The organism is Corallococcus sp. AS-1-6 (genome assembly GCF_020037015.1).
Taxonomy (GTDB): Bacteria; Myxococcota; Myxococcia; order Myxococcales; family Myxococcaceae; genus Corallococcus.
Genome location: NZ_JAIQDE010000010.1, coordinates 1 through 57,671, shown reverse-complemented (window position 1 = coordinate 57,671; position 57,671 = coordinate 1). Strand labels below are relative to the sequence as shown.

The 57,671-nt window shown below is 70.0% G+C and carries 38 protein-coding genes, 2 tRNA genes and 1 pseudogene; 25 read left to right on the top strand and 16 right to left on the bottom strand.

Annotation, left to right across the window (positions count from 1 at the left end; translation table 11 throughout):
• Positions 1-48 precede the first annotated feature (48 nt).
• Positions 49-651, top strand: coding sequence for a hypothetical protein (locus tag K8612_RS15655; protein ID WP_223762841.1), 603 nt, complete (start codon positions 49-51; stop codon positions 649-651).
• Positions 652-752: 101 nt separating this feature from the next.
• On the opposite strand, the gene K8612_RS15650 is transcribed toward K8612_RS15655, so the two are convergent.
• On the bottom strand, positions 753-2,564 hold the full coding sequence (locus K8612_RS15650) for a von Willebrand factor type A domain-containing protein (RefSeq protein WP_223762840.1): 1,812 nt from the start codon (positions 2,562-2,564) through the stop codon (positions 753-755).
• Between the two features lie 143 nt (positions 2,565-2,707).
• On the opposite strand from K8612_RS15650, the gene K8612_RS15645 reads away from it, so the two are divergent.
• Positions 2,708-3,199, top strand: a complete 492-nt coding sequence (locus K8612_RS15645; RefSeq protein WP_223762839.1) for a VOC family protein — start codon at positions 2,708-2,710, stop codon at positions 3,197-3,199.
• Here K8612_RS15645 and K8612_RS15640 read toward each other — a convergent pair.
• From K8612_RS15640 to K8612_RS15620, 5 genes are all read right to left on the bottom strand, one after another.
• The gene (locus tag K8612_RS15640; RefSeq protein WP_223762838.1) at positions 3,156-4,283 is read right to left on the bottom strand and encodes a heparan-alpha-glucosaminide N-acetyltransferase domain-containing protein; all 1,128 of its coding nucleotides are present in this window, start codon (positions 4,281-4,283) and stop codon (positions 3,156-3,158) included. The genes K8612_RS15645 and K8612_RS15640 overlap by 44 nt on opposite strands.
• Positions 4,284-4,351: 68 nt before the next feature.
• Positions 4,352-6,169 (bottom strand): hypothetical protein, encoded by a 1,818-nt coding sequence (locus K8612_RS15635; RefSeq protein ID WP_223762837.1) that lies wholly within the window; start codon positions 6,167-6,169, stop codon positions 4,352-4,354.
• A 105-nt stretch (positions 6,170-6,274) separates the two neighbouring features.
• A complete protein-coding gene (locus tag K8612_RS15630) occupies positions 6,275-18,358 on the bottom strand; it encodes a non-ribosomal peptide synthetase (RefSeq protein WP_223762836.1) in 12,084 nt (4,027 codons plus the stop codon).
• Positions 18,359-18,551: 193 nt separating this feature from the next.
• Positions 18,552-19,094 (bottom strand): DUF3105 domain-containing protein, encoded by a 543-nt coding sequence (locus tag K8612_RS15625; protein WP_223762835.1) that lies wholly within the window; start codon positions 19,092-19,094, stop codon positions 18,552-18,554.
• A gap of 33 nt (positions 19,095-19,127) precedes the next feature.
• Positions 19,128-20,228: a DHH family phosphoesterase gene (locus K8612_RS15620; protein WP_223762834.1), complete on the bottom strand. Its 1,101-nt coding sequence runs from the start codon at positions 20,226-20,228 to the stop codon at positions 19,128-19,130.
• A 343-nt stretch (positions 20,229-20,571) separates the two neighbouring features.
• On the opposite strand from K8612_RS15620, the gene K8612_RS15615 reads away from it, so the two are divergent.
• The 5 genes from K8612_RS15615 to K8612_RS15595 all read left to right on the top strand — a co-directional run bounded on the left by K8612_RS15615 (position 20,572) and on the right by K8612_RS15595 (position 25,831).
• Entirely contained in the window at positions 20,572-22,413 is a 1,842-nt protein-coding gene (locus K8612_RS15615; protein WP_223738187.1) for a M2 family metallopeptidase, read from the top strand.
• 120 nt (positions 22,414-22,533) lie between these two features.
• Positions 22,534-22,737, top strand: coding sequence for a cold-shock protein (locus tag K8612_RS15610; protein ID WP_223738188.1), 204 nt, complete (start codon positions 22,534-22,536; stop codon positions 22,735-22,737).
• A 77-nt stretch (positions 22,738-22,814) separates the two neighbouring features.
• On the top strand, positions 22,815-24,896 hold the full coding sequence (locus K8612_RS15605; RefSeq protein ID WP_223762833.1) for a hypothetical protein: 2,082 nt from the start codon (positions 22,815-22,817) through the stop codon (positions 24,894-24,896).
• Between the two features lie 42 nt (positions 24,897-24,938).
• Complete coding sequence (locus K8612_RS15600) at positions 24,939-25,589, top strand: hypothetical protein (RefSeq protein ID WP_223738190.1); 651 nt, start codon at positions 24,939-24,941, stop codon at positions 25,587-25,589.
• A complete protein-coding gene (locus K8612_RS15595) occupies positions 25,586-25,831 on the top strand; it encodes a hypothetical protein (RefSeq protein ID WP_223738191.1) in 246 nt (81 codons plus the stop codon). The genes K8612_RS15600 and K8612_RS15595 overlap by 4 nt, the downstream gene beginning before the upstream one ends.
• A 46-nt stretch (positions 25,832-25,877) precedes the next feature.
• On the opposite strand, the gene K8612_RS15590 is transcribed toward K8612_RS15595, so the two are convergent.
• On the bottom strand, positions 25,878-26,621 hold the full coding sequence (locus tag K8612_RS15590; RefSeq protein ID WP_223762832.1) for an FKBP-type peptidyl-prolyl cis-trans isomerase: 744 nt from the start codon (positions 26,619-26,621) through the stop codon (positions 25,878-25,880).
• A gap of 240 nt (positions 26,622-26,861) precedes the next feature.
• On the opposite strand from K8612_RS15590, the gene K8612_RS15585 reads away from it, so the two are divergent.
• The 14 genes and pseudogenes from K8612_RS15585 to K8612_RS15520 all read left to right on the top strand — a co-directional run bounded on the left by K8612_RS15585 (position 26,862) and on the right by K8612_RS15520 (position 38,578).
• Positions 26,862-27,194 (top strand): PilZ domain-containing protein, encoded by a 333-nt coding sequence (locus K8612_RS15585; protein ID WP_223738193.1) that lies wholly within the window; start codon positions 26,862-26,864, stop codon positions 27,192-27,194.
• A gap of 200 nt (positions 27,195-27,394) precedes the next feature.
• Positions 27,395-28,210: a hypothetical protein gene (locus K8612_RS15580; protein ID WP_223762831.1), complete on the top strand. Its 816-nt coding sequence runs from the start codon at positions 27,395-27,397 to the stop codon at positions 28,208-28,210.
• Positions 28,210-28,599 (top strand): hypothetical protein, encoded by a 390-nt coding sequence (locus K8612_RS15575; protein ID WP_223762830.1) that lies wholly within the window; start codon positions 28,210-28,212, stop codon positions 28,597-28,599. Before K8612_RS15580 ends, K8612_RS15575 begins: the two co-directional genes overlap by 1 nt.
• Before the next feature lie 223 nt (positions 28,600-28,822).
• Positions 28,823-29,965 carry an AI-2E family transporter gene (locus K8612_RS15570; RefSeq protein WP_223762829.1) on the top strand — a complete coding sequence of 381 codons (1,143 nt, stop codon included), beginning with the start codon at positions 28,823-28,825 and terminating at the stop codon, positions 29,963-29,965.
• Entirely contained in the window at positions 29,962-30,642 is a 681-nt protein-coding gene (locus tag K8612_RS15565; protein WP_120586341.1) for a uracil-DNA glycosylase, read from the top strand. Before K8612_RS15570 ends, K8612_RS15565 begins: the two co-directional genes overlap by 4 nt.
• An 83-nt stretch (positions 30,643-30,725) precedes the next feature.
• A tRNA-Val gene (locus tag K8612_RS15560) sits at positions 30,726-30,797 on the top strand.
• An 88-nt stretch (positions 30,798-30,885) separates the two neighbouring features.
• A complete protein-coding gene (thrS, locus tag K8612_RS15555) occupies positions 30,886-32,814 on the top strand; it encodes a threonine--tRNA ligase (protein ID WP_223738198.1) in 1,929 nt (642 codons plus the stop codon).
• 59 nt (positions 32,815-32,873) lie between these two features.
• The gene (infC, locus tag K8612_RS15550; protein ID WP_223738199.1) at positions 32,874-33,566 is read left to right on the top strand and encodes a translation initiation factor IF-3; all 693 of its coding nucleotides are present in this window, start codon (positions 32,874-32,876) and stop codon (positions 33,564-33,566) included.
• Positions 33,567-33,666: 100 nt separating this feature from the next.
• Positions 33,667-33,873 carry a 50S ribosomal protein L35 gene (rpmI, locus tag K8612_RS15545; RefSeq protein ID WP_014397248.1) on the top strand — a complete coding sequence of 69 codons (207 nt, stop codon included), beginning with the start codon at positions 33,667-33,669 and terminating at the stop codon, positions 33,871-33,873.
• 91 nt (positions 33,874-33,964) lie between these two features.
• Positions 33,965-34,312 (top strand): 50S ribosomal protein L20, encoded by a 348-nt coding sequence (gene rplT, locus K8612_RS15540; RefSeq protein ID WP_014397247.1) that lies wholly within the window; start codon positions 33,965-33,967, stop codon positions 34,310-34,312.
• A 126-nt stretch (positions 34,313-34,438) separates the two neighbouring features.
• Positions 34,439-35,488: a phenylalanine--tRNA ligase subunit alpha gene (gene pheS, locus K8612_RS15535; RefSeq protein WP_223762828.1), complete on the top strand. Its 1,050-nt coding sequence runs from the start codon at positions 34,439-34,441 to the stop codon at positions 35,486-35,488.
• A gap of 30 nt (positions 35,489-35,518) precedes the next feature.
• Complete coding sequence (gene pheT / locus K8612_RS15530; RefSeq protein ID WP_223762827.1) at positions 35,519-37,933, top strand: phenylalanine--tRNA ligase subunit beta; 2,415 nt, start codon at positions 35,519-35,521, stop codon at positions 37,931-37,933.
• 94 nt (positions 37,934-38,027) lie between these two features.
• Positions 38,028-38,306 (top strand): annotated as a pseudogene (locus K8612_RS15525) (integration host factor subunit alpha); the annotation flags it as partial.
• Positions 38,307-38,501: 195 nt separating this feature from the next.
• Positions 38,502-38,578: transfer RNA gene (locus K8612_RS15520), tRNA-Pro, on the top strand.
• A 109-nt stretch (positions 38,579-38,687) separates the two neighbouring features.
• Here K8612_RS15520 and K8612_RS15515 read toward each other — a convergent pair.
• On the bottom strand, positions 38,688-40,139 hold the full coding sequence (locus K8612_RS15515; RefSeq protein ID WP_223762826.1) for an ELWxxDGT repeat protein: 1,452 nt from the start codon (positions 40,137-40,139) through the stop codon (positions 38,688-38,690).
• 164 nt (positions 40,140-40,303) lie between these two features.
• Entirely contained in the window at positions 40,304-41,110 is an 807-nt protein-coding gene (locus K8612_RS15510; protein ID WP_223762825.1) for an MBL fold metallo-hydrolase, read from the bottom strand.
• Between the two features lie 272 nt (positions 41,111-41,382).
• On the opposite strand from K8612_RS15510, the gene K8612_RS15505 reads away from it, so the two are divergent.
• Entirely contained in the window at positions 41,383-42,345 is a 963-nt protein-coding gene (locus K8612_RS15505) for a LysR substrate-binding domain-containing protein (RefSeq protein ID WP_223762824.1), read from the top strand.
• Here K8612_RS15505 and K8612_RS15500 read toward each other — a convergent pair.
• The 5 genes from K8612_RS15500 to K8612_RS15480 all read right to left on the bottom strand — a co-directional run bounded on the left by K8612_RS15500 (position 42,331) and on the right by K8612_RS15480 (position 49,742).
• Positions 42,331-42,957: a hypothetical protein gene (locus K8612_RS15500; RefSeq protein ID WP_223762823.1), complete on the bottom strand. Its 627-nt coding sequence runs from the start codon at positions 42,955-42,957 to the stop codon at positions 42,331-42,333. The two genes, K8612_RS15505 and K8612_RS15500, sit on opposite strands and share 15 nt — an antisense overlap.
• Positions 42,958-43,057: 100 nt before the next feature.
• A complete protein-coding gene (locus K8612_RS15495) occupies positions 43,058-44,494 on the bottom strand; it encodes a polysaccharide deacetylase family protein (protein ID WP_223762822.1) in 1,437 nt (478 codons plus the stop codon).
• Between the two features lie 80 nt (positions 44,495-44,574).
• Positions 44,575-45,918: a nicotinate phosphoribosyltransferase gene (locus K8612_RS15490; RefSeq protein WP_223762821.1), complete on the bottom strand. Its 1,344-nt coding sequence runs from the start codon at positions 45,916-45,918 to the stop codon at positions 44,575-44,577.
• 212 nt (positions 45,919-46,130) lie between these two features.
• Entirely contained in the window at positions 46,131-48,386 is a 2,256-nt protein-coding gene (locus K8612_RS15485) for a kelch repeat-containing protein (RefSeq protein ID WP_223762820.1), read from the bottom strand.
• Positions 48,387-48,605: 219 nt separating this feature from the next.
• Positions 48,606-49,742, bottom strand: a complete 1,137-nt coding sequence (locus K8612_RS15480) for a right-handed parallel beta-helix repeat-containing protein (RefSeq protein WP_223762819.1) — start codon at positions 49,740-49,742, stop codon at positions 48,606-48,608.
• A 266-nt stretch (positions 49,743-50,008) separates the two neighbouring features.
• On the opposite strand from K8612_RS15480, the gene K8612_RS15475 reads away from it, so the two are divergent.
• The 3 genes from K8612_RS15475 to K8612_RS15465 are packed head-to-tail and all read left to right on the top strand — an operon-like array spanning position 50,009 to position 54,040.
• Positions 50,009-50,485: a hypothetical protein gene (locus K8612_RS15475; RefSeq protein WP_223762818.1), complete on the top strand. Its 477-nt coding sequence runs from the start codon at positions 50,009-50,011 to the stop codon at positions 50,483-50,485.
• 42 nt (positions 50,486-50,527) lie between these two features.
• Positions 50,528-53,266: a cation-transporting P-type ATPase gene (locus K8612_RS15470; protein WP_223762817.1), complete on the top strand. Its 2,739-nt coding sequence runs from the start codon at positions 50,528-50,530 to the stop codon at positions 53,264-53,266.
• 33 nt (positions 53,267-53,299) lie between these two features.
• Positions 53,300-54,040: a LiaI-LiaF-like domain-containing protein gene (locus K8612_RS15465; RefSeq protein ID WP_223762816.1), complete on the top strand. Its 741-nt coding sequence runs from the start codon at positions 53,300-53,302 to the stop codon at positions 54,038-54,040.
• A gap of 29 nt (positions 54,041-54,069) precedes the next feature.
• On the opposite strand, the gene K8612_RS15460 is transcribed toward K8612_RS15465, so the two are convergent.
• Together K8612_RS15460 and K8612_RS15455 are read right to left on the bottom strand one after the other, a co-directional pair.
• Positions 54,070-56,724 (bottom strand): hypothetical protein, encoded by a 2,655-nt coding sequence (locus K8612_RS15460; RefSeq protein WP_223762815.1) that lies wholly within the window; start codon positions 56,722-56,724, stop codon positions 54,070-54,072.
• A gap of 119 nt (positions 56,725-56,843) precedes the next feature.
• Positions 56,844-57,671, bottom strand: an 828-nt coding sequence (locus K8612_RS15455; protein WP_223762814.1) for a hypothetical protein, incomplete at its 5' end; no start/stop codon positions are given.

The window sequence follows — 57,671 nt, the reverse complement described above, 5'->3', positions numbered from 1 at the left end:
TGTTAGCGTCCGGGCCTTCCCCCTCCCCAAAAAAGGAAAGGAATTCCCATGATGAGCAAGCTGACGTCCGTGGTGTGTCTTGGGTCCGCCCTCATGCTGTCGGCCTGTGGCGGTCCGGAGCAGGAGGACGGCGCGGAGCTCGCGCGGCAGGGTGCGCGGTTGACGACGGCGTCCTCGCAGGGCTGTGACTACGAGGCGACCACGGTGCAGATCACCACGTCTCCGCCGCAGTACAACGTCGTCATCACCCGCACGGGCGGCGCCACCTGCACCCTGACGACGGGCGCGTCGGTGGTCGTCCAGTCCGTCCCGCTGAGCCCGCCGGGCACCGTGTCCCTCTCCGGTTCCAGCCTGGGGCTCGCGGTGGGCTTCACGATGCGGAATGGCTGGAGCGGCTCTGCCGCCACCATCATGGCGGTGCGCGCCGTGGACCCCACGACGCTCTCCACCACGCGCAACGCGGACGTCTACTGCGACTACATGACGGGCAGCATCTCCACGGGGGGCCTCGGCGTCAGCAGCTCTGGGACCAACGTGACGGCCTCCGGTACCAAGGCGTGCAAGATCAACGGCAAGTCGGGGACCTACTGGTCGGCGACCTTCACCGACTTCTTCACCACCACCACGCCCCCTGTCATCACCGTCATCTGAAGCCCTCCTGAAAAAGCCCTGCCCGCCACCGGTGCATCCCCGGTGGCGGGCAGGGCCCCCCTTGCTGCGCGTTCCCCGTTGCGTCGTGCTGGGTGCTGCTTTCAGCGGCCGCTGGCGGACGCGGTCGTCAGCGCGCGTGCCTGGCCGATGAGACGGACGAACTCGGTGCGGTCGGAGTCACCGGCCACGGCGCCCTCCGCCAGCTTCTGCGTGGTGGCCAGGCTCCAGCCCTCCGCGGCGGGCGCGGCGCGGAGGATGTCCGCGGTGGCGGCCACGGCGAGGGCGAAGCGGAAGTCGCTGGAGGCGGCCTCCATGGAGGGCTTCAGGTTCGCGCGGGTGAGCGGGAAGGCCTGCTCCCTGGCCTCCGTGCCGTTGGGCGCCTTGGCGCGGATGCGCACGGTGGCCAGCTCCTGGGGCGCGTCGCCGGTGAGCTCCACCTCGTAGAGCGCCGTCACGGTGTGGCCCGCGCCAATCTCGCCCGCGTCCACCTTGTCGTCGCGGAAGTCCTTGTCCGCGATGTCGCGGTTCTCGTAGCCCATCAGGCGGTAGCGGCTGACGGCCTTCGGGTTGAACTCCACCTGGAACTTCACGTCCTTCGCGATGACCTCCAGCGTGCCGGTGAGCTGCGTCTCGAAGACCTTGCGCGCCTCCTTCATGCTGTCCACGTAGAAGCTGTTGCCGTTGCCCTTGTCGGCCAACTGCTCCATCAGCGAGTCGTGGTAGTTGCCCATACCGAAGCCCACCGTGGTGAGGGTGACGCCCTCGGCCACGTACTTCTCGATGCTGGCCAGCATGGCCTTGGGGCTGGTGTTGCCGATGTTGGCGTCACCGTCGGTGAGCACCACCACGCGGGACACCACGCCGCCCGCGGCCTTCTTCACCGCGTGCTTGTAGGCCAGCTCCATGCCTGAGGCCATGGCCGTGCCGCCGCCCGCGGTCAGCGAGTCCAGCGCCGCGTGGATCTTCTTCACGTCCGTGGCGGGCGTGGGGGCCAGCACGTCCCGCGTGGAGCCCGCGTAGGTGACGAGCGCCACGGTGTCGTTCTCGTTGAGGTTCTTCACCGCGACCTTGATGGACTCGATGGCCAGCGGCAGCTTGTCCGACGACGCCATGGAGCCGCTGGTGTCCACCAGGAACACCAGGTGCGCGGGCTTGCGCTGCGAGCGGGAGACGACCTTGCCCTGCACGCCCACGCGCACGAACTGGCGGCGCGCGTTGAAGGGCGAGGGCGCGCCCTCCAGGTGCACCGTGAAGGCGCCTTCCTCCGGCGGCGTGTAGCGGTACTTGAAGTAGTTGACGAACTCCTCCACGCGCACCGCCTGGGTGGGCGGCAACTGGCCCTGCTGCAGGTAGCGCCGCGCCATGGAGTAGGACGCCGTGTCCACGTCCGCCGCGAAGGTGGACAGGTTGTCCTTCGCCGTCTCGGTGAAGGCGTTGGCCTTGTAGGTCTCGAAGACGTTGCCGCCCTCGGCGACGCCCTTGTCCGCGTCCATCTCCAGCTTGCGCTTCTCCACCGGCGGATGGACCGGAGCCGGGGCGCCGGCGGCACCCAGGGTGCCCAGCGCCGCGCCCATGGGCATGGCCGCCTTCGCCGGCGGGGCGCGGCGCGTGGCCGGCTCGGACGCCGCCAGGGCACTGGACGCCTCACGCTCCTCGGCGGGGGCCGGCGCGATGTCACCGCGGTTCCTGGCGTCCGCGGCCGGGGTGGACGGGGGCGGCGGGGGCGCCATGAGGGCCGTGTCCTCGTCCTTGGGGGCGCTCTGGGTGGCCGCCAGGGCCTGGGGCTTGAGCTCGTCGCGCGCCGACAGGCGGCCCTGCGCCGGCTCCCGGGAGGAGCACGCGCTCACGAGGCTGGCGCAGAGGAGGGCACCACTGACGAAGGACACGCGGCGCTTCGAGAAGAACGGGGACATGGCGGCTCCGGGACGACGGGAGGAAGTCAGCGTGCCCCTGGAAACGACCGACCTCCGGAATGGGTTTATCCCGTGAATTTTTCCCGGGTCCGCGCGTGGGCCGCGCTTGCGTGGGGGGACCCCTTTTGCGACGGTCCCCGGCCATGGAGACGACACGACCGTTCCGGATTCTGGGCATCCAGCAGATCGCCATTGGAGGGCTGGACAAGGGCGCCCTGCGCAAGCTGTGGGTGGACACGCTGGGCCTGACGGCCCACGGCACCTACCGCAGCGAGAAGGAGAACGTGGACGAGGACATCGTCGTGGCGGGCGCGGGCCCCTTCAAGGTCGAGGTGGACTTGATGCAGCCCGTCAATCCGGACGGCCGTCCCAAGGTCCATGACCCGGCGCTCAACCACGTGGGCCTGTGGGTGGATGACCTGGCGGTGGCCGTCAAGTGGCTGGAGGGGCAGGGCATGCGCTTCACGCCCGGCGGCATCCGCAAGGGCGCGGCGGGCTTCGACGTGTGCTTCATCCACCCGAAGGCCAGCGATCAGTTCCCGCTGAGCGGCGAGGGCGTGCTGATCGAGCTGGTGCAGGCCCCGCCGGAGCTCATCCGCGCCTTCGATCAGGCCTCAGCCAGCGCGGCGCACTGAGCAGCCACTGTCCGGCGCGCGCGAAGGCCTTCTTCCCCGCGCGCTCCACCGGATCCCACGCGAGGCACAGCACGAACGTGCACGCGATGAGCAGCGCGAGCAGGCCGGAGAACTTCAGCCACCCGCTGGAGTCGCCCCACAGCTTCTGGAACGAGAAGACGCCGAAGACGCGGTAGTACAGCAGCATCTCGTGGAAGAAGTAGGCGGACAGCGACGAGGTGCCGAAGACCTCCAGGAAGCGGCGCGCGCGGGACGGCTTCGCGTCCGGTGACATCCGGCCCTCCGCCCACAGCATCACGAGCAGCACCGCGCAGACCCACATGAAGCGGGTGGCGGAGTTGGACGGGTTGGTGACGAAGAAGCGGTGCGGCGGGTAGAGGTTGTTGAGCACGCCCGGCAGCAGCGTGCCCACGAGGCCCAGCGCGATGAGGAAGCCCAGGGCCCACGCCAGCCCCTTGCGGCCCCACGCGCCCGCGATGCAGCCCGCGAAGGCGCCCAGCCACGCGAAGCCCACCCACGGCACCAGCGGGAAGGGGGCCCAACTGGACTTGCGCAGGAACGACGCCCAGGGCTCGCCCGCGGAGTCGCTGAAGGGGGCCAGCGCGAACGCCACCATCGCCAGGACGAGCGCGGTGCCCGCGAGCACGCGCGGGCGCGAGGCCAGGAGCGCGGCCATGGGCAGGGTGAGCAGCAGGCACAGCCCCACGCAGTGGAGGATGTCCAGGCGCAAGAGCCACACGGGCTCCGTGCGGATGGGGAACCAGACGGCGTTGACGAGCGCGGCGACGGCGAACACCTCCGCGATGCGGCGCAGGTTGCGGCGCACGCGCTCGTTCAGCACGCCCCCGGCGGCGCTGCGCACCATCAGCAGCGCCAGCGCGAACCCGGCGGAGAAGATGAACGCGGGGGCCACCAGCCCGTCCACCTTGAGCAGCCGTCCGGTCCACACGCTCTTGCGCAGCTCCGGGGTGAGCAGCACCAGCGCGTGGGTCTGGATCATCACGAGGACGGAGAGGCCGCGCAGCCAGTCGATGGCGCGCACGCGCTCGCGGGAGATGGGGGCGGCGTTGGTCGGGGAACTCACGGGCGGCGCTACCCTACGTCGGTCCCGCGGGCGGATGCACGCGCCCGCGGGACCGGAGACTGCTTGGACTACCAGGTGACGGCGTCGAGGTAGACCGTCCCCGTCCACGCGCCCGCCGTCTGGAACTCCACGCCCAGTTGGTACAGCGGGGTGGTGGAGCCAGAGGGCAGCTTCACGGTGATGGCGTTCCAGGCGCCGGCCTTCAGGCTGCTGACGTCGATCCAGTTGCCCGTCCAGCGCCAGTTCGCGGAGGCGCCCTCCAGGGTGTAGGGCTGGACGCCGGTGATCTTGCTGCCGGTGGGCAGCCACACCTGGAACGTCACCGTCTTGCCGGACGGCACGGCCGCGTTGGCCACGGCCACCGTGCCCTGGCCGGACGCGCCGTTGAAGGGCACGGCCAGCGAACGGGTGCCCGCGAAGGCCTTGGACGTCGTGCTGCTCACCGCCGACAGCGCGGCGCCGCTGGCGCTCCAGCCCTGCGCGCCGGACTCGAAGCCGTACTGCGACGGATCCGCCGGGGTGCCCGCGTCGGAGGCGCCGGTGCCGCCGTCGGGGCTCGTGCCGCCGTCAGGGGTGCCCGCGTCGACCGGCGGGGTGCCGGCGTCCACGGCGCCACCGTCGGTGGATCCGCCGCCGCCCGGCGGAGGGAGGGTGGTGCCGGCCGCCGGCAGGAGCAGCCCGCCCGCGTTGAGGAACGTGGCCGCGCGCGTCTTCAGGTACGGCTGGCCATCGGTGCCCAGGTCGTTCTGGTAGGAGCTCTGGCCGCCCGCGCCCGCGCCGTACAGCAGGGCGACGACGCCCACGTTGGCGAACTTGCGCCGGTGCGCATCCCCGCTCGCGCCGAAGAAGTACTCGGTGCGGTTGTCCTTGTAGCCCTGGCGCGGACCGCCGCTGTTGGTGATGTTGAGGTGGTTGGAGTTGCCCAGCGGGATCTGCCACAGCATCCAGCGCTTGCCGGAGGTCTGGTTCCACAGGCGCAGCCACTCCGCGTAGCGGTTGTAGGAGCGCGACGTGAGGGACGCCGAATCGCTCATGTCCCACATATGGTCGGCGCCCTGCGTGAGCCGGTAGAAGTCCGCGTCGCGGTCCAGCGGGTCGCCCACGAGCACGTCGTAGGTGGCGCCGGTGACGTTGGTGCCCAGGCCCAGCGGCTTGAGGAAGTTGACGACCTTGTCCACCTCCGGCTGGAGCGGATCCGTGAGCGAGTTGAACGCGATGTCCTTGCCGCTGGCCCACGCGGAGATGTGCAGGCCCAGCACGACGTTGTTCGCGCCCACGGCCTTGCGAAGCTGGAGGAACGCCAGGCTCCACCCCGCGACGGTGTTGGGCAGGCCCGCGAGCTCCGGCATCCCCGAGGAGGCGATGGCCGCGGGGGCGTTGGGGTTGGACGCCGTCTGGAACTGGAGGAAGCCGACCGCGTCCGGCTCCACGTGGAGGACGACCGGGCCGCCGTAGCTCTTCGCGCGCTGGAGGAGCAGCTTCACGTCCTCGAAGTAGCTGCGCATGGTGGAGGCGTTCTTCAGCTTCGCGAGCGTCTCCTGCTCGCCGCCGCCCGGCTCTCCGAAGAGCTGGTAGTAGGTGACGACGGGGACGTAGCCCTGCGCCTTCGTCTCCGTGAAGAAGCTGGCGGCCCAACTGCCGTCGCGGGCGCCATAGCCCCAGTTGTTCGCCCAGCCCTTGGTGAAGTAGCGGTAGCGCGCGTCCCACGGCACGTTGCTGTCCCGCATCCAGCTCTGGCCGGCCTCCTCGAAGAGGCCGACCATCAAGCGATTCTGGAAGGCCGGAGGCACGGGGCCCTGCACACCCGTGGCGGCCTGGGCGGACAGCGCCCCAAGACACGTCAGCGTCAGCAGCGCCGCGAAGGCGCGTCGAATGGTGTTGGTCATGGAGGCGCTAGTACGCTCAGGCGCCCCCAGTCCTTCCGTCGCGGGCCCGCCCCGCCCCTCGGCCGTCCGCTCATCGGACACGCCGCCGAGGGCTCCTTGCGGACGCTAGGCGACCGAGCTTCGGGCCACGGCGTCCTCGACGCGCCGCAGGCACGCGGTCAGGTGTCTCGCCAGGGTCTCGACGTTCGGCGGCTCGATCATCGTCTGGTGGTTGCCGGGCACGGGCAGCACCTCCAGTCCATGCCGCACGAGCTCCTGCCACGGCTGCTCCGGGTGCAGCGGGTGGGGCGGCACGTGGACCTGGGCCTTCAGGTACGTGGCCGCGCCCTCGTAGGGCACGGGCGCGTAGCTGAAGAGGGCGCGCATGTGGGCCTTCCACACGTCCAGGAAGATCTCCAGGTCGCGCAGCGAATACGAGTCCGGCACCGTCGCGCCCTCGCGGGCCTGCCGCAGCACCTCCTTCATCTGCTCATGCGGGGGCAGGGCGCGCAGGCGCTGGGCGAGCGTCGGGGTGTCATCGCCGAACATGGCCGCGAGCAGCGCGGCGTCGTCCTCGAACCGCGTGGGCATCTGGCCGGGGCCCGGCGTGTCGAGGAAAACGAGCAGCGCCGGGGGGATGCCCAGCTCGCGCATGCGCTGGGCCATCTCGTAGACGATGGTGCCGCCCATGGAGAGGCCCACGAGGTAGTGGGGCCCCTGGGGTTGCCACTGGAGCATGGCGCCCAGGTGGTGGGACGCGAGCACCTCGATGCTCGTGAGCGGCGGGCACTCGCCGTTCACGCCGGGAGCCTGGAAGCCGTACACCGTGCGGCCGGGACCGAGCGCACGCACGAGGTCCTGGTAGCAGAACACCGTGCCGCCCACCGGGTGCATGCACCACAGCGGCGGAAGGTCCGGGCGTCCCTCCTGGAGCCGCACGATGCCCTCCGGGAGCGTGGGCCCCTGCGTGGCCGCCGGTGCATCGGGCGTGAGCTTCGCCTGCAGCCACTGCGCGAGCGCCGCGACCGTCGGACTCTGGAAGAGGACCTGGAGCGGGACCTTGAACGGGAAGTGCTCCGACAGCTTGGACACGAGCTGCGCCGCGAGCAGCGAGTGGCCGCCCAGGTCGAAGAAGCTCGCGGTGACGCTGTGGACCGTGCGCCCCAGCACCTCCGCCCAGAGGTCCGCGAGCTGTTGTTCCAGCGGCGTGCGAGGCAGCACGCCGGCCTCCTCCGTCTCCGCGGCGTCGGAAGGACGGGGCAGCGCGCGGCGATCCACCTTGCCGTTCGCGTTGAGCGGCAGCGCGTCCAGCAGGACGAACGCGGAGGGGACCATGTGGCTGGGAAGCGAAGCCTGGACGTGGGCGCGCAGGTCGCTGGCCGTCACGGAGTCGCGGAAGGTGACGTAGGCGACCAGTCGCTTGTCGCCGGGCGAGTCCTCGCGCACGAGCACCAGCACCTCGCGCACGGCCGGGTGCTGGCGCAGCACGGCTTCGATTTCACCGGGCTCGATGCGGAAGCCACGCACCTTGACCTGGTGGTCGCGGCGTCCGACGAAGTCGAAGGCGCCGTCGTGGCGCTGACGGACGAGGTCGCCCGTGCGGTAGAGGCGGGCTCCCGGAGTGGAGGCGAAGGGGTGGGGGACGAAGGCGGACGCGGTGAGGTCGGGCCGCTCCCAGTAGCCCCAGGCGAGGCCATCCCCGCCGACGAACAGCTCACCGACGATGCCAGGTGCGACCGGGTGCAGGTGCGCGTCCAGCACGTACGCCGTGCTGTTGGAGAGCGGCCTGCCAATGGGCACCGTGCCTGAGACGGGCTTCGTGACGAGCTGCCACGTGCTGAACGTGGTGTTCTCCGTGGGGCCATAGACGTGCACCAACCTGCGAGGCCCGCCGTGTTCGAGCAGCCGGTTCACGCAGGCCGGGTCCGAGGCCTCGCCACCGAAGAGGAGCGTGGACAGGCCGTTGAAGGCCGTGGGCTCCATGCGGGTGACGTGGTTGAAGAGGGCCGTGGTGAGGAACAGCGCGGTGATGCGTTCGTCCCGCAGACCCCGGGCCAGCGTCGCGGGCTCGATGATGTCCTCCTTCGAGAACAGGACGAGCGTCGCGCCATTGAGCAGCGCGCCCCACACCTCGAAGGTCGAGGCGTCGAAGGACACCGTCGCGGCCTGGGCCACGCGGTCTTCAGGGCCGAAGGAGATGTAGTCCGGATCCATCACCAGCCGCATCACGGCCTGATGCGGGACGCAGACGCCCTTGGGCCGGCCCGTGGAGCCGGAGGTGTAGATGAGGTACGCGGGCTGCGCGGGATGGAAGCGCGTCGCGTCGTGGGGCGAGCCCGAACGCGCGGGGGCCTCCAACGCATCGATGTGGATGAATCCCACGCTGTCCGACGAGAAGCGGTTCGATGACGCCGTGCTCGTGATGATCCGATGCACCTTCGCATCGGAGATCATGAGCGCCAGGCGATCCACCGGGTAGTCCGGATCCAACGGCACGTAGGCGCCGCCCGCCTTGAGCACTGCGACCAGCGCCACGATGAGGTCGATGGAGCGAGGCAGGCACACGCCCACGCGAGGCGCATCCGGTCCAACGCCCTGCGCCTGGAGCGCCCACGCGAGCTGATTGGCGCGGGCGTCCAGCTCCGCGTAGGTGAGCGTCTGGGCACCATGGCGCACTGCGATGGCCTCCGGACGCGTGGACACCTGGGCTTCGAAGGACTGGGCCAGGGAGAGGTCCCTCGGATAGGGCCGGCCGGTGTCGTTCCAGGCCGTGAGGACCTGCTGGCGCTCGGCTTCGGACAGCCAGGGCAGGGCGTGGATGGCCGCGTCCGGCTGATGCAGCGCGCCTTCGAGGAGACGCCGGAAGTGGTCCGCCATCCGTTCGAGCGTGCGGGGTTCGAACAGGGAGGTCGCGTACTCGAACGTGCCGCTGAGGCCTTCCGCTGTTTCGGTCAGGGCCAGCGTGAGGTCGAACTTGGAGGTCGGGGTCTGAAGCTCCACCGCCTGGACCTGGAGGCCCGGGAGCTGGGGCGGCGTGCCGGGAGCGTTCTGCAAGGCGAACATCACCTGCACCAGCGGCCCGTGGCTCAGCGCGCGTTCGACGTGCAGCTCCTCGACGAGCTTCTCGAACGGAAGCTCCTGGTGCGCGTACGCCCCCAGGGCCCGGTCGCGCACTTGCCGCAGCACTTCACGGAAGGAAGCACCGTCGCGCAGGTGGGCCCGCAGGGGCAGCGTGTTGACGAAGAAGCCGATGAGGCCTTCCACCTCCTCACGCGTGCGGTTGGCGATGGGCGTGCCGACGATGAAGTCCCGCTGCCCGCTGTAGCGCGACAGCAGCAACTGGAAGCCCGCCATCAACGTCATGAACAGCGTGGCCCCTTCCTGGCGGCCCAGGCCCTCCAACGCTTCGAGTACGCTTCGCGGAAGGGTGAAGACGTGGGTGGAGCCCGCGAACTGCTGCACTGCTGGACGAGGATGGTCGGTGGGCAGCTCCAGGACGTGGGGCACGTCCGCCAGTTGCTGCTTCCAGAAGTCGAGCTGCCGCTGGAGCACGTCGCCCTGGAGCCACTGGCGCTGCCACGCCGCATGGTCCGCGTACTGCACGGGCAGGTCCGTCAGCTCCGAGGCCCGGCCCGCGTGCCGCGCTTCGTACTCGGCGGACAGCTCGCGGTAGAGCACGCCCATCGACCAGCCATCGGACACGATGTGGTGCAGGTTGATCAGCAGCACATGGTGTTCAGCGTCCTCGCGCACCAGGAGGGCACGGAACAGCGGGCCCTCCGCGAGGTCGAATGGCGTCTCCGCGTCCTCGCGCAACAGGGCTTCCGCTTCGTGCCTGGACGAGGCTTCGACCCGGCGAAGGGACACGGGCGACCGGGGCAGGATGCGCTGCGCGGGGACGCCCTCACCTGGGAACACTGTGCGCAGGGCTTCGTGCCGGTCCACCAGCGCCTGGAGGGCGTCCTCCATGGCGTCCACGTCCAGCGCTCCCTCCAGCCGCAGCGCCATGGGCATGTTGTACGCGGCCCGGTCCGAGTGGAACTGATTGAGGAACCAGAGCCGCTCCTGCGCGAAGGACAGGGGCGGCGGTCCTTCCCGGTGCCAGCTCCGGAGCGCGGGCACGGACAGCGACGAGTCCCGCGCGCGTCCTTCCAGTACGCGCGCCAGGGTTTCGATGGTGGGGAACTCGAAGAGGGTCCGCACGGGGACGGGAACGCCCAGCACCTGCGACGTCCGGGAGACGATGCGTGTGGCCAGCAACGAGTGTCCACCCAGGTCGAAGAAGTTCGCATCGACGGGGACATGGGCGCGGTTCAGCACCGCGCACCAGATGGCGCTCAACGTCTGCTCCAGCGCCGTCAGGGGCCGTGTGCCCGCCGAGGTCGGCACGTCGCCTTCGGGCACAGGCAGCGCGCGGCGGTCCACCTTGCCGTTCGCGTTGAGCGGCAGCGCGTCCAGCAGGACGAACGCGGAGGGGACCATGTGGCTGGGAAGTGAAGCCTGGACGTGGGCGCGCAGGTCGCTGGTCGTCACGGAGTCACGGAAGGTGACGTAGGCGACCAGTCGCTTGTCGCCGGGCGAGTCCTCGCGCACGAGCACCAGCACCTCGCGCACGGCCGGGTGCTGGCGCAGCACGGCTTCGATTTCACCGGGCTCGATGCGGAAGCCACGCACCTTGACCTGGTGGTCGCGGCGTCCGACGAAGTCGAAGGCGCCGTCGTGGCGCTGACGGACGAGGTCGCCCGTGCGGTAGAGGCGGGCTCCCGGAGTGGAGGCGAAGGGGTGGGGGACGAAGGCGGACGCGGTGAGGTCGGGCCGCTCCCAGTAGCCCCAGGCGAGGCCATCCCCGCCGACGAACAGCTCGCCGACGATGCCGGGTGCGACCGGGTGCAGGTGCGCGTCCAGCACGTACGCCGTGCTGTTGGAGACCGGGCGCCCGATGGGCACCGTCACCGCGTCAGGGTCGACGTGCGTCGGAGAGAACCACGTGCTGTACGCGGAGTTCTCCGTGGGCCCGTAGGCGTGAACGATGTGCTCCGGTGCGCTGTGGGAGAGGATGGCGCGGATGCAGGCCGGGTCCGCGGCCTCGCCACCGAACAGGAGCCACCGCAGGCCCTTCAGCAGCGACGGGTCCGTGCGCGCGACGTGGTTGAGGAGCGCCGTGGTCAGGAACAGCACCGTGATGCCCTCTTCACGGACCCGCCGCGAGAGCACCGTGGGCTCGATCACCTCTTCCTTGGACAGCAGGACCAGCGTCGCACCGTTGAGCAGCGCGCTCCACAGCTCGAACGTCGAGGCATCGAAGGCGACCGTGGACGTCTGGGCGATGCGGTCCTCGGGACGGAGCTGGATGAAGTCCGGGTCGAGCACCAGCCGGGCGACCCCCCGATGCGGGATGCACACGCCCTTGGGACGGCCCGTGGATCCGGACGTGTAGATGATGTGCGCCAGGTCATCGCCCGTGCACGCCTCCGGCGGCGCACGGCGTTCCAGACCCGCCGGGAGCGCATCCAGCCGCAACACCTTCCACGGTCCCGAGGGGACGTGATCCGCGAGCGCCGACGCGGTGACGACCGCGACGAGCCGCGCATCCGAGGCCATGAAGGCGATCCGGTCCGCCGGGTAGTCCGGGTCCAGCGGCACGTAGGCGCCACCGGCCTTGAGGATGGCGACGAGCGCCACGACGAGCTCGATGGAGCGTGACAGGCACACGCCGACACGCGGCGCATCCCGTCCGACCCCCTGAGCCTGGAGCGCCCACGCGAGCTGCTTGGCGCGAGCATCCAGCTCCGCGTAGGTGAGCGCATCCGAACCGTGTCGCACGGCGATGGCATCCGGGCGCGCGGCCACCTGCGCGTTGAAGGCACTCACCAGGGATGCGTCGCGCGGGTAGGGGCGCGCGGTGTCGTTCCACGACGCGAGGACCTGCTGGCGCTCGGCTTCGGACAGCCAGGGCAGGGTGTGGATGGCCGCATCGGGCCGGAGGAGCGCGCCTTCGAGCAGGCGGTGGAAGTGGCCCGCCATCCGCTCGATGGTACGGGGCTCGAACAGCGCGCTCGCGTATTCGAGGACGCCCGAGAGTCCGTCGCCGGTCTCCTCCAGCATCAAGCTGAGGTCGAACTTGGAGGTCTGGAGCGGCAGCTCCACCGCCTGGACCTGGAGGCCCGGAAGCTGGGGCAACGTGCCGGGAGCGTTCTGCAAGGCGAACATCACCTGCACCAGCGGTCCGTGGCTCAGGGCGCGTTCGACGTGCAGCTCCTCGACGAGCTTCTCGAACGGAAGCTCCTGATGCGCGTAAGCGCCCAGGGCCCGGTCGCGCACCTGCCGCAGCACTTCACGGAAGGAAGCACCGTCACGCAGGTGGGCCCGCAGGGGCAGCGTGTTGACGAAGAAGCCGATGAGGCCTTCCACCTCCTCACGCGTGCGGTTGGCGATGGGCGTGCCGACGATGAAGTCCCGCTGCCCGCTGTAGCGCGACAGCAGCAACTGGAATCCCGCCATCAACGTCATGAACAGCGTGGCGCCTTCCTCTCGGGACAGGGCCTCCAGCGAATGACGGAGCGCGGACGGCAGCGTGAAGCGGAACGTGGCGCCATCGAACCGCTGCACCGCGGGGCGAGGACGGTCGGTGGGCAGCTCCAGGACATGCGGCGCGTCCGCGAGCTGCTCCTTCCAGAAGCCGAGCTGTTCCTGGAGCACCTCGCCCTGGAGCCACTCGCGCTGCCACGCCGCGTAGTCCGCGTATTGCACGGGCAGCGGTGCCAGTCGCGGGGGCTGGCCCTGGATTCGCGCGCCGTACTCAGCGGACAGCTCGCGGTAGAGCACGCCCAGCGACCAACCATCGGACACGATGTGATGCAGGTTGAGCACCAACACCGAGCACGTGCCTTCGAGCTGGAGCAGCAGCGCCCGGAACAGCGGCCCCCGCGCGAGGTCGAAGGACCGGTCCGCTTCCTGCCGCAGCCGCGCCTGGACTCGCGAGTCGTCGGGCCCCCGCGCGTCGAGTCGCTGAACGTCCAACGTGAAGACAGGCGCCTCGGAGATGTGCTGCGTGGGGCGGTCGCCCTCCGGGAACGTGGTGCGAAGGGACTCGTGCCGCGACACGAGCGCCTCCAGGCTGGCGCGCAGCACCGGGACGTCCAGGGGGCCGTCCAGGCGCAGCGCCATGGGCATGTTGTAGACGCCGGGTGCGTCGTGGAGCCGGCCCAGGAACCACAGCCGCTCCTGCGCGAAGGACAGCGGAAGCGCTCCGGCCCCGCGAGGCACCACGGGGATGCGCGAGGCCTCCCTGTGCCCCTGCGCCAGCAGGCCCTCCACGGTCCGGACGAACGCCTCCAGGCGAGGTGCTTCGAAGAGAGCGCGCACGGGAAGTGACACGCCCAGCGCATCCCGCACGCGGGACACCACCTGCGTGGCCAGCAGCGAATGGCCGCCCAGGTCGAAGAAGTGGGAGTGCGCTCCGACCTCGCGTCCGCCCAGCAGCGAGGCCCAGATGCCCGCGATCCGCGCTTCGAGTGGACTCCGGGGCGCGATGAAGCCCTCGGTGCCGGAGGCTTCGGGAACGGGCAGCGCGCGCCGGTCGATCTTCCCGTTGGGCGTGAGGGGCAACGACTCCAGCACGACGAAGGCGGCGGGCACCATGTGGCTCGGGAGCCGTGCCTGGAGGAACTCGCGGAACACCGCGTCCGGGGTGTCGGTGGCCGCGACGTAGGCCACGAGCCTGCGGTCTCCCGGCGTGTCCTCGCGCAGCAGCACGAGTGCCTCCCGCGCGGCGGGGTGCTGCCGCAGGGCCGCTTCCACTTCGCCGGGTTCGATGCGGAAGCCCCGCAGCTTCACCTGATGATCGCGGCGGCCTACGTACTCCAGGACGCCGTCCGCGCGCTGCCGGACCAGGTCGCCCGTGCGATAGAGCCGGGCACCGGGCACGTCGCTGAACGGGTGGGGGATGAACTTCTCCGCCGTGAGGTCCGACCGGTCCCAATACCCGAGCGCCAGTCCGTCACCCCCGACGAACAGCTCCCCGACGACTCCAGGCGGCACCCACTGGAGCCGGGCATCGAGCACGTACGCCGTGCTGTTGGCGATCGGCCCACCGATGGGCACGGACTCGACGCCCACGTGCGGCACCCGGTGCCACGTGCTGAACGACGTGTTCTCCGTGGGGCCATAGCCGTTGATCAACGCCGTGGGGCCGCCGTGCGAGAGCACCGCGTTGACGCTGGCGACGTCCGCGGCCTCGCCGCCGAAGATCATCCAGGACAGGTGCCGGAAGGCCTCGGGCCGCGAGCGGGCGACATGGTTGAACAACGCCGTGGCCAGGACCATGTGCGTGACGCGCTCGTCCTCGAGCCTGCGCGCCAGGACGTCCGGGTCGATGATCTCGTCCTTGGTGAACAGGACCAGCGTGGCCCCGTTGAGCAGCGCGCCCCAGATCTCCAGCGTGGACAGGTCGAACGCGATGGTCGTGGACTGCGCCATCCGGTCGCCGGGGCCCAGGTGCACGTAGTCCGGGTTGAGCACCAGCCGCACCACGCCCTGATGCGGGATGCACACGCCCTTGGGACGGCCCGTGGATCCGGACGTGTAGATGATGTGCGCCAGGTCCACCGGCATCACGGGCTCGGCCGCCGGTGCTTCCACGGCATCCCACGGAACATCCAGGGACACGGGCGTCCATGACCCCGCGGGCAGCCCGGCCGCCAGCGCCTCATGCGTGACGATGGCGACCAGCCGCGCATCGGTGGCCATGAAGGCGAGCCGCTCGGAAGGGTGCTCGGGATCCAGCGGGACGTAGGCGCCGCCCGCCTTGAGGATGGCCAGGAGCGACACGATGAGGTCCACCGAGCGCGGCAGGCACACGCCCACCTGCGGCGTGCGCCGTCCCACCCCGAGCGTCCGCAGCCGCCGGGCCAGATGCTCCGCGCGCGTATCCAGCTCCGCGTACGTGAGCGTCACAGGCCCATGGCTCACGGCGATGGCCTCGGGCCGCCGCGCGACCTGGAGCGCGAAGGCGTCCACGATGGACAGCTCCGAAGGGTAGGGGCGCGCCGAAGCGTTCCAGTCGCGGAGCACCCGCCGCCGCTCCACCTCCGACAGGAACACGGCGTCTCCGATGGCTTGGTCCGGCGCCTCCACGAAGCACCGCAGCACCTGGAGGTAGTGCGCCGTGAAACGCTCGATGGTGGCCGTGTCGAATAGCGCCGTGGCGTATTCGAGCGTGCCCGCGAGCGCGTCACCGGACTCCTCCAGCGCGAGGAACAGGTCGAACTTGGACGTGCGCGTGTCGAGCGTCAGCGGGGTGACGGTGACGTCCGGGAACTGGAGCCGCGACGTGGGCGCGTTCTGGAGCGCGAACAGCACCTGGATGAGCGGCGTCCGGCTCGGCTCGCGTTCGACCTGGAGCGCCTCCACCAGCTTCTCGAACGGCAGGTGCTGATGGGCATACGCCCCCAGCGCGCGGTCGCGCACCTGTGCCAGCAACTGGAGGAACGACGGCTCCCCTTCGATGCGAGCGCGGATGGGCAGCGTGTTGACGAAGAAGCCGATGAGCCCCTCCAGCTCCTTCCGCGTGCGGTTGGCGATGGGCGTGCCCACCACGAAGTCCCGCTGGCCGCTGTAGCGAGACAGCAGCACCTGGAACCCGGTGAGCAGGACCATGAACAACGTGGCCCCTTCACGGCGCGCCAGCTCCTCCAGCGCCCGCTGGAGACGCGCCGGAACCGTGAAGCGATGGACGGCGCCCTCGAACCGCTGCACGGAGGGACGCGGCCGGTCGGTGGGCAGCTCCAGCACATGCGGCACGTCCGCGAGCTGCCGCTCCCAGAAGCCCAGCTCCCGCTGGAGCACGTCGCCCTGGAGCCACTGGCGCTGCCACGCCGCGTAGTCGGGATATTGGAGGGGCAGCGGCGCCAGCTCCCGAGCGAGGTACGCCGTGGACAGCTCCTGATACAGCACGCCGAAGGACCAGCCGTCGGAGACGATGTGGTGCAGGTTGAGCACCAGCACGTGCCGCCGCTCCGCTTCACGGATGAGCAGCGCACGGAACAACGGCCCTCGGGCCAGGTCGAACGGCCGCTCCGCTTCGCGCTGCATGCACGCGAGCGTCTCTTCCTCCGAGCCTGTCTCCGCGCGCTCCAGCGTCACGGGCAGGTGCGCGGCGACGTGCTGGATGGCGGCGCCTTCGCCAGGGAAGGTGGTTCGCAGGGACTCATGCCGGTCCACCATGGCCTGGAGCGCCTGCGCCAGCGCGGCCGTGTCCAGGAGCCCCTCCAGGCGGAACGCGAATGGCAGCGAATACAGCGCGGAGCCCGGCATCCACTGGTCCAGGAACCACAGCCGCTGCTGCGCGAACGACAGGTGTTCCCGTGCGGCATCCGTGCACGGAGGGATGGGCGCCTCGGCGCGCTCCGCCACCGGAGAGGCCACCTCCAGCGCGGCGGCGAAGTCCCGCAGGAGCGGGTTCGCGAACAGCAAGCGCAGCGGCACGGGACGCTGGAGCACGTCACACAGCCGGCCAATGGCCTGCGTGGCCAGGAGGGATTGCCCCCCCAACTCGAAGAAGTCCGCCGTGGCGCTGACCGCCTCCACGCGCAGCACATCCGCCCAGACCCGAGCGACGGTCCGCTCCAGCGCGGTCTCCGGCGCGACGAAGTCCTCCTCGGCCCCGGGGCAGTCGCGCGGATCCGGCAGCGCCTTGCGCTCCACCTTGCCGTTGGCCGTGAGCGGCATCGCGTCCAGGACGACGATGGCCGAAGGCAGCATGTGCGCGGGCAGGTGGCCCTTCAGGTGGGCCCGCAGCACCGGCGCCGTCAGGGGCTCCGACGCCGTCACGTACGCCACGAGCCTCCGGTCCCCGGGCACGTCCTCGCGCACCATCACCACGGCCTCCTGCACGGAGGGCCGCAGGCGCAGCGCCGCTTCGATCTCGCCAGGTTCGATGCGGAAGCCGCGCACCTTGACCTGGTGGTCCACGCGTCCCACGAAGTCCACCGCGCCGTCCTCGAGCCGCCGCGCGAGGTCTCCCGAGCGATACATGCGCGCGCCCGGCTCGGTGCTGAAGGGGTCCGGCAGGAACCGTTCGGCGGTGAGGTCCGGGCGCTCCCAGTAGCCCCACGCGACGCCGCTGCCCCCCGTGTACAGCTCGCCCACGGCGCCCACGGGCAGCTCGCGGCCCTCCGGGTCCAGCACGTACATCCGCGTGCCGGAGATGGCGTGGCCAATGGGCGCGGGCTCGGAGCCGAGCGGCGCGCGCAGGAGCTGGCAGCTCGTGAAGGTGGTGTTCTCCGTGGGGCCGTAGCAGTTGAAGATGCGCGTGTGCGGCAGGGCCTCCAGCGCCCGGCGCGCGTGGGGCAGCGACATCACCTCTCCGCCCGTGTAGAGCTGCCGCAGCGTCTGGGTGCCCGGCAGGCCCCGGTCCACCAGCGTGTTGAACAGGCCGGTGGTGAGGAACGCCGTCGTCACGCGCTCCTCGCGCAGGAAGTCTCCCAGCTCGTCCAGCGCGGCGGCCCCACGCGAGAACACCGCCACGCGACCGCCGTTGAGCAGCGGCCCCCAGAGCTCGAACGTGGACGCGTCGAAGGCCACCGGCGCCAACTGCAACAGCACCTCGTCCGGGCCCAGGTGCACGTAGTCCGCGCCGAGCACCAGCCGCAGCACGCCCCGGTGGGGCACGCACACGCCCTTGGGACGGCCCGTGGAGCCGGACGTGAAGACGACGTAGGCCAGGTCGTCCTCCACCACGTCGCGCGCGATGGGCCCGTCGCAGAAGGCAGCCAACGCGTCCGCGTCCGTGTCCAGCCGGAGCGTGCGCCAGTCCCCGGACGGCAGGTGTGACTCCAGCCCGGCGTGCGTGACGATGATCCGCACGCGCGAGTCCGTGGCCATGAAGGCCAGCCGCTCCGAGGGGTACTCCGGATCCAGCGGGACGTACGCACCGCCCGCCTTGAGGATGCCGACCAGCGTGACGATGAGGTCCACCGAGCGCGGCAGGCACACGCCCACCTGGGGCCGCTCGCGGCCCACGCCCCGCGCCTTCAACCAGCCCGCGAGCCGGTTCGCCCGCGCGTCCAGCTCCGCGTACGTGAGCTGCTGTCCGTCACAGCGGACGGCGACGGCGTGGGGACGGAGCGCGGCCTGGGCCTCGAAGGCATCAGCGATGCTTCGAGGAGCCAGACCCCGGGGAAACACGGGGACGTCGACGGTGTCGGTCATGTCGACGCGCCACCCCGACGAGAGGGGGTGTCAGTGCCGCCGCATTGGACACGGAAGCAATTGAAACAAGGGCGGCGCGTGACACGGATTAAAGAGACGTGAGCGCGGCGCGCGCAAGGTCGGGCGGCTCGCGACACCCTGGTGGGGCGGATCGCTCACATGCGCGCGACGTCCTCCGTGAACACCCTTTGTTTCACGGGGGACAGATCAGCCCCGGCTCATTGGCATCCACATCCTGGAGCGCGAGCAGACACGTGAGCGCGTCTGGATCCACGGAATCCATCAGGTACGTCCGGCGCCACAGCAGCGCGGCGAAGCGCGTGGGCAACTGCGAGTCCGGCGTGACGAGCGCGCGGCGCACGCCGTTGCTGCCCACCGCGGCCTTGGCCATCGCGGCCTCCAGCTTCGCGACCTCGTCGGGGCAGCCCTCCGGGCAGTTGTAGAGGAACACCGCGTGGCCGTGCTCCAGGTTGTGGATCCACGAACAGCGCGGCTGCTCCTCGGTGTAGTTGCGGCACGACAGCCACGTGGAGCAATGCAGGCCGGAGTTGGGCGGGTTCTCACCATTGCCGCACGCGGTGCTGCCGCACGAGCTCACGTGATTGGCGGGCGACGTGTCCGACAGCGGGAACGCGTACCGATCGCAGGCTTCGCCACCGGGGGTGGGCGGATCGTCGCTCGTCGAACCGCAGGCGAGGCACAGCGAGAAGAGGAGGGCGGAGAGGGCGCGAGGCATCCACCCCGTCATATCGCAACAGCCGGGGGCGCCTCAGCCCGGCGCCACGCCACGCCGGTCCACGTCCTGGTCGCTCAGGCCTCCGAACCCCAGCGCATCCATCAGGCGCAGGAAGTCCGCCGGGGGCAGGCTCCCGCCCGTGGCTCGCGGATGGCCGTGCGCGAACGAGCCTCCCATCGGCGGCAGATCCAGGCCCCGCAGCAGCGCGAGCAGGTCCAGCGGCTCGCGGCTTCGCAGCACGAAGTTCACGCGGCCGGGCAGGTAGCCCGTGTTGGCGGCGACGACGATGTGGTCCGGCAACCGCTGCACCCAGCGCATGGCCACCAGCGGGTGCACCTGCGCCTCGGAGCTGAAGAGCAGGAGCGCCTTGTTGCCCGCGAAGCGCGGCGGCGTCTTCGCGCACCGGGCCACCTCGCGCTGCACCTCCAGGCGGCAGTCGCGCAGCGCGTCCACGCCGGGCACGCGCCCCTCCGCGATGTCCGTCGCGTTGCCCGCGCGCAGGAGCACCTGCATCGCCAGCGGCGCCGCGAACCGGCTGGAGCGGCGGGCCGCGTTGAGCAGCGCCACCGCCTCCGTGACGGACGAGCGCTTCGCCCGCCGCAGCGCGTCCCGGAGGAACGGCATCGGCGCGTCCGCGCCCAGGTCCGCCACCGTCCCCAGCACCGCCAGCCACTCCAGCGGACCGGGCACGATGAACGACGACGTGAGCACGTACGTCAGCAGGCTCGTGTTCGCCACGGGCGCATGGCCATAGGCGGTGAGCACCCGCGCGCCGGGTGGGAAGTCCTCCGATGCGTGGTGGTCCACCACCAGCGTGGGAACCCCGGGCAGCAGCGGCTCCGCGCGGCTGCCCATGTCCAGCACCACCAGGGCCTCCGCGGAGGAGGCGACCAGCCGCTCCAGGAAGGCCGGGTGGTGGACGTCCTCTCCCTTGCCCGGCAGGCGCGCCGTCGGCCGGGCGCCCAGGGACTGAAGTGCCCGGAGCATCAGCACTCCAGAGGTAAGCCCGTCCACGTCCGTGTGCGGGACGACGAGCACGTGCTTGTCCCGGCATGCTTCCAGGAACTCGCGCGCCTGGTCCATCGCCGCCTCTGGCGCCGGCCAGTGCGCGTCTTTCGTGTGTCCCAGAAGCATGAAGCAAAGCTGTCACTGCCTGTAGCGGCACGGCAGGGCGCGCCCGTCGTGGCTGGTTGCCCTCCGGACGGCTTCCCACGTCCAGGCATACGGCGCGAGCGTGGTGACCTTCGCTGGCATGGAAGGCCTATCGGCGGGCCCCGAGTGCCGCGTCGTCATCCACGTGGGCGGCGCCGCCCCCAGCCGCCCGGAGGCGCTGGACGCCGCGCACGCATGGAAGGACCGCGCGGTTTTCGCACTGCGTCGGGAGGCGATGTCGCAACGTCCACACAAGGGGCAGGGCGCGCGGGCGCCGTGACTTCGCGGGTGCGAGGGCAGGGCACTTCCCATAGTGTCCGCGCCCATGACCCGCACTCCCCAGTCCCTCATTCGCGCGGCCCTGGCCGCCCTGTCGCTCGCGGCGCCCGCCGCCAGCGCGCAGGCCAAGACGACGCCCGCTCCGGCCGCGAAGGCCACGCCCGCGGAGGCGAAGCAGTTCGCCGAGAAGCTCAACGCGGACCTGAAGCAGCTCTGGACCCGCCAGGCCACCGCCGAGTGGATCAAGAGCACGTACATCACCGACGACACGGAGCGGAACGCCGCCTCCGTCAACGAAGAGGTGATGGCCTACGTCAACAACGCCATCAAGGACTCGCGCCGCTTCGACGGGCTGAAGCTGGACGCGGACACCGCGCGCATGCTGCACCTGCTGCGCGTGTCCCAGACGCTGCCCGCCCCGTCCGACCCCAAGCAGCGCGCGGAGCTGGCCTCCACCGCCGCGAAGCTGGAGGGCCTCTACGGCAAGGGCAAGTACTGCGGCAAGGACGGCAAGGGGAAGTGCCGCGACCTGGAGGAGCTGTCCGACGTCATGGCGGAGAGCCGCAACGCCAACGAGCTGCTCGACGCGTGGACCGGCTGGCACGCCATCAGCCGCCCCATGCGCCCGCTCTACACGCAGTTGGTGAACCTCTCCAACGCGGGCGCGAAGGACATCGGCTTCAACGACCTGGGCACGCTGTGGCGGTCGTCCTACGACATGACCCCGGCGGAGTTCGAGCAGGAGGCGCAGCGGCTCTGGGGCCAGGTCAAGCCCATGTACGACGAGCTGCACTGCTACGTGCGCGGCCGGCTGGCGAAGCAGTACGGCGAGGCCGCCGTGCCCGCCGGCAAGCCCATCCCCGCGCACCTCTTGGGCAACATGTGGGCGCAGGAGTGGAACAACATCTACCCGCTGGTGGAGCCGTTCCCCGGCCAGGCCAGCCTGGACGTGGACAGCGCCCTGGTGAAGCAGGGCTACGACGCGCAGAAGATGGTCAAGCTGGGTGAGAAGTTCTTCACCTCGCTGGGCCTCAAGCCGCTGCCGCAGACCTTCTGGGAGCGCTCGCAGTTCACCAAGCCCCGCGACCGCGACGTCGTCTGCCACGCGTCCGCCTGGGACGTGACGTACGACAACGACCTGCGCATCAAGATGTGCATCAAGCCCACCGAGGAGGACCTGGTCACCATCCACCACGAGCTGGGCCACAACTACTACTACACGTACTACTACAAGCTCCCCGTCCTCTTTCAGGCCGGCGCCAACGACGGCTTCCACGAGGCCATTGGCGACGCGCTCACGCTCTCCATCACCCCGGCCTACCTCCAGCAGGCGGGCCTGCTCAACGCGGTGGAGAAGAACGACAAGAACGTCATCAACCTCCAGTTGAAGGACGCGCTGGAGAAGGTGGCCTTCCTGCCCTTCGGCCTGCTGGTGGACCAGTGGCGCTGGGACGTGTTCAGCGGGAAGGTGAAGCCGGCGGACTACAACAAGAGCTGGTGGGCGATGCGCACGAAGTACCAGGGCATCGCCGCGCCGGTGGCGCGCACGGAGCAGGACTTCGACGCGGGCGCCAAGTACCACGTGCCCGCCAACGTGCCGTACACGCGCTACTTCCTCGCGCGGATCCTCCAGTTCCAGTTCCACAAGGCGCTGTGCGAGGCCGCCGGCATCAAGGGCCCCCTCAACGAGTGCTCCATCTACGGCAACAAGGCCGCGGGCGCGCGCCTGCAGGCCATGCTGGAGCTGGGCGCGAGCAAGCCGTGGCCGGACGCACTGGCGGCGATGACGGGCACGCGCCAGATGGATGCCACGCCCATGCTGGAGTACTTCGCCCCGCTGCGCCGCTGGCTGCAGGAGCAGAACAAGGGCCAGAAGTGCGGCTGGTGACGTGAGCTGGGAGTGGACACCCCCGGGGACGGGCGCTTAGGCTGCGCCCGTCTTGTAGGGTTGAACTCTGTAGGACCGGACGGCGACTCTTCCTGTCCGCGATGAAAGAAGAACAAGGCAATGGCAACTGGAACCGTGAAGTGGTTCAACGACGCGAAGGGCTTCGGCTTCATCACCCAGGACGGCGGCGGCGAGGACGTGTTCTGCCACCACACCGCCATCAACATGGACGGCTTCCGCACGCTGGCCGAGGGCCAGAAGGTGGAGTTCGAAGTCACCAAGGGCCCCAAGGGCCTGCAGGCGCAGAACGTTCGCGCGATCTGAGCCTGACCGCTTCTTGATTCACCCATGAAGGTCCGACTCTCTTCTGGGTCGGGCCTTCTGTATTTTCCGGAGCCCGCATGCCCGCCTTCCGTCCGCGCTTCCTCCCCCTGGTGGTCGCCCTCGGGTGCGCCACGACGTCGCCCTCCACACCCCCCGCGCCGCCCGCCGCCACCGCGCCGTCCGCGCCCGTGTCGAAGCAGTCCCTGGCCGCGCTCGAGCAGGAGCTGGTGAAGCAGCACGGCGAGTCGCAGCGCGCCCGCATCGAGCGGGGCCTGGAGCAGGTGGCCGCGCTCTGGCGCCCGGAGGACGGGGACCTGGCGGCCTTCGCGCGCGAGCAGTTCCTGCCCACGGGCCCCCAACTGGATGCCACGTTCACGCGCTTTGAAGGACTGTTCGAGCAGCTCGACGGCCACATGAACGAGCTGGGCCGCGAGCTCCAGTGGTTCACGGACCTGGACCTGGGGCCGCTGCTGCCGGTGGAGCCGCTGCTCGCGGCGTATGACCCTTCCTCCAACGTCACGTCGGACCTGTTCAGCGCGAAGCCGGGCTTCGTGGTGCTGCTCAACTTCCCGCTCACCACGCTGGCCGAGCGCGTGAAGGAGGGCCCGTCGTGGACGCGGCGCCAGTGGGCGGAGGCGAAGCTCGCGTCGCGCTTCAACCGGCGCGTGCCCGCGGCGGTGGAGCAGAAGGTGTCGCAGGCCATCGCGGACGCGAACCTCTACATCGCCGAGTACAACGTCTGGATGCACCACCTGGTGGACGCGAAGGGCCAGCGCCTCTTCCCCCAGGGGCTGCGCCTCATCAGCCACTGGAACCTGCGCGACGAGCTGAAGGCGGACTACACGGATCCGCGGGGCCTGGAGAAGCAGCGGATGATCGTCCAGGTGATGGAGCGCATCGTCACGCAGACGATCCCCGCCGCCGTCATCGATAACCCGCGCGTGGACTGGGATCCGTTCACCAACAAGGTCACGGTGGCGCCGCCGGAGACGGTGGAGGCGAACGCGCCCCAGCGCGCCGTGAAGGCGGACGCCGCGCCGGAGCCGGACACGCGCTACGCGCGGCTGCTGGCCACGTTCAAGGCCTCGCGGAAGGTGGACCCGTACTCACCGGTGGCGCCCACGCGCATCGCCCGCGCCTTCGAGCTGGACCGGGGCCTGCCGGAGGAGCGCGTGCGCGCGCTGCTCACCCAGCTCCTGGAGTCCCCGCTGGTGCCGCGCGTGGCGAAGCTGATGGAGACGCGCCTGGGCCGCCCGCTGGAGCCGCAGGACCTGTGGTACCCCGGCTTCCGTCCGGGCGCGAAGGTGCCGGAGGCGCAGTTGGACGCGCTGACGCGCAAGCGCTACCCCACGGCGGACGCCTTCGCGCGCGACATCCCGCGCATCCTCCAGGGGCTGGGCTTCACGCGGCAGAAGGCGGACGTGCTCGCGTCGTACATCCGCGTGGACGCCTCCCGAGGCGCGGGCCATGCCCAGCAGGCGCTGCGCCGGGGCGACTTCCCGCGTCTGCGCACGCGCGTGGAGAAGGGGGGCATGGACTACAAGGGCTACAACATCGCGGTGCACGAGCTGGGGCACAACGTGGAGCAGGTCTTCAGCCTGTACCAGGTGGACCACACGCTCCTGTCCGGCGTCCCCAACAACGCCTTCACGGAGGCGCTGGCCTTCGTCTTCCAGGCGCGCGACCTGGAGCTCCTGGGCCTGGGCCAGCCGGACGCGGCCAGCGAGCGCGAGCGGGTGCTCAATGACTTCTGGCAGGCGTGGGAGATCGCCGGCGTGGCGCTGGTGGACATGGCCACGTGGCATTGGATGTACGAACACCCGGACGCCACGCCCGCCCAGCTCCGCGACGCGGTGGCCGGCCTGTCGCGCGACGTGTGGAACCGCTACTACGCGCCCGTGCTGGGGCGGAAGGACAGCCCGGTCCTGGGCATCTACAGCCACATGATCAGCTACCCGCTGTACCTGCCAGACTACCCGCTCGGGCACCTCATCGCCTTCCAGATTGAAGAGCACCTGAAGCAGCACGGCCCGCTGGGCGCGGAGTTCGAGCGCATGGCCACCTTCGGCTCCGTCACCCCGGACGAATGGATGCGCCACGCCACCGGAGCCCCCGTCAGCGCGGACGCTTTGTTGCGCGCCACCGAAGCCGCGCTGTGATAGTTCAGGCATTCCCCATTTAACTCTTCTGGAGGATTGACCTTGAATTTCATCTCTCGTGCGCTGGTGCTGGGCTCGCTGTCGACCGTGGTGGGCTGTGCGTCGATGAAGGGCGGCACGAAGACGCCGGACACGACGGAGCCGAAGCCGTCGACGGCGTCGCTGGTGGACTACTGCGACGACACGCAGAAGGCCATCTCCAAGGAGGCGGACACGCTGGCCAGCCCCTACGGGATTGATCAGCACCTGGACAAGAACTTTCCGGACCGCAAGGTGTCCTGGCTGATGACGGACAGCGCGTACCAGAAGTTCGTGGTGCAGACGGGCGCGAAGAACTTCGGCCGCTGCAACGACACGGCCTGCTACCTGTTCGCGGCGCCGTCGGCGTCCATCCACGGCGCGGTGGAGAAGGCGAAGACGGCGGACGGCAAGCACGACCCCGCGGTGCTGGGCCAGGCGCTGGGCCTGCCGGCGAAGAACTTCGAAGGCCCCCTGCGGATGATGACGCTGGACCTGGGCGCGCAGAAGGTCTGCACGCGCCTGCCGGTGGACGCGGACCCCGGCGTGTGGAAGTGCCAGACGCCCGAGGACACCGACTGCTTCAAGTTCGGCGGCTACACGTCCGGCGGCGCGCCGGAGGTGATGGTCATCAATGCGCCGGTGGCGGACACGCAGGTGGCGGAGATCCCGTGAGCGACGAGGAGGTGCTCCTCCAGAGCCCGCTCCTGTACCGCGTGCTGCGCGGGCGGGACGGGGGGCTGTCCATCGAAGTGGTGGTGGGCGGCTTCGTCCAGTTCGAGGTGCGCGTGCGCCTGAACGCGGAGGAGACGGAGTCCTTCCAGAAGGAGGGACGCGCGTTCGCGGACCGGCTGGCCCAGGCCATCATGGCCAACCCGCCCTTCGGCGGCCGGTCCGTGAAGCTGCCCGTGTCGTGACGCCTTCGCGGGGACCCGCCGCACGCGGGTCCCCGTCGCAGGCGCGCTACGGCGTGGCGGCGGTGTTGCCGGGGATGTCCACCAGCTCCACCTCGAAGGTGAGCACGGCGTTGGGCGGGATGCGCGAGCCCGTGGGCGGGCGCTCTCCGTACGCGGTGCTCGCGGGGCAGGTGAGCTTCGCCTTGCCGCCGACCTTCATCTTCTGCACGCCCTGGGTCCAGCAGGGGATGACGCCGTTGAGCGGGAACTCCACCGCCATGCCGCGCTTGTAGGAGCTGTCGAACTCCGAGCCGTCCACCAGCGTGCCCTGGTAGTGCACCTTCACGGTGTCGATGGCGCGGGGCGACTTGCCGGTGCCGGCCTTGAGCTCGCGGTAGATGACGCCGGAGGGCAGCCGCGTGGCGCCGGGCTCCTTGGACGCGCGGTCCAACGTCGCGACGTTGACCTGGGCCATGCGCGCCTTGGCGAGCGTCTGGATCTTCGACGCGTACTCCTTCGGATCCACCGCGGGCGGAGCGCCGGCGACCGCGTCCTGGATGCCGCGCTGGAGCAGCGCCAGCTCCTCCGGGGTGAGGGCGAGCGCCGTCACGCTCTGGCCCAGCGAGAGGCCGAGCGAATAGATGGTCTTCTGATCCTCCGTCTTGAGCTCCACGGGCTCCTGGGCGGAGGCCGCCTTCGCGGTGGCCGCGGGCGCGGCGGCCGGCTTGGAGCTCTTCGTCGGGGCCTGGGCCAGGGCGAGGCCCGGAGCACCGAGCATCAGGACCAGGGCTGCCTTCCACTGCATACGCATGCTGCCGCCTTTCACGAGAATGGCAGGGACCATAGCGCCGCTCGCGCGCCGCCGGTCGCTCATCCGCGCGCACAGGCCAACGCGAAGAATCCAGCGAGCGGAAAACCACGGCGCACGCAGGCCTGCCTGGGGGGCGGGAAGGGCGCCGTTTTCTTGCGCGCATGACGTCTGAACGTACTGTGCCTTCAGGTCGCTGCACCCCCGCAGCAGGCTGTTGCACCAGCCGGAGGTCATGAGCCAATGAGCGAGAAGCGGAAGGCCAATCGGGCGCCCCTGGACATCTACCTCAACAAGTACATGGGCGGCGTGCCGTACATGACCCGGGCCGCGGACATCAGCCAGGAGGGCGTCAGCCTCTCGCGCCTCATCGAGCCCCAGCACGACGCGCGCCGCGTGGGCCTCCAGTTCCAGCTCCCTGGCTCCGAGGAGATCATCTACGCCGAGGGTGAAGTCGTACGCGAGTGGAAGGAGCTGGGCCGCAAGGAGCAGTCCGGCGTGCGCTTCACGCTGCTCACCGAGCGGCACCGCAAGATGATCGACGCCTACGTCGACCGTCACAGCGAAGGCAACTGACTCAAGGCGTTACCCTCCGCGTGCGTCACCGCGATTGCGCGGTGCCACCGGCGGTTCGCGGTCCCCCGCGCTGGACCCATCAGGCGGATCCGACTGTCCCCGGGTCGCCTTGACTTCGCGCGAAGTGCCCCCCTTGAATGACCGGAGAGGTTCCCTGTGCGCTCGCCGACGTGTCGCGGCGACAACGGGAGGAGTGCTCCGTGAGGCGTTCGCTGTGGGGATTGTTGCTGGTCGTGCCGCTGACGGCGCTGGGCCAGGGCAAGGACGCGATGGTCGCCGCACCCGCCACGCCCGCCGCTGAACCCGCGCGCGGCGCGGGCACTCCGGGCATCAACTGGGAGGGACAGGTCCTGCGCGCCACGGGCGCCGGAGCCCCGGACCTCAAGGCCGCCAACCCCGGGCAGGCGCGCCTGGGCGCCGAGCGCGCCGCGAAGCAGGACGCGTTCCGCAACCTGCTGGAGCAGGCCAGGAGCATCCAGGTGAGCGCGGGCCGCACGGTGGGCGACGAGCTGGCGCGTGACGAGGTGAAGAGCCGCGTCGAGGGCGCCATCCGCGGCTACAAGGTCGTGGCCACGCGCTACTTCTCCGACAGCGGCGTGGAGATGGACGTGGAGGTGCCGCTCGCGGTGCTCGCCGCGGCCCTGACGCCCGCGCAGGAGCCGGCCATCGTGCTCAACGCCGAGGGCGCGGCGAAGTACACGGGGCTCGTGGTGGACGCGCGAGGGCTGGGCGCGAAGCCGGTGCTCGCGCCCCGGCTGGTGGACGCGACGGGCAAGGCGCTCTACGGCGCGACGGTGCTCACGCCAGAGGCGCGCGGCACGGCCGGCGTCGCGGCCTGGTTCAACAGCCTGGACGCGGCCCGGAAGGCGTCGCGCGTGGGCGACAAGCCCCTGGTGGTGAAGGCCGCGCATCTCCAGGGCTCCGACCTGGTCCTGAGCGCCGAGGGCATCCGCGCGCTCACCGAGGCGAACACCCGCTTCCTGGCCGAGGGCCGGGTCGTCATCGTCACGCAGTGATGGCCGTGGGCTCCTTCCGGACGACGGCGGTGCTCGCGCTGGCGGCGATGCTCGCGGGCGCCTGCGCGGCGAAGCAGGAGCAGCCCGCGACGGTGGCCCGCGCGGAGCAGTTGATGGCGTCCAACTCCGCCAAGCGCGGCGACCTGGTGCTCCGGTGCGAGCCCTCGGACGCGCAGATCCTCCTGGACGGCGTGGAGCAGGGGACGTGCAGCGACTTCTCCGGGGTGTCGCGGAGCCTGCGGTTGGGGGACTCCGACTTCCACCAGGTGGAGGTGAAGAAGCGCGGGTTCTACCCCTACACGACCTACTACCAGCCCCGTGGCGCGCGGGTGACGTTGAACGTGAAGCTCCGGCCCCTGGCGCCCGAAAGCGGCGGCGTTTCGCCCTGAAGCTCCGGGCGCGTCCCGGGATGGCCACGCCCGCGCCAGGGTCGGCGCCCCGCACCGCGAGGGGGCGGGCGACGCCCCGAGCCTGCTCAAGGGCAGCAATCAGGGCCTGAAGACGCCGTAGGATGGGCGGGGACAGGAGGCGGTCATCGGACGTCGCAAGAGAGGCAGTGAGCGCGCGCTGAAGGGGGCCCCCCAGCCCATCGCGACCCCGGAGGTGTCCCCGGTGCTGCACGTCGTGCACCCGGAGCCCGTGCCTCCGCCGGGCGACCCCTCGGCGCTGGACGAGGCGGAGGCCCGCCGGGTCGACTTCATCTGGTCCGGCGTGATGGTGGGCTCGCTGGCGCTGGTGTTCGCGCTCCTGTCCGTGTTCGGCGGGGTGGCGGTGCCGGTGCTGCTGGCGCTGACGGGCGCGTACGCGTTCAACCCGCTGGTGACGCTGCTGGAGAGGCGCGGCGTGGACCGCACCTGGGGCACGTCCATCCTCTTCTTCGCGGGCACGCTCCTGATGGTGGGCGCGGGCCTGTACCTGGTGCCGGTGTTCCGCGACGAGGCGGCGAAGCTGCCCGGCTTCTTCCAGCGCGCCAGCACCCAGGTGGTGCCGCAGGTGGAGTCGCTGCTGGGCGTGTCGCTGCCGGACCTGGTGAGCCAGCGCACCGCGGAATTGGGGGAGAAGGCCTCCGAGCTGCTCCAGAGCGCGGGCCCCACGGCGGCGCGGCTGGTGGCGAGCTTCGCCGGCAACACCGCGCGCTTCGCGGCCACGCTGCTGGGCCTGTCGGTGGTGCCGGTGCTGGCGTTCTTCTTCCTCCAGGACTACCCGCGCCTCATGGGGCGCATCCAGGACCTGCTGCCGCGCCGCTCCGTGGTGCTGGTGACCCAGCGCTTCCGCGAGGTGGACGAGGTGCTGTCCGCCTTCGTGCAGGGCCAGCTCACCGTGGGCGCCATCCTGTCGGTGCTCTACGCGGTGGGCCTGTCCCTGGCGCGCATCGACCTGGCCATCGCCATTGGCCTCATCGCCGGCTTCGGCAACATGGTGCCCTACCTGGGCACGGGCATCGGCGTGGTGCTGGCCCTGCTGGGCGTCCTGCTGTCCTGGCAGGGGCCGTGGCAGCTCGCGGTGGTGGCGGCGACCTTCATCATCGGGCAGTTGGCCGAGGGCTTCGTCATCACCCCGCGCGTGGTGGGGGAGAAGGTGGGCCTGGCCCCCGTGGCGGTCATCATCGCCGTGCTCGCCTTCGGTGAGCTGTTCGGCTTCGTGGGCATCCTGCTGGCCGTCCCGGCGAGCGCCATCCTCAAGGTCGTCCTGAGCGTCGTCCTCCAGCGCTACCGCCGCACGCAGCTCTACAAGGGGAGGGTGCAGGGGCCGTGACGAAGCTGGAGAAGCTGCACCAGGAGATCATCGCGTGCCGGGCCTGCCCCCGGCTGGTGGCGTGGCGCGAGGAGGTGGCCCGCGTGAAGCGGCGCGCCTACCGCGACTGGGACTACTGGGGGAAGCCCGTCCCCGGCTTCGGCGACCCGAAGGCCCGGCTGATCATCGTGGGGCTGGCGCCCGCCGCGCACGGGGCCAACCGCACGGGGCGGATGTTCACCGGGGACCGCTCCGGGGACTTCCTCTACGCGGGCCTTCAGCGCGCGGGCTTCGCGAACCAGGGTCACAGCGAGCACCGGGACGACGGGCTGAAGCTGACGGACGCCTTCATCGTCGCGGCCGGCCGGTGCGCGCCGCCGGACAACAAGCCGCTGCCGGAGGAGCTGGCCCGCTGCGCCCCGTTCCTGGACCGGGAGATGGCGCTGTTGCCCGGCCGGGTGCTGCTCGCCCTGGGGGCCATCGGGTGGAACGCCGCGCTGGCCTCGGCCGCCCGCACGGGTGGTCCGCTCCCCACGCCCCGGCCCGCCTTCGGCCACGGCGCCGAGTTCCGGCTGCCGGACGGCCGGTGGCTCGTGGGCAGCTACCACGTCAGCCAGCAGAACACCCAGACGGGGAGGCTCACCCCCGCCATGTTCGACGCGGTGATGAAACGCGTCCGGGCGTTGTTGGAGACGTGAACGCGGGGAAGATCAGGGCCCGCGCTCATGTTCCTTGACAGGTGCGGGAGCCCGCTGTTATTCCCCGCGCCCATCCGCACGACGGGTCGTTAGCTCAGCGGTAGAGCACTACCTTGACACGGTAGGGGTCAGTGGTTCGATCCCACTACGACCCATCATCAGTAAGTGATCCATCTCGCGGGCGGCCGGCTTTCTCAAAAGCCTGCCGCCCGCGGTTTTTTCCAGCGCAGGGGTTTATCCGCCATGTCCGAATCCATCACGGTGACGCTCCCCGACGGCAGCCAGAAGCAGACCGCCCGGGGCACGACCATCGCGGACTTCGTGAAGGGCAGCATCGGCGTGGGGCTCGCGAAGGCGGCCCTGTTCGCCCGGGTCAACGGCCAGGACATGGACCTGGCCCGGACGCTCGACGAGGACGCGAAGCTGCAGATCTTCACGTCCAAGAGCCCGGAAGGCCTGGACCTCATCCGTCACGACGCCGCGCACGTGGTGGCCAGCGCCGTGCAGAAGCTGTTCCCCGGCACGCAGGTGACCATCGGTCCCGCGACGGAGGAGGGCTTCTACTACGACTTCTTCCGCGAGAAGCCCTTCACCCCGGAGGAGCTGGAGAAGATCGAGGCCGCGGCCAACGCGGAGCTCAAGCAGGACGCGCCCTTCGTCCGCACGGAAATCTCCATGGAGGACGCCATCAAGCTCTTCGAGGAGAAGGGCGAGAAGTTCAAGGTGGAGATCGTCAAGGACATCGCCGCCAAGGGCGCCAAGACGCTCACGCTCTACACCCACGGCGACTGGGTGGACTTCTGCCTGGGGCCCCACGCGCCCAGCACGGGGAAGATCGGCGTCATCAAGATCCTCTCCTCCAGCGGCGCGTACTGGCGCGGCGACCACCGCAACCCCATGCTCCAGCGCGTGTACGGCACGGCCTTCTTCGACAAGAAGGCGCTGGATGCCTATCTCACGCGCATCGAAGAGGCGAAGAAGCGCGACCACCGCAAGCTGGGCAAGGAGCTGGACCTCTTCCACTTCCACCCGTACTCGCCGGGCGCGGCCTTCTGGACGCCCAAGGGCACCGCGCTCTACCAGACGCTGTCCAACTGGATGCGCAACCTCACGGCCGGTGACGGCTACGTGGAGATCAAGACGCCCCTGATGTTCAACAAGGGCCTCTGGGAGACGAGCGGCCACTGGGGCAAGTACAAGGAGAACATGTTCCTGGTTCTCGACAGCGAGTCCGGCGAGCACGACTTCTCCCTCAAGCCGATGAACTGCCCGTCGCACCACCTGTTCTTCGGCTTCAAGAAGCACAGCTACCGCGACCTGCCCCTGCGCCTGCACACCCAGGACGTGCTCCACCGCAACGAGGCGGCCGGCTCCCTGGGCGGCCTCACCCGCGTGCGCCAGTTCGCGCAGGACGACGCGCACATCTACTGCATGGAGAGCCAGATCACCGACGAGGTGCGGCGCTTCGTGCAGCTCCTGGACCGCGTCTACAAGGCGGTGGGCCTCACCTACGCGGTGAAGCTGTCCACGCGCCCCGAGCAGCGCCTGGGCGACGACTCCCTCTGGGACCGCGCCGAGGGCGGCCTCAAGGCGGCGCTGGAGTCGCTGGGCCTGGCGTACGAGCTGGCCCCCGGGGACGGCGCCTTCTACGGCCCGAAGATCGACTTCGCGGTGTCGGACAGCATTGGCCGCCGGTGGCAGTTGGGCACCATGCAGTTGGACTACCTGGCCCCGGAGCGCTTCGATCTCACCTACGTGGGCGAGGACAACGCCGAGCACCGCCCGGTGGTCCTCCACCGCGCCATCTTCGGCTCCTTCGAGCGCTTCACCGCCATCCTCATCGAGCACTTCGCGGGCGCCTTCCCGGCGTGGCTGGCCCCGGTGCAGGCCACCATCGTCACCGTGGCGGACCGTCAACTGGACTACGCACGCAAGGTGCGGGACGACCTGCGCGCCAAGGGCTTCCGCGTGGAGCTGGATGAGCGCGGCATGACGCTCAACGCGAAGATCCGCGAAGCCCAGATGCAGAAGGTCCCCTTCACCCTGGTGGTGGGGGACAACGAGGTGGAGGCCGGCGCCGTCGCCCCCCGCCGGTACGGCGGCGAGGACCTCAAGTCCATGAAGTCCGCGGACTTCGAGGCCCTGCTGGCCAGGGAAGCCACGCTGCCCTGAGCTGTGTGGGGGACTTGACTCTCCGTCCGGGCTGAACTACGTGCCCGGCTTTCCGGGGATTGGAGGACACCCTCCATCCCCGACCGTCGGAGGGTCCTCCCATCGTTCGCGATCAGAGAACCAATCGCCGTATCCGAGCCCGGGAGGTCCGCGTCGTCGGACCCAACGCCGAGCAGCTCGGAGTCATGTCCCTGGAAGCAGCCCTGGCACGCGCCCAGGCGGACGGCCTCGACCTCGTCGAGATCTCCCCCATGGCCAAGCCGCCGGTCTGCAAGATCATGGACTACGGCAAGTTCAAGTACGAGGAGAAGAAGAAGGCCTCGGAAACGAAGAAGAAGCAGGTCGTGGTCCACCTGAAAGAGGTGAAGCTCCGCCCCAAGACGGAGGAGCACGACTACGAGTTCAAGGTCCGCAACACCCGCCGGTTCCTGGAAGAGGGGAACAAGGCGAAGATCACCATCCAGTTCCGGGGTCGTGAAATCACCCACAAGGAGCTGGGGAGCGCCATCCTGGACGATGTGGTGAAGGACCTGAAGGAAATCGCGGTGGTGGAGCAGAACCCCCGGATGGAGGGGCGCCAGATGTTCATGATCCTGGCCCCCAACCCGAAGGTGGCGCAGCGCGCCCGCGAGCTGGCCCGGCAGCAGGTGGAGGCGGCCGGAAAGAAGCAGGAGGCCAGGCCAGCGGTCGCCGCGGCGGTCGTTTCAGCGTCGGCTGTAGGAAATCCTGCCCCCGTCGCGGCAAAAGAGTGATAGAGGCTTCCGCCCAAAGCGTCCGGGGACCGTGTGCCCCGGACCGCCGTCAGTCACGAAGATTGCCGGCCGACAGGAAGCAGAAGGAAGGTTTGGGATCATGCCCAAGTTGAAGACCCGCAGCGCCGCGAAGAAGCGCTTCCACGTGAAGAAGAGCGGCCAGGTGAAGTTCGGCAAGGCGTTCAGCAAGCACCTGTTCACCTTCTCCAAGACGCCCAAGCAGAAGCGCGGCAACCGTGGCACGGGCCACCTGCGCGACATGGACGCGAAGAAGGTCATCAAGGAGCTGTTCCCCTACGGCGCCTGAGTCGTCCTCGGGTTTGAACCAATCGTGAGTCCTGGCGGAGCGGCGTGAGGCCAGCGCCCCGGGGCTCCCTTCCAGAAGTCAGGAGTGTGTCATGCGCGTCAAAAAGGGTTTCAAGGCTCGTCGTCGTCGTAATCGCATTCTCAAGCTTGCGAAGGGCTTCCGCGGCCGTCGCAAGAACTGCTACCGCCGTGCGAACCAGGCCGTCGAGCGCGCCCTGGACTACGCCACCCGCGACCGCGCGGTGCGCAAGCGCAACTTCCGCTCCCTGTGGATCGTCCGCATCAACGCGGCCGCTCGCACGGTGGGCCTGTCCTACTCGAAGCTGATCGCCGGCCTGGCGAAGGCGAAGATCTCCCTGGACCGCAAGGTCCTGTCGGATCTGGCCATCGCGGACCCCGCGGGCTTTGCCGCCATCGCCAACATCGCGAAGGCAGCCTGAGACACGGCCGGCGGTGACGCCGGCTCCCGAAGCTGAAACGGGCTGCCTCCACCAGGGGGCGGCCCCTTTTTTTTGCCCGGCGCCAGAAGGCGTTCCGGGGCGTGAACGGAAGGCGGGAAGAGGACCATGCGAGACCGGTTGCAGGCGTTGGCGGACGCGGCGCGCCAGGAGATCTCCGGCGTGTCGGAGCCCTCGCAGGTGGAGGCGTTGCGCATCCGCTACCTGGGCAAGAAGGGCGAGCTGTCCGCGGTGCTGGGCGGCATGGGCAAGCTGCCCCCGGAGGAGCGGCGCGCCCTGGGTGAGGTGGCCAACAGCGTCAAGGCGGAGCTGGAGCAGCTCCTGGCGGACGCCACGAAGCGCGCGGAGGACGCGGCGCTGGAGGCCCAGTTGAAGGGCCCCAGGCTGGACGTGACGCTGCCCGGGCGCGCGGTGCTGCCCGGCGGACGGCACCCGGTGTCGCGCACGCTGGAGGACATCGTCCGGACGTTCGCGCGGCTCGGGTTCGAGGTGGCGGTCGGCCCGGAGATCGAGCTCGACTACTTCAACTTCGAGGCGCTGAACCTGCCCAAGGACCACCCCGCGCGGGACATGCAGGACACCTTCTACGTGGACGAGCCCACGCTGGGCCACGCGAAGAAGGCGGACAGCCCGTCGCTTTTGCGCACGCACACGTCGCCGGTGCAGGTGCGGCACATGCTGTCGCGCAAGCCGCCCATCCGCGCGGTGATGCCGGGCCGGGTGTACCGGCGCGACTCGGACATCACGCACACGCCCATGTTCCACCAGGTGGAGGGTCTGCTGGTGGACAAGGACGTGAGCTTCGCGGAGCTGAAGGGGACGCTGGACGCGTTCGTGAAGGCGTTCTTCGGCTCGGAGACGCGCACGCGCTTCCGCCCGTCGTTCTTCCCCTTCACGGAGCCCTCCGCGGAGGTGGACGTCACCTGTGCGTCCTGCGGCGGCAAGGGCTGCCGCGTGTGCAAGCAGACCGGCTGGCTGGAGGTGCTGGGCAGCGGCATGGTGCACCCGAACGTCTTCACCGCCGCGGGCTACGACCCGAAGGAGGTGACGGGCTACGCGTTCGGCATGGGCGTGGAGCGCCTGGCCATGCTGCGCTACGGCATCGACGACCTGCGGATGATGTTCGAGAACGACGCGCGCTTCCTCGCGCAGTTCTGATTCCGGCCCACCACTCAAGAGGACAACCCCGTGAAGATTTCAGTGAAGTGGCTGGGTGATTACGTCGCGCTGCCGCCGTCCGTGGACGAGCTGGCGCGCAAGCTGACCGCTGCGGGCCTGGAGATCGAGGGCGTGGAGCGCCCCGGCGAGGGACTGCGCGGCGTGGTGGTGGCGCAGATCCGCGAGTCGGTGCAGCACCCCAACGCGGACAAGCTGTCCGTCACGCAGGTGGACATCGGCGGCTCCGCGCTGTTCCAGGTGGTGTGCGGCGCGAAGAACTTCAAGGTCGGCGACAAGGTGCCGCTGGCCACGGTGGGCGCGAAGCTGCCCAACGGCATGGAGATCAAGCAGGCCGCGCTCCGGGGCGTGGACAGCTTCGGCATGCTTTGCTCCGCGAAGGAGCTGGGCATCACGGAGGACTCGTCCGGCCTGCTCATCCTCCCCGCGGACACGAAGCTGGGCCTCCCCATCGCGGAGGCCCTGGGGCTGGATGACTCCGTGCTGGAGGTGAACGTCACCCCGAACCGGCCGGACGCGTTGAGCCACCTGGGCATCGCGCGCGAGGTGGGCGTGGTGACGGGCGCGCCGCTGAAGGTGCCCCAGCCGAAGCCCGCCGAGTCCGGCAAGGCCGTGGCGGAGCGGGTGAAGGTGCGCATCGACGCGAAGGAGCGCTGCTCGCGCTACGCGGCGCGGGTGGTGGAGGGCATCACCGTCCAGCCGTCGCCGCAGTGGATGCAGGACCGGCTGAAGGCGTGCGGCGTGCGCGCCATCAACAACGTGGTGGACGTCACCAACTACGTGCTCCTGGAGTACGGCCAGCCGCTGCACGCGTTCGACCTGGAGAAGGTGGCGGGCCAGGAGATTGTGGTCCGCACCGCGAAGCCGGGCGAGAAGCTGCGCACGCTGGATGACAAGGAGCGCACGCTGGACGCGGACGACCTGGTCATCGCGGACCGCGACCGCGCGCAGGCGCTGGCGGGCGTGATGGGCGGCGGCGACAGCGAGGTGACGCAGGGCACGAAGCGCATCGTCATCGAGTCCGCGCACTTCCACGGCTCCGGCGTGCGCCGGTCCGCGAAGCGCTACGCGCTGCACACGGAGGCGTCGCACCGCTTCGAGCGCGGGGCGGACCTGGACGCGGTGCTGCCGGCGTTGGACCGGGCCGCGCAGCTCATCGCGGAGCTGTCGGGTGGCACGGTGGCCCCGGGCCGGGTGGACGTGCAGCCCGAGCCCCTGGCGCCGCGCCGGGCGACGCTGCGCTACGCGCGGGTGGAGAAGGTGCTGGGCGTGGCGGTGCCGGAGGCGGAGGTCCGGCGCATCCTGACGGCGCTGGGCTTCAAGTCCGTGGAGGAGTCCGCCGGGCAGACGACGTACGAGGTGCCGCGGGCGCGCGTGGACGTGGAGCGCGAGGAGGACCTGATGGAGGAGGTCGCCCGCGTGTACGGCTACGACAACATCCCGGCGCGGCTGCCGCGCGGGCTGGAGACGCTGGCGCCGGAGCCGCTGTCCATGGAGGCCGAGCGCCGGCTGCGCCACGCGCTGGGCGGCGCGGGGCTGTCCGAGGTGGTGAACTACTCGTTCGTGGCGCCGAAGTCGCTGGAGGTGCTGGGTGGGAAGGAAGCGCCCATCGCGCTGATGAACCCGCTGAGCGTCGAGCAGTCGGTGATGCGCACGAGCCTGCTGCCGGGCCTCTTGGAGAACCTGTCGCGCAGCGTGCGCCACCAGGTGGAGTCGGTGGGCCTCTACGAGACGGGCCGGGCGTACTTCCGGGACGCGGAAGGCGGGCAGGGCATGCGCCCGGCGGCTCGCGAGGTGCCGCGCGTGGCGGGCCTGGTGTGGGGCCTGCGGGGCGGTGGCCGGAGCTGGACGCAGAAGGACTCGCGCGTGGACTTCTACGACGCGAAGGGAGCGGTGGAGGCGCTGCTGCACGCCCTGCACGTGGAGGGCGCGGCCTTCACCCCGGCGGAGGCCCCCGCGTACCACCCGCGGAGCTGCGCGCAGGTGGCGCTGAAGGACGGGACGGTGCTGGGCCTGGTGGGCGAGGTGCACCCGCGCGTGGCGAAGGCGCTGGGCCTGCCGGAGGGCGTGTTCGTGTTCGAGCTGGACACGGAGCCGCTGTACGCGGCGGCGCGGCTGGTGCCTCAGGCGGCGGCGCTGCCGAAGTACCCGGCGGTGCTGCGCGACCTGGCGGTGGTGGTGCCGCTGGAGCTGCGCAACGAGGAGGTGCGCCGGGTCATCCTGGAGGTTGGGGCGCCGCTGGTGGAGGACGCGCTGGTGTTCGACGTCTACACGGGCAAGCCCATCCCCGAGGGGAAGAAGAACCTGGCGTACGCCTTGAGGTACCGCTCGCCCGAGCGGACGCTGACCGACGCGGAGGTCACGGCGGCCCACCAGCGCATCATCACGGAGGTGAACCAGCGGCTGGGGGCGGCGCTGCGCGCCTGAATTCCTGAATGAAGTCAGGACGTTGACACGGTTCGGGGAAGGCTGACACCATGCCCCGCGTTCACCGGTCCATCACGGGTGCCAGAGGACTCGCATGACGAAAGCGGACATCATCGAGGGCGTCTACGAGAAGGTCGGCTTCTCCAAGAAGGAGTCGGCGGAGATCGTCGAGCTCGTCTTCGACACCGTGAAGGAGACGTTGGAGCGCGGGGACAAGATCAAGATCTCCGGGTTCGGAAACTTCCAGGTGCGCCAGAAGAAGGCGCGCGTGGGGCGCAACCCGCAGACGGGCAAGGAGATCGAGATCAGCGCCCGCCGGGTGCTGACCTTCCGGCCGAGCCAGGTGTTGAAGAGCGCGCTGAACGGCGAGGCACCGCCGGAGAACCACGCGGAAATCGACGCGCAGGAGGATGCGGCGGCGGACGCGGCGGAGGCCCGGGGCGAGGACTTCGACGAGGGAATGGAAGAGGGCGACGAGTAGGTTTTTTTCACCGGCGCCCGTCACCTCGCGCTTGACCCAGGAAAGCGGCGAGGGCATAAGGCAGCACCGTTTCACGACGGCGGTTTTCGGGGCGTAGCGCAGCCTGGTAGCGCACTTGCTTGGGGTGCAAGTGGTCGCAGGTTCAAATCCTGTCGCCCCGACCAAATAGAGGCCCTGGAGTTTCCGGTGCGAGCCGGTGACTCCAGGGCCTTTGTCTTTGGGGACTCGACACTCCCGCGGCGACCTGGGCTCCTGCCCGGTGCGAGGGATGCGTCAGCGCGTGCCGGACGGCGGGCAGTAGGCGCCCGTCAGCATGGACCAGAGCTGGGCGGACTCGGTGGGGAAGAAGAGGTAGCTGCCGGCGCGGGTGAAGACGCCGGACTCGCCAGACCCCGCGCCGTAGATTCCGGGCGCCGAGCCCATGGGGCCGGGGATGATGTCCTCGACCAGCCGGGCGCGGCCCTGGAAGACCTTCCACGGCTCGAACCCGTGCGTGCCGTCGTCCGCCGCGAAGTAGAGTTTGCGGCTGGCCACCGTGAGGCCGTAGGGCGACGAGCCCTCCGCGCCCGGGCGGATGTCTCGCGCGAGCCGCGTGCCCGCGGTGGTGCCGTTACTCCGCCACAGCTCGCGCCCGTGCACACCGTCGTCCGCGGAGAAGTAGAGCAGGCCCTCGAACACGGTCAGCCCCCGGGGATAGGAGCCCTCCTGGCCCGGGAAGATGTCCGCCAGCCGCCCCGTGCCTTCGGGCGTGCCGTCGCTCCGCCACAGCTCCACGCCAGCGCCGGGGTAGTCACTCTCCACGGCGGTGAAGTAGAGGTTGCCGGCATAGGCGGTGAAAGAGAACGGCGTGTCCACCTCGTCCCAGTAGTAGAGCGGCGTGGCGGCGTCCGGGGTGCCGTCGCTCACGTAGAGGAACGGGGAGCCGTCCGTCTCGTCCACCAGGAAGAACACCCGGTCACCCACGGCGATCAACTGGAAGACGGCGGTATCCCCGCCACCGCCCACGCGGAAGAGCTCCTCGACGGCCTTGGTGGGGGACACCTCCAGCACCGCGTGGGTCTCCAGGTCCTTGTCCACGTACGCCTCGAAGACGAGATTGCCGCTGGCCGTCTCCACGAGCTCGTCGGGGAAGCTGGAGGGAGGGCCCGGGTTCACGTCCAGGTACAGCCGGGTGCCCGCGGGCGTGCCGTCGCTGGCCCACAGCTCGACGCCATGCTCCGGGGTGTACATGCGGAAGAACAGCCGGCTGCGGAACTCGCCCAGCACCGTCAGGCTCGAGCGGGGCGAGGGCGACGAAGGCTCGGTGATCAGCGGGAGGGTTCCGGCCGTGGTGCCGTCCGTCCTCCAGAGGGTGCGGCCCACGGTGAAGAAGAGCAGCCCGCGCGCCTCCGTCAGGCTGCCTACCGGGGCGTCGAAGTCGCGGAACAAGCGCGTGCCTGCGGGCGTCCCATCGCTGCTCCAGAGCGCCGGGCCGTGGATGCCGTCGTTCACGGGGAAGTAGAGCGTCCCCTTCACGCCTGTCAGCTCGTAAGGCCCCGCGAACTGCCCTCCGGCCGAGAAGTCCGCGAGCCTCGTGGCGGAGGGGCACGTGTCCCCGCTCGCGAGCCTGTCCGGCGCTTCCTGCGACGCGGGCACTTCGCCTGACTCCGAGGGCGCCACTCCGCATGCGGCCACCCCGAGCGCCAGCAGCCACGCACACGACTTCCATCCCCACCTGCCCATCATGACTTCCCCCTCCCGACAGGGCGTGATGCCCCCTCGCGGTGGCCTGCAAGCTTGGGTGGGTGCCAGGGCGCGGCATCTGCTCCCGGGGTTGGGGGCAATGACAGACGCTGGGTGGAGGGATGGACTGCTCAGGCTTGCCTGCCTTGGCGCAGGACGTGGAGCAGTCAGGTCCGGGCCTGCCAGGTCAGCCACTCTCCCGGACGTGCCAACTCCACGCTCACCTTCCGCTTGCGCGCGGCGGCCAGGAGCAGCGCCTCCGCGTCTGGGACCTCCTGGTAGTCATCGGAGGCGGCGACGCCGTAGTGGATGGGCACGAGGAGCCGCGCTTCCAGGACGACGGCCGCGGCTACCGCCTGCTCGGGCGTCAGGACGGCGTGCACGTCGCTCACGGGCTTCCGCCAGCCGAAGCGCGCTCCGTTGATGGGCAGGAAGGCCGCGTCGAAGGGGCCGAACTGACGCCCGATACGCCACCAGGAGCCGTGCCAGAGCGTGTCGCGGCAGTGGATGACGCGGCGGCCTCCTCCAGAGACGATCCACGAGACCTGGGGATCTCCATAACCGTCCGCCGCGGGGACGGCGGTGGCGGTGAAGTCGTTGAGCAGGATGGGCTCGTAGAGCGGAGCGGACCGCACGCGGAGGCCCGACGCCGCGGCCGCCACGGCCACGTCCGGGGCGCACACCAGCGTCCCGGTGTCCCCCAACGCCTGACGGACGGCGACCGGATCGAAGTGGTCGGAGTGGCGATGCGTCACCAGGACGAAGCGGTTCCCGCCGCTCACGTCCAGCGGGACGAGCGGGTCCTTCAGCGCGGTCCCCCACACGGTGGGATCGATCAGCGGATCCACGAAGAGCGTGTCCTGTCCGAGCCGCAGCCGCACTCCGGCCCAGGCCAGCCGCTGGGCACGAAGCGCGGCGCTGTCGGCAGCCTTCGCCGCGCGGCCCATGCCAGCGGGCAGCAGGACCGCGCCCACCGAAAACGCAGCCGCCGCACGCAGGAAGTCGCGGCGACTTGCCCGATCGTTCCGGCTCTCGCTGTTCGAGGGGCCTACCCGTTGCTCCCCCTCGATGCGCTCACACGCGCATGGCCGTACGACAGGGCTCTGCGTCCTCGGGAAGCTGTCTGTGTGGGGCATCCGTCCGTCCTCCTGGCATTGGGAGTCCCACGTTACGGATGGGCGCTACATGAGCACAGCGAAACGATTTCGCGATGATGATGAATCGCGTTCATGTGAAGCTGCCCGGCATGCTCGAGCTCCGTCACTTCAGGCTGATTGCCGCGGTCGCCGACACGGGGAGCCTGGCCGCGGCGAGCCGGCAGCTTCACCTCACGTCCTCGGCACTGAGCCACCAGCTCCGTGACGCCGAGGAGCGCCTGGGCGTGCAGCTCTTCCAGCGCCGCCAGCGACGGCTGCTCCTGACCGGCTCGGGAGAGAAGCTGCTCCTCTCCGCTCGGCGGGTGTTGAGCGAGGTGGCCCAGGCCGAGACGCTCTGCCGCGCGCACCCTCAGGACGACCTGCTCCGTCTCAGCACGGGCTGCTACACGGTGTATGGCTGGCTGCCGCCCATCCTCGGGCAGTGGCAGGCCGAGCACCCACGCGTCGAGCTGCGCATCGTCCTGGAGGCCACGCGTCAGCCGCTCGGGGCGCTGCTGAATGGCGAGTTGGATCTCGCCTTGACCCCGGACGTCCCGAAGCAGGCCCGACTGGCGCAGACCCCGCTCTTCGAAGACGAACTCCTGCTGGTGGTCCCCGCGGGCCATGCGCTGGCGCGGCAGGGACATGTCACGGCGCAGGACCTGCTGCGGGAGCACCTGCTCACCTATGCCGCGCCCCGGGAGCAGCTTGATGTCTTCACGCGCGTGTTCTGGCCCGCGGGCCTCGAGCCGCACCGGGTCTCTCCGGTGCCCCTCACCGAGGCGCTGATCGAGCTGGTGCGGGGCGGTATCGGCGTGACGGCGCTGCCTGAATGGATGCTGCCGGACCCGCGCCACGGGCTGCAGACCGTGCGGCTCACCCCTCGCGGAATCCGACGCCGCTGGAGCGCGGTCACCCGTGCATCCCGTCCGCGTTCCGCCCCGCTGACCCGCTTCATCCAGCTCCTCCGCGAACGCTTCGCCCTCCACGGCAAGGCAGGACCGCGGGCTCTCTCACGGCAACAGGTGCCGCCGCGCAGGGGTGGAACTCCACGGGCCTCACAGCGAGACTGACAGCGGTGTCCGGTCGCACGGAGCCGCGCTTCCGCGCGAGCGCTCGCGGTCCAACTGCCGCTGTATCCATCGCAGCTCGCTCCGGCGGATGAGCCGGGAGAACCTCCCGATCAGCCACCAGTACCTCCGGAAGCGTCTCCACGAGGCCGCGTCCGTCGCCGTCACCCTCAGCTCGACACCCAGCCACGCGCCGCCTCCTTCGCGCGGCTCCACCCGGATGTTCCAGGCGAGCTTGCCGAAGCCGGGCTCGCTGAACGCCGTGAAGCTCCCGGGCGTCACTCGCACGAAGTCGATGCGCGGTCGCCAGAAGCGCCCGATGGCGCCGATCACCTTCTCGCTTCCGGGGGCCTCGGCCAGCGCGAGAAAGCCGTTCCCCGGCGCCGCGATGTCGTCGATCCGCATGTGCGGGGACCTCCGCACCGGTCTGCCACGGAGGCGAGCGAGGATGCGCTCGGGGAGCAGCCGGAGCGCGAAGAGCCAGCGGATGAACGGGACGTCGTGCAGATCCATCGCTCGCACGGCGGCCCAGGCCTTCTCGGGGCTCGCGGCGGTGGGCACCCGGTCTACCTCTCGCAACGCGCAGTCGGGCATGAACTGGTGGATGAGCGTCATGCCTTCATCCAGTGCGCTGCGCGCTCCGGACCGGCAAGCAGGGCAGGGCGAGCGGACCGCGCCGCCGGACTCCTGCCCGTCCCTCCCTTTCGGCTGCCGTTCATGGGACCGGCGACGGTTCGGGCTCGAGCGGCGCGACGGCGCCTGGACCGAGGTCCTCGAGCCTGAAGTCATCCATCGTCAACGTGCCGACGCGCTCCAGGGCCAGCCCCACGCTCAGCGCCCGGCCCGCTGAGGGCGCGGGAGGCGTCGTCCACTCGGCGTAGCCGTAGGTGCCGCGCGTGGGCAGCAGGGCGCTCTGGGCCCACCACACCCAGCCGCCTGAAGCGTTGCGGTAGTACGCCTTGAAGAGCGGCGCGGCGGTGGCCTTGTACCAGGCGGACACCCTGTAGCGGTGACCCGTGGTGAGCGACGGTGCGCACGCTCCGAGATCCTCCAAGGAGATGAGCTTGCGATCCCCGCTGGAGTAGCTGGTGATGCTCAAGCGCTGGGCCCAGTTCCCTGAATGGGCATCGGAGGTCCGCGACCAGGTGTAGGAATTGGCGCCATAGCCGCCGCGCTGCCAGCAGTCCGGTGTTCCGTCCCCGTTGCTGTCGGTCTCCAGGGACGGATTCGCCAGCAATTGCGTGGGAGGGGGCGTGCCCGCATCGGGCAGTGGCGGCCCGTTGACGGGTGGCTTCACCGCGCCCCCGATGACCTGATCCACCGTGCGCACGAAGGTGCCCCGCGAGGAGCGCGCCGCGAGCCAGTCCAGGAAGGCCGTGAAGGTGGCCACGTTGATGCCGTACGTCTCGGACGTCGGACACGGGCCCGGGCAGATCTCGTGGAAGGCGAGGGGCACCCAGCCACCCCCGGCGGACTCGGCGCGGAGCACCAGGCCTTGCAGGTCCGCCAGCGTCTGGGTTCTCTGGATGGAGCCGTGGTTGCGAATAGCGAATGGGTCCAGTGGCGGAACGGTCTCCGCGTAGGGGCAACCCGAACAACTGTCCGGCGTACGCAGGCCGCCAGACTCTCGCGCGGAGTTGTAGTTGCAACCGATGACGACCTGCTCGGTGGTCGCGTCCCGGGCTCCGGACGGGTAGGCGAACGACGTCACCCGGAACCCCGCGTTCATCAGGGCGACGCGATCGTCGCACACCTGGCGGCGCTGCGAGTCCACGTCCAATGTGGGGAGCTGGACGTGCGACACCGTGTGACCGCCCACCTCGTGGCCAGCGGCCTGGAAGCGCCGGAGCTGATCCAGTGTCAGGTATCCCGAGAGGCCGATCCGGCCGCTGCTGACGAAGAAGGTCCCTCGCAGGCCGCGCGCCTCCAACAAGGCTGCCGCGTTGACCTGGCTGGCCCGCGCGTCATCGAAGGTGATCGAGACAACGAGCTGTCCGGGCTCCAGGACGAGACGCGGCGACTGCGGCTCCAGCGCATCTTCAGACTCGGAGGGCGCGGAGACCTGGCACGCCAGCGCCATCAAGAGGGGAACCACGAACAAGGACAACCCGAGCGCGCGGGCAGGCCGGGGAGAGCGGAAGAAGGGGGGCATGGTGCCCGCCAAGGTGCGTGCTCTTCTCTTGCTGCCTAGGGGCCCGGAAGCATGGCGTGGCTGCTCACGGGTGAGCGCAATCAGTGCGCTTCCAGTCGCTCGCGCAATCGGGCGACCACCTGCGCCTGCGAGGCGCTCAGCGCGGGACTCACGTCCACCGGGTAGGGAGGACGTGCCGGCTCCAGCCGCCGCATCTCCCGTGGCAGGCGTGCCACCTCCTCCCGCGCGTGCGCCCGGAGCGCCGTCAGCGGTGGAGAGGCGCCCTCCTGCCGCAGGCCCGCGTGCATCACCCGCCGCAGCAGGGGACGCCCCGGGAGGACTTCGTCATGACACGCGAGCACGTCCCGCCTCGCCACGCCGTCCTGCTCCTCGCGGAACACCTGCTTGCGGCCGGGCAGCAGCACCTTGCCCGGTGACAGCTTGAGCCGCCCCCGGCCCGCGTACTCCACCAGCTTGTAGGCCATGTCCAACGCGGGCGCGTCCTCGGACACCCCCATGGCCGTGCCCACTCCGAAGGCGTCGATGGGCGCCTGATGCGACAGCAGCCGCTCCACTTCGTCCTCGTCCAGACCGCCGCTCGCGAAGATTCGCACGTGTTGCAAACCCGCGGCGTCCAGCAGCGCGCGGGACTGGTGCGAGAGCGACGCCAGATCCCCTGAATCCAGCCGCACCGCTTGCACGTGGAAGTCCGGCCCGAGCTCCCGCGCGAGCGCCACCACCTTCCGTACTCCTTCGAGCGTGTCGTACGTGTCCACCAGCAGCGTCGTGTCTGGGAAGCGGTGGACGTAGGCCCGGAAGGCGGCGAGCTCGTCGTCGTGCGCTTGGATATAGCTGTGCGCCAGGGTGCCCGACACAGGGATGCCATAGCGCTGCGCGGCTTGGAGGTTGGAGGTGGCGCTCACCCCAGCGACATAGGCGGCACGTGCCACCTTGAGGCCCGCGTCCTCGCCATGCATGCGCCGCACGCCGAAATCCACCACGGGCCGGTCACGCGCGGCCTCCACCACCCGCGCCGCCTTCGAGGCCGCCAGCGTCTGCAGGTGCACCTGGTTGATGAGATACGTCTCCACGAGCTGCGCCTCTGGCAGGGGCGCCACGACCTCCAGGAGCGGCTCCTGCCCGAAGACGGGCGTGCCCTCGGGCACGGCGTGAACGTCGCCGGTGAAGTGGAAGTGCTCCAGCCAGTCCAGCAGCCGCCGGGAGAAGCGCCCCAGTGACTCCAACCAGGCGAGCTCCCCGGGAGAGAAGCGGAGTGTCTCCAGATAGGTGAGGGCCTGCTCCAGGCCGCACGCCAGCAGGTAGTTCCGGTGCGCGGGCAGCCGGCGGACGAAGAGGCTGAAGGCCGCCTCCTCGTGGAGCCCCTCCGCGAGGTAGGCGTCCACCATCGTGAGCTCATAGAGGTCCGTGAGGAGCGCCGGCACCATGGGTTTCCCTCCCTCCGCGCACCGTCATGAAGGTATTGCCGCGCGCGCCGAGGAGAGCGCACGGACTCGATGGCGCTCCCAAGCCGGTCTCCCCGCAAGCCGGAGGACACCGACACGGCGATCCGCGCCGTCCCGGTGTCCCCTGAATGCGTCCATTCAGCCCGCGCACAGCACTGGCGCGCGCACCCGCACCCGGTGAGGCAGGGTGCGCCTCACGGCGTGTAGACCTCCGCGGACTCCTCATCGATTTCGGTGTTGGGAGGCGTCCCGGCGATGAGCGCCCTGCCGTCAGGCAGCGCCGTCACCGTGTAGCCAATGCGAACGATGGCCGGCGCGGGGGCCATGCTCCACGTGCCCGAGTCCGGCGCATACAGCTCCGCCAGCGACGGGGCCACGACGAGCACCCTGCCATCGGCCAGCCGCACCGCCGGGCCTCCGATGGGTTCGAGGGGGGCGCCCGTCAGGCACCAGGTGTTCAGGAAGGGGTCATACAACTGCGCCGTCTTGCCCCCCGCGACGAGCACCTTGCCATCGAACAGCACCACCGGTTCGCTCCCCACGGGCGCGAGCGGAGGATGGGCCAGGCTCCAGGTTCGCGTGGCCGGGTCATACAGCTCCGCCTCGGTGACACCCACGGCGAGCACCTTGCCCGTGGGCAGCAGCGGCGCGGTGGAGAAGTGGGGTTCGGCCATGGCGCCCGCCGGGCTCCAGGTTCCCGTGGCCGGGTCGTATACCTCCGAGGACGTGAGGTAGCCGTTGATGTCCTCGCCTCCCGCCACGAGCACCTTGCCGTCCGGCAGCAGCGTCGCCAGTTGCCTGGAGCGGCCCTGGGCCATCGAGCCTGTCCGGGTCCAGGTGTTCGTGGTGGGGTCGTACAGCTCCGCCCCATTGGAGAAGCCCTCGACGCCCTCCAAGCCTTCGCCTCCCGCGACGAGGACCCTGCCGTCGAGCAGCAGCGTCGCCGAGTGGAAGAGACGGCGCGCGTTCATGGGCGCGCCCGCGCTCCAGGTGTTCGTGGCCGGGTCGAACAGCTCCGTCGTGTCGAGGTAGAAGCTCCGTTTCTGCGCGCTTCCTCCCGCGATGAGCACCCTGCCGTCCTGAAGCAGCGTCGCGGTGTGGCCCCACCGGGGACCGCCGCCCATGGGGCCGGTCGGATCCCAGTGGCCCACGAGCGTGCAGTCCGGCAGCCCCTCCACCGTGAAGCTCCGGCTGGCCGTGAGGTCAAAGGCATTCGTCACGGTCACGGTCACGGTGGGAGTCGTGCCCGGGCGGATACACGTGGGCGCCGTCCAGGTGACGCGGCTGTGGGTGCCCAACTGCACGGGAGTGCCTGTCGTGCCGACACTGGAGTCCCACGCGAAGCTGAGCGTGGAGCCCTCGGGGTCGCTGGCCACCACTTCATACGTGAGCACCTGGTCCGGGCTCGCCGTGTCCGAGGAGCGGTAGGAGCGGACGATGACGGGCTCAAGGTGGTTGACCGGGGGCGTGCTGGTGACGCACAGGGCGACGGTGCCCGTGTTGTGCCCGCCACGTCCGTCGGACACGGAGACGCTCAGGCGGCAGTTGTTGCAGGCCTCGGCCGGCGCGAGCGAGGGCGTGAAACGAGCGGTGCTGGAGACCGCGTCGGTCCAGGTTCCCGCGCACGACGCGCTCCAGGCGTACGAGAGCGAGTCCCCGTCCGGATCCGACGCCGTGACGGACACCGTCGTCGGTTGTCCGACGACGAGCTGCGTGGGCGCGGCGTCGAGCGAGGACACCTCCGGTGCGCTGTTGAAGGAGATGGACAGCTCGGCTTCGCCCTCGCCTTCGGGCAGGACGTTGACGACCAGGATCGCGCTGGAGGCCAGGCCGCGCGAGTCCGTCACGGTGAGCGTCAGCGTCTGGATGCCGGTGGACATGGGCGCCGTCCACGAGGTGAAGCGCTCGGTGGTCGACGCGAACGTGCCCGCGGTGGCGCTCCAGGCGTAGGCGATCGTGTCACCCGGGTTCGGATCCTGCGCTGAGGAATGCAGGGAGACGGTGCCTCCGGCAGTCACGGTGCTGGGGTAGGCCACCACGAACTCGATGACGGGCGCTTCGTTGTCGAAGGGCGGCGGAGGATGGAGCTGCTGGAGGGTGATGGCGACGAAGGTCGTCTGGTTCGCCAGGATGGTGACTCCGGAGGCGGAGCCGGAGAAGAGCAGGGTGCCGGAGGCGTCATAGGCCCGCGCGGCGAAGGCGCGGTCGGTGCCCGCGGGGATGTTGCCGATGGTGCCGCCCCACACGCCGTTCGTGGGCGCCAGGTCCACCCAGACAGAAGGAATGTCCGGCCCTCCCGAGGCGACCGCGACGCGGGCGATGGTGGAGGAGAGGGATTGGGGCACCGAGACGGCGAACCGCGCCGTCCCGGTGTCCCCCGCGGAATTACCACAGCCCGCGCACAGCGCTGCCGCGAGCACCAGTATCAGGTGAAGGCCTGCTCTTTTCATGTTCGTCCCCCTCGCCGCGAGCGTGAGGCTCGCGAAGCAGTCGCGGTGGATGAGAGGACTTGGGACGGAGATGCGAGGAGTCTCACCCTGCCTGCGACCGGATCGACTATCCAGGATGGATGGCATTGCCGCCATGACCCGGACAGGTGGTTCACCGTCCTTGGGCTGACGACCAGAGCGCCTTCGCGTGCATCTGGCGCGGCGTGTCTCAGGACGTCGTCAGTGGGAAGCGCAGACCAGGCCCACGCAGTTGCCCGCGCCATTGTCTCGCGCGACGTTTCCTCCTCCGTCGAACGCGGTCGGCGCGAAGAGGCCATAGCCCGTGTTGCCCAGGGCGACGTTGCTGCGCACCGTGGGCTTGCCGGGCACCTGGACCCGGAGGCCATCGCCGTCGTTGCTCAGGAACTGGTTGCCGCGGATGATCCCCGTGAGCACGACGGGGACCTGCCAGTCGCGGCCGGACAGCGTCAGGCCGTCCGCGTTGCCGAAGAAGGTGTTCCCGTCGAGGTAGACCGTGTCGGCGGCCGCCTGGAGACCCGACCCGTTGTTGACGACCTGCGAGTCGATCATCGAGAGCTTTTGCGGCTGCCACACGGGCACCTCCGGCGGCGCGAGCGCGGTGTTGTTCGAGATGAGCGTGTTCTCGAACCGCATCTCGTCGCATTGGCGGAAGCCGCCGTCGTTCGGGATGGTGCTCACGGAGGCATTCCACGCGATCGTGCTCGACCTGACGCGGACGCGGCCCTGCCGGCAGAAGACGGTCAGTTCGTTGGACGTGAAGGTGGAGTCGAGGACGTCGAGGTCATGGAAGTCCACGTACATCGCGGTCCCGTTCTGGGTGAAGACGGAGGACCGCACGTCGAATAAACCGGTGGATCCGTCGGGTTCACCGTCCAGCCCGACCAGGTTCCCCCTCAGGCGGCATTCCGTGATGAGGAACCGCATCTCGGTGACGCCGTTGTAGATGGCGGCTCGGTTGTCCACGAGCTCCAGTTGGTGAAGACGCAGGTTCCGCACTCCCGAGGATTCGGTGGTCGCGACGCCATGGCCGAAGCCCTCGATCGTGCCATTGCGCACCGTGCTGTTGGTGTCGACCGTGATGCCGACAGACTCAATGTTCTCCGGTCCGGTGCGGCGGATGGTGTAGCCGCCCAGGTCGAGGACGACGCCTTCTCCGGAGACCCGGAGCGCGTAGGGGGCCGTGCCCGGACAAGAGAGGTTGTGCGTGAGCTTCGTGTGATGGGTGATCGTGTCACCGCAATGAACGGTGGTGCCGCCGCTGGCCTGGACGGCGGGCGCCCCCATGATCAATGTGGCCGTGGCGACGGCGACGACGAATCCATGCGTCCGCTGCATGTTGCCTCCCTTGGCCGGAGGAGTCCGGCCGTAGGCGGACAGGCTAGGCATTGCGCTTCCGATGGCGTCCCTCCCGGCGGTGGTGGCGCGACCGCCGCGGCGTAACGGTCTGCCTGCGTGGGAGGGTGGGGCGGCGCGGGCACGGACCGCGAAAGGGGGCCTGGAGGCAGGCGTGACGCCGTGAGGCCGCGCTTCCCCGGAGGGCTCCCTTGTGTACCGCGCCCGCCATTTCCATCTCAGATGGGATCCCATTCGCGGAGGGCGCCATGCGCAGGTTCTTCGTCCCGATGTTGCTCATGCTGAGCCTGCTCGCTGCTCCGGCGCTGGCGGGTGACGTCGTCCATCAAGAGACGGGGCTGACCTTCTCGCTGCCGGCATCGTGGTCGGCCGGCCAGGACGGCGACGTGCTCATCGCCACGAGTCCGGACCAGAAACTCTCCATGGTCTTCATGGTGACGGACATCCGCGCGACGGAGGACCTGGTGGCGGACGTCACCCGGGAGATGGGCGGGAAGCTCCGCGATGTCGTTCTCCTGAGCGAGCCCGAGGCGCGGCGGGTCAACAACCTGATTCAGACCCATGCCGAGGGCACGGGCACCTGCTCCGATGGAACGACGTGTGACTGGGACCTCACCCTCGTGTCCGGCGCCCGGCGCAACCTCCTCGTGATGACCCTGGGGGACCTCACTTCCCGGGAGGCGACCGTCCACGAGGTGTACGAGTCCATCCGGACCGAGATGTAGCGCGCGAGGGGCTTCCGAGCCTTCCTGCCCCCACGCGGACCCATGAAGATCCATCACCTCACGGTGGCCGAGTGCCTGCACAGCCTCGACAGCCGCGAGGAGGGGCTGGCCAGCCCGGAAGCGGCGCGCCGCCTGCACGAGTTCGGTCCCAACCAGGTCTCCCATGCCCGGCAGGAATCGCTGGTGCGCCGCTTCCTGCATCAGTTCACCCACTTCTTCGCGCTCGTGCTCTGGGCGGCCGCGGCCCTGGCCTTCGTGTCCGCGTGGCAGGAGCCCGGCCAGGGCATGGAGACGCTGGGGGTCGCCATCCTGTGCGTCATCTTCGTCAACGGGGTGTTCTCCTTCGTCCAGGAGTACCGCGCGGAGCGGGCGCTCGCGTCGCTGCGCCGGCTGCTGCCCGCTGAGGTGAAGGTGCTGCGCGACTCACAGGTCGGTCTGCTGCCGGCTTCCGCGCTCGTTCCTGGTGACGTGCTCCTGCTGGAGGAGGGCGACCAGGTGCCCGCGGATGCGCGCGTGCTGGAGACGCATGGCGCGCGGGTGAACAACGCCACCATCACCGGGGAGTCCGTGCCGGAGCTTCGCGAGGCCGGGCCCAGCGGCGAGGAGGAGCTGGTGCGCAGCCCGAACGTGGTGTTGGCGGGCACCTTCCTGACCACCGGGCGGCTGCGGGCGCTCGTCTTCGCCACCGGCATGCAGACGGAGTTCGGCCGCATCGCCCACCTCACGCAGGCGACGCCCGCGGAGCTGTCCCCGCTTCAGCGGGAGATCGTCCGGCTGGGCCACATCGTCGCGGTGCTGGCCATGGCGCTCGGTGGCGTCTTCTTCCTCATCGGCCGCGCGCTGGGACTGCCTCCGTGGGAGAACCTGCTGTTCGCCATTGGCATCATCGTGGCCAACGTGCCCGAGGGGCTCCTGCCCACCGTCACGCTGGCGCTGGCCATGGCGTCGCAGCGCATGGCCCGGCGCAACGTCGTCGTGCGCGACCTCGTCTCCGTGGAGACCCTGGGCTCGGCGACCGTCATCTGCACCGACAAGACGGGCACCCTCACCGAGAACCGGATGGAGGCGCGCGCCCTCTTCGTCGCCAGCGGCCGCCATGACACCTCGCCCCAGATGCTGGTCGCGCTGGGTGCCTCGTACCCGCGCCTCTTCGAGGGCGCACGGCTGTGTCACATGCTCCAGGAGGTGCGTCGTGACGGAGCGCCGGTGCTGGCGGGCGACCCGATGGAGGTGGCGCTGGTGCACATGGGCGCACGCGCGCGGCCAGGCCCGCTGGAAGCGCGGCGCGAGGACGAGCTGCCCTTCGACCCCGAGCGCAAGCGCCTCTCCACCGTGCACCGCATGCCGGAGGGGCGCTTGCTCCACACCAAGGGCGCATTGGAGTCCGTGCTGTCGCTGTGCCGGGAGGTGGAGACAGAGCAGGGCGTGCGCCCGCTGACGCCGGAACTGGCCGGGCGATTCCGCGACGAGGGCGAGGTGCTCGCACGCGAGGGGCTGCGGGTGTTGGCCTTCGCGTACCGGCGTCTGCCGGATGGGGTGTCGCCGTCACACTGGGAGGAGGGGCTGGTGCTCTCCGGGCTGGTGGGCCTGGAGGACCCCTTCCGCCCGGAGGTGCCGGCGGCCATCCAGCGGTGCCGCGAGGCGGGCATCCGCGTCATCCTCGTCACCGGGGACCATCCGCGCACGGCGGAGGCGGTGGCGCGGCAGGTGGGGTTGGTGCGGACGGAGCGGCCGGTGGTGCTCACGAGCGCGGAGCTGCGGAGGCTTTCGGACACGCAACTGCAACTGGCGCTGGACGCGCCCGAGGTGCTCTTCGCCCGCGTGGCCCCGGTGGACAAGCGGCGCGTGGTGATGGCCCTCAAGCGCAAGCGCGAGGTGGTGGCCGTCACCGGGGACGGCGTGAACGACGCGCCCGCCTTGAAGGAGGCGCACATCGGCATCGCCATGGGATTGGCGGGCACCGACGTGGCTCGCGAGGCCGCGGACGTGGTGCTCGCGGACGACAACTTCGCCAGCATCGTGGCCGCTGTGGAGGAGGGCCGCGCCGTCTACTCCAACATCCGCAAGTTCCTGACGTACATCCTCACGTCCAACGTCCCGGAGATCGTCCCCTACCTGGCCTTCGTGCTGCTGCGCATCCCGTTGCCGCTGAGCATCCTGCAGATCCTCGCGGTGGACCTGGGCACGGACATGCTGCCGGCGCTGGCGCTGGGCGCGGAGCCGCCCCATGCCCGGGTGATGCACCAGCCGCCTTCGGACTTCCGGAGGCGGCTGCTAGATGCGCCGCTGCTGCTGCGCGCGTACCTCTTCCTCGGGGTGATGGAGGCAGCGGCGGGCATGGCGGCCTTCTTCTTCGTGCTGGGGCGCGGCGGATGGAGCTACGGCGAACCGCTGGCGTGGAACGCGCCGCTGCACCTGCGGGCCATGGCCGCGTGCCTGGGGGCCATCGTCGTGATGCAGGTGATGAACGTGCTGTTGTGCCGGACGGAGCGCGCGCCCACGTTCTCCGTGCGGCTGCGGGACAACCCGCTGCTCTTCGTGGGCGTGGCGGTGGAGCTGCTGCTGCTGGGCTTCATCGTCTACACGCCGTGGGGCAACCGCGTCTTCGCCACGGCTCCGCTGCCTGGTTCGCTGTGGCTCTTCGTGCTGCCGTTCGCTGTTGGGATGCTGGCGCTGGAGGAGGCGCGCAAGGCGTGGACCCGCCGCGTCCGGTGGCGCCGCGGCGGCAGGGGAGGGCTCCCACGCCGGGCGGTGAAGTCCCCTGTCCGCGCCCATGCGTAGATCTCCAACACAGGGCCTCAGGAGGAACCCACCATGAGCACCGCTGCCCCCGCTCCCGCGCCCCATCGTTTCGGTGGCCGCTTCATCATCGCCTTGGGCTTCATCACGCTGGGCGTGCTGTTCCTCCTCTCCCAACTGGGGGTGGGGGGCCTGGGCTGGTTCCTTGGCACCTGGTGGCCGCTGCTGCTGGTCGTTATCGCCGTGGGCAACCTCGTATCGAGCGGTGGCAGGAGCCTGGGCGCGCTCATCCTGCTCATCGTCGGCGTGACGCTTCAGCTCGACGCGCTCGACTGGTTCTCGGTGAACGTCTGGTCGGTGGCCTGGCCGGTCCTCATCGTGGCCATCGGGATCCGCATGCTCGTCGAGCCGCGCCTGCGCAACCAGCCGGCTTCGGGCGCAGTGGCCTCCAATACGCGGACCGTCGTGACAGGCGAGCGGGCCTCCGTCGTGGCCATCATGGCCGGGCGCAACGAGCGCGTCCTGTCGAAGGCGTGGGCGGGTGGTGAGGTCACCGCCGTCATGGGCGCCGCGGTGCTCCACCTGGAGGGGGCGCTGCCGGTGGAGGAGGGCGCCCACCTCCGGACCACCGCGGTGCTGGGGGGCATCGAGATCTTCGTGCCCCGGCACTGGGAGGTCGCGGTCCATGGCACGCCCCTGCTTGGAGGCATCGACGACAAGCGCCACCCGGAGCCTCCGGCGGAGGTCATGCCACGCCCGAGGCTCATCATCGACGCCACGGCCGTGATGGCTGGCGTCGAGATCAAGGACGCGTGACCCCGGGTGTCACGCGGAGGGGAATCCCGTCACCTTGCTCGCGGGAAGGGCTTCCAGAGGTAGGCCTCCAAAGCCATCAGGAGGTCGTCCGCCATTTTCAGGGCGTCGGGCCGCCAGGGGGTGGTGAAGCGCGCGTCCATGCTCGTCTGCCGGATGTGAGTCAACCATGTATGCACGTCCCGCTCCGGATAGCCCGCTCCCATCGCGGCCTCGTACAGGAGGGAGTATTCCCGGAGGAGGTAGGTGCTGAAGGTGAGGGGATCATCCGAGCCCACCGCGATGGGCACGGGAGGTGGCGCGCCTTCCTGCACCTGCGGTGGAAACAGTCGCAGGATGGGGTGGTTGCGCAGGTCCATCAGGTTGCCGATGAGCAGGTTGCTGGACGGGTTCACCTCCACGACGATGCCCCGGGCGCCCACGCCCCGGCGCATGCCGTCCTGGACGGCGCGCAGCGCCTGCACCTCCGAGGAGTCCAGGGCAACGTCGACCAGGTGCTGCCCACGCCGGTAGACCGCTTCATCCTCACGGTAGTGCTCGAGGAGGTGGCAGACATGGACGGCCTGGTGCACTTCGTGCCAGCGCAGGCGCCCGAGCGCGCGGGTGAAGGTGGTCAGCCCCAGGTCCCGGTCCTCTCTTCCCACGGGCCAGCACCAGAGCTGATGCAGGACATGGTGGGCCTCGGCGAGCACCGCGGGTGGGATGGCTCTTCCGAAGATGAACTCGGACAGATCCCGGAGGGTGTTCTCCACCTTCGGAGTCCGAGAAGGGGGCGCCTCCGCGCGAAATTCCGGCGGCATCCGGTACTGGCTGTACAGCCGCCACTCGAAGACCAGGCCCCACAGCCGGTCCTCGGCGGGCATCATCACGGTCCCCACGGATTCGGCCCATTGCTGGGGCTCGAGCCCCAGCGCGATGGCGTGGCCCAGGCGCCCACCGGTGCGATCCAGCAGGTACTGGGTGCACTCGTAGATGCGGCGCAGCCCCTCCATGAGGTGGCGGAAGTCTTCTCCCACGTGGGCGGTCATTCGCAGCGGTGGAGGGTGGCGCGCGTGGGCGAACCCGGGGGCGCATGCGGCTCCCCGGCGAACCGCGCGGTACAGGGGCGCGAGCACCCAGGTGGGCACGCTCAGCTCATCCGCGGCCACGTCCAGCCCGCGCACCAGCCACGGCAGCTTGGGAATCCTCCGCAGCAGCTCCACCAGCGAACGGACGTGCGCGGACTGTTCGACGAAGTAGCCCGCGAAGCGCCCGCCCAACTGGCGCGGGTGGAGTGCCTGCGGCTCGGCATGGGTCTCCATGCCATAGGCGAGCGGGCGGCCTTCCTCCCAGGCATGTCTGGGGTCCCGCTCCTTCTTCAGGAGCACGACCACGCCGAACTCGGGTGGGCTCCCCGCGGTGTTCCCGCTGCTCAACTTCTCCAGCACACGCCGCCAGGAGTAGGTCAGGGCCCACAGCTCCTCGGCCAGGAGGGAGGGGGTCTTCCTGGAGCCCGTGCGTATTTCGAGGGAGGCAATGGACTGGCCTCCTCCCGCCACGTCATAGGACGCCTCGGAGCGAACGGAGCGCAGCGGGCCCGTCGCCAGATGCAGTCGCCCGGAGAAGCGGATGAACCACAGCAGGCCCGCGGTCATGGGCCGCTGCACCAGGCTGCGGTAGGTGATGCAACGGATCCGCATCACCTGCCAGAAGAGTCGGGTGAAGGCGTCGTCCTCCGGGGCCTCCGGCTCGTGGGCACGGGTGTCGAGCCGGGCCAAGCCATGGCGTATGAGCCATCGCTCCCCGCCATTGGGGGTTCGCAACCGCAGCCGGACGGCGATGGGGTCGCACCGCCTCCAGACGTCCTCGATGGTCGGAGGAGGCTCGACGTTGTTCTGGAGCGCCATTGGGTGGAGGTCCGCGTAGAGGCTCCGCAGGGGATCGAGGTCCGGCAGGAGATCCTGGGAGCCGCTCGCCAGGGAGTCCAGCGTCCGCACCAGCACCCGCCGCCGCTGGTACTGCCAGGCCGACGCGCTCGCCAGCTCCCGCAGGAACTCCGGCAGGGATCTGTTCTGGCCGCGCAGGAGGTACTCAGCGAGCACGCAGCGCGCCACTGCGGCGGCCAACAGCCATCGCAGGAACAGCGTTCCATCACCAAAGGGGAGGTTCGGCCCCCGCAGCACCTCGTGCTCCAGCGAGGGGTTCCCCAGCGCTGACAGCAGGGCGGCCCACAGGAGGGGAAAATCCATGCCCGCGCCGATGTGGTGGTGGATCTCCGCCACGCCCCGGTCCAGCAGTTGGCGTATCAGGAGGGGGGGATCGATGTTCACCCGAAGCGGAGGAGGTTCCTCCCGCACCGCGGAGAGGAGCAGATCCTCCGGCATGGCGAAGAGGAGCCAGCGATAGTGGGTGAGGGCATCCACCGCATCGACATCCGTGCGCAGCGCGATGTCGGTGACACCGGGGCGGCGCTCCAGATGTGCCTCGGCCAGGGCACGCAGGTAGCGGGCCATGGGCACGCGGTGCAGGCCGCGCCGCCCCTGGTCTCGGCTGGACGTGGCGAACCAGAACTCGTCTCGCAGGGCGACGAGCCGGTCCAGGGACCAGCCGCTGGCATGTTCCGAAAGGCGCTGCTCGCACTCCCGCCACAGGTCCGAGGTCCGCTGTCTGTCCTTCCGGGAGTCCGGCGCGGGCTCCAGCGTGATCAAGCCATCCGTAAAGGCCTTCTCGCTGGTCAGTGGAAAGCTCGCCACTTCGGCCCGCATGTAGGCTTCGGGAATGCTCCGTGGCGCTACCGCGCCCAGTGTCCTGCCTTGTCCGGAGTGCATCATGGCGGCTCCGCTTCCTGGGCGAGCTCCGTCCTCCACTTCTCGTCCCTGGGCATCAGCTCCTGGAGTTCATGGGGTGTCAGCAACTGGAGCACTTCGAGCTTGCGACCTTTGCGGTAGTTGTCGTGGTCCACGGTCCTGAACCAGGCCCAGAGCACCTGATTCAACCACTGGCGCTCCCGGAACCTTGGCCGCATGGGCCGTCCGGTTTCCTTGAACAGGCGTTCGTAGGAGGCGGAGCAGGTGGCACGCTCACGCACCAGGAGCTCCCGGTTCCGGGTCAGAAGATGAAGGTGGTTCTCCCAGAAATTCAGCAACGAGTTCCAGCCCGTGTCGTTCATTCCACCCCCATCCCACGCCAGCAGGCGTGAGAGCAGGGGGGATGGCGCGAACTCCGGAAGCATGAACAGGGGAAGAGACTCTTCCAGCCATTGCCCCCCGATCCAGCTACGGTCGTAGTGTCTGCATTCAGCTTGAACGAACCGATAAAACTCGCCCACATGACGGCGGACGCGCTGTTCGTAGGCCTCCAGCGGATTCGTCTCAATCCCCCCCTGTTCGGTCAGGGCGTCACTTGCGAAGAGGGTCCCCTTCCAATCCCACTTCCCCCGTTGCGGCCCCGCGATCGAGCAGAGGTTGTCGACCCATGCCGCCTGGACGAAGCGGAAGCATGACTCCGCGAAGCGGAGATGGGACCTGTCCGTCCGCGCGAAGGCCTTCTTCGCCCTGAAGAGCGCGGCCTTCCACTGCGAGGTAGTCACAGAGGGTGTGGAAACGAGAAAGGCGACGTAACGATCCCCGGTGAGCACCACCGAAACGAGGCCGGG

Excerpts from the sequence above, each read along its gene's own strand:
- K8612_RS15635 (WP_223762837.1), bottom strand. The coding sequence starts at position 6,169 with ATGACCAACACCATTCGACGCGCCTTCGCGGCGCTGCTGACGCTGACG.
- K8612_RS15465 (WP_223762816.1), top strand. The coding sequence starts at position 53,300 with ATGAGCACCGCTGCCCCCGCTCCCGCGCCCCATCGTTTCGGTGGCCGC.
- pheS (WP_223762828.1), top strand. The coding sequence starts at position 34,439 with ATGCGAGACCGGTTGCAGGCGTTGGCGGACGCGGCGCGCCAGGAGATC.
- K8612_RS15470 (WP_223762817.1), top strand. The coding sequence starts at position 50,528 with ATGAAGATCCATCACCTCACGGTGGCCGAGTGCCTGCACAGCCTCGAC.
- K8612_RS15475 (WP_223762818.1), top strand. The coding sequence starts at position 50,009 with ATGCGCAGGTTCTTCGTCCCGATGTTGCTCATGCTGAGCCTGCTCGCT.
- K8612_RS15645 (WP_223762839.1), top strand. The coding sequence starts at position 2,708 with ATGGAGACGACACGACCGTTCCGGATTCTGGGCATCCAGCAGATCGCC.
- K8612_RS15615 (WP_223738187.1), top strand. The coding sequence starts at position 20,572 with ATGACCCGCACTCCCCAGTCCCTCATTCGCGCGGCCCTGGCCGCCCTG.
- K8612_RS15630 (WP_223762836.1), bottom strand. The coding sequence starts at position 18,358 with ATGACCGACACCGTCGACGTCCCCGTGTTTCCCCGGGGTCTGGCTCCT.
- K8612_RS15655 (WP_223762841.1), top strand. The coding sequence starts at position 49 with ATGATGAGCAAGCTGACGTCCGTGGTGTGTCTTGGGTCCGCCCTCATG.
- K8612_RS15515 (WP_223762826.1), bottom strand. The coding sequence starts at position 40,139 with ATGATGGGCAGGTGGGGATGGAAGTCGTGTGCGTGGCTGCTGGCGCTC.
- rpmI (WP_014397248.1), top strand. The coding sequence starts at position 33,667 with ATGCCCAAGTTGAAGACCCGCAGCGCCGCGAAGAAGCGCTTCCACGTG.
- K8612_RS15585 (WP_223738193.1), top strand. The coding sequence starts at position 26,862 with ATGAGCGAGAAGCGGAAGGCCAATCGGGCGCCCCTGGACATCTACCTC.
- K8612_RS15490 (WP_223762821.1), bottom strand. The coding sequence starts at position 45,918 with ATGGTGCCGGCGCTCCTCACGGACCTCTATGAGCTCACGATGGTGGAC.
- rplT (WP_014397247.1), top strand. The coding sequence starts at position 33,965 with ATGCGCGTCAAAAAGGGTTTCAAGGCTCGTCGTCGTCGTAATCGCATT.
- thrS (WP_223738198.1), top strand. The coding sequence starts at position 30,886 with ATGTCCGAATCCATCACGGTGACGCTCCCCGACGGCAGCCAGAAGCAG.
- K8612_RS15575 (WP_223762830.1), top strand. The coding sequence starts at position 28,210 with ATGGCCGTGGGCTCCTTCCGGACGACGGCGGTGCTCGCGCTGGCGGCG.
- K8612_RS15480 (WP_223762819.1), bottom strand. The coding sequence starts at position 49,742 with ATGCAGCGGACGCATGGATTCGTCGTCGCCGTCGCCACGGCCACATTG.
- K8612_RS15485 (WP_223762820.1), bottom strand. The coding sequence starts at position 48,386 with ATGAAAAGAGCAGGCCTTCACCTGATACTGGTGCTCGCGGCAGCGCTG.
- K8612_RS15505 (WP_223762824.1), top strand. The coding sequence starts at position 41,383 with ATGCTCGAGCTCCGTCACTTCAGGCTGATTGCCGCGGTCGCCGACACG.
- K8612_RS15650 (WP_223762840.1), bottom strand. The coding sequence starts at position 2,564 with ATGTCCCCGTTCTTCTCGAAGCGCCGCGTGTCCTTCGTCAGTGGTGCC.
- K8612_RS15500 (WP_223762823.1), bottom strand. The coding sequence starts at position 42,957 with ATGACGCTCATCCACCAGTTCATGCCCGACTGCGCGTTGCGAGAGGTA.
- K8612_RS15610 (WP_223738188.1), top strand. The coding sequence starts at position 22,534 with ATGGCAACTGGAACCGTGAAGTGGTTCAACGACGCGAAGGGCTTCGGC.
- K8612_RS15495 (WP_223762822.1), bottom strand. The coding sequence starts at position 44,494 with ATGCCCCCCTTCTTCCGCTCTCCCCGGCCTGCCCGCGCGCTCGGGTTG.
- K8612_RS15625 (WP_223762835.1), bottom strand. The coding sequence starts at position 19,094 with ATGCCTCGCGCCCTCTCCGCCCTCCTCTTCTCGCTGTGCCTCGCCTGC.
- K8612_RS15605 (WP_223762833.1), top strand. The coding sequence starts at position 22,815 with ATGCCCGCCTTCCGTCCGCGCTTCCTCCCCCTGGTGGTCGCCCTCGGG.
- K8612_RS15590 (WP_223762832.1), bottom strand. The coding sequence starts at position 26,621 with ATGCGTATGCAGTGGAAGGCAGCCCTGGTCCTGATGCTCGGTGCTCCG.
- K8612_RS15620 (WP_223762834.1), bottom strand. The coding sequence starts at position 20,228 with ATGCTTCTGGGACACACGAAAGACGCGCACTGGCCGGCGCCAGAGGCG.